This is a genomic window from Vallitalea sediminicola, from assembly GCF_054408565.1.
This window is the reverse complement of record NZ_BTPT01000042.1, coordinates 1-57,671: the sequence shown is the minus strand read 5'-3', so window position 1 is coordinate 57,671 and position 57,671 is coordinate 1. Positions and strand designations below refer to the sequence as shown.

The 57,671-nt window shown below is 30.8% G+C and carries 44 protein-coding genes; 9 read left to right on the top strand and 35 right to left on the bottom strand.

All coding sequences use genetic code 11. The annotated features are described in order from the left end of the window. Positions 1–120: 120 nt before the first annotated feature. Together ACX6CF_RS17555 and ACX6CF_RS17550 are read left to right on the top strand one after the other, a co-directional pair. Positions 121–1,083 (top strand): radical SAM protein, encoded by a 963-nt coding sequence (locus tag ACX6CF_RS17555; RefSeq protein WP_458786662.1) that lies wholly within the window; start codon positions 121–123, stop codon positions 1,081–1,083. 112 nt (positions 1,084–1,195) lie between these two features. Next, the gene (locus ACX6CF_RS17550) at positions 1,196–1,807 is read left to right on the top strand and encodes a M23 family metallopeptidase (protein ID WP_458786661.1); all 612 of its coding nucleotides are present in this window, start codon (positions 1,196–1,198) and stop codon (positions 1,805–1,807) included. A gap of 102 nt (positions 1,808–1,909) precedes the next feature. Here the strand turns inward: ACX6CF_RS17550 and ACX6CF_RS17545 are convergent, their stop codons facing one another. The 8 genes from ACX6CF_RS17545 to ACX6CF_RS17510 form a co-directional block, all read right to left on the bottom strand. Next, entirely contained in the window at positions 1,910–2,791 is an 882-nt protein-coding gene (locus ACX6CF_RS17545; protein WP_458786660.1) for a hypothetical protein, read from the bottom strand. A gap of 627 nt (positions 2,792–3,418) precedes the next feature. Further along, entirely contained in the window at positions 3,419–5,986 is a 2,568-nt protein-coding gene (locus tag ACX6CF_RS17540; RefSeq protein WP_458786659.1) for a transglutaminase domain-containing protein, read from the bottom strand. An 88-nt stretch (positions 5,987–6,074) separates the two neighbouring features. After that, positions 6,075–6,821, bottom strand: coding sequence for a copper homeostasis protein CutC (locus ACX6CF_RS17535; protein WP_458786658.1), 747 nt, complete (start codon positions 6,819–6,821; stop codon positions 6,075–6,077). Position 6,822: 1 nt separating this feature from the next. Further along, the gene (locus ACX6CF_RS17530; protein ID WP_458786657.1) at positions 6,823–8,259 is read right to left on the bottom strand and encodes a leucyl aminopeptidase; all 1,437 of its coding nucleotides are present in this window, start codon (positions 8,257–8,259) and stop codon (positions 6,823–6,825) included. Between the two features lie 18 nt (positions 8,260–8,277). Beyond that, positions 8,278–10,278 (bottom strand): alpha-amylase family protein, encoded by a 2,001-nt coding sequence (locus tag ACX6CF_RS17525; protein ID WP_458786656.1) that lies wholly within the window; start codon positions 10,276–10,278, stop codon positions 8,278–8,280. A gap of 49 nt (positions 10,279–10,327) precedes the next feature. Further along, complete coding sequence (locus ACX6CF_RS17520; RefSeq protein WP_458786655.1) at positions 10,328–11,173, bottom strand: carbohydrate ABC transporter permease; 846 nt, start codon at positions 11,171–11,173, stop codon at positions 10,328–10,330. Positions 11,174–11,186: 13 nt separating this feature from the next. After that, entirely contained in the window at positions 11,187–12,071 is an 885-nt protein-coding gene (locus ACX6CF_RS17515) for a carbohydrate ABC transporter permease (protein WP_458786654.1), read from the bottom strand. A gap of 242 nt (positions 12,072–12,313) precedes the next feature. Beyond that, on the bottom strand, positions 12,314–13,636 hold the full coding sequence (locus ACX6CF_RS17510) for an ABC transporter substrate-binding protein (RefSeq protein ID WP_458786653.1): 1,323 nt from the start codon (positions 13,634–13,636) through the stop codon (positions 12,314–12,316). Between the two features lie 239 nt (positions 13,637–13,875). On the opposite strand from ACX6CF_RS17510, the gene ACX6CF_RS17505 reads away from it, so the two are divergent. Both ACX6CF_RS17505 and ACX6CF_RS17500 read left to right on the top strand, forming a co-directional pair. Further along, positions 13,876–15,591, top strand: coding sequence for a sensor histidine kinase (locus ACX6CF_RS17505; protein WP_458786652.1), 1,716 nt, complete (start codon positions 13,876–13,878; stop codon positions 15,589–15,591). Between the two features lie 23 nt (positions 15,592–15,614). Next, on the top strand, positions 15,615–17,132 hold the full coding sequence (locus tag ACX6CF_RS17500; RefSeq protein WP_458786651.1) for a response regulator transcription factor: 1,518 nt from the start codon (positions 15,615–15,617) through the stop codon (positions 17,130–17,132). Positions 17,133–17,138: 6 nt separating this feature from the next. Here ACX6CF_RS17500 and ltaE read toward each other — a convergent pair whose 3' ends face one another. The 3 genes from ltaE to ACX6CF_RS17485 all read right to left on the bottom strand — a co-directional run bounded on the left by ltaE (position 17,139) and on the right by ACX6CF_RS17485 (position 22,303). Further along, positions 17,139–18,158: a low-specificity L-threonine aldolase gene (gene ltaE / locus ACX6CF_RS17495; protein ID WP_458786650.1), complete on the bottom strand. Its 1,020-nt coding sequence runs from the start codon at positions 18,156–18,158 to the stop codon at positions 17,139–17,141. A 196-nt stretch (positions 18,159–18,354) separates the two neighbouring features. Further along, a complete protein-coding gene (locus ACX6CF_RS17490; RefSeq protein WP_458786649.1) occupies positions 18,355–21,006 on the bottom strand; it encodes a glycosyl hydrolase family 98 C-terminal domain-containing protein in 2,652 nt (883 codons plus the stop codon). Between the two features lie 247 nt (positions 21,007–21,253). After that, entirely contained in the window at positions 21,254–22,303 is a 1,050-nt protein-coding gene (locus tag ACX6CF_RS17485) for a uroporphyrinogen decarboxylase family protein (protein ID WP_458786648.1), read from the bottom strand. 117 nt (positions 22,304–22,420) lie between these two features. On the opposite strand from ACX6CF_RS17485, the gene ACX6CF_RS17480 reads away from it, so the two are divergent. Next, complete coding sequence (locus tag ACX6CF_RS17480) at positions 22,421–23,296, top strand: AraC family transcriptional regulator (RefSeq protein ID WP_458786647.1); 876 nt, start codon at positions 22,421–22,423, stop codon at positions 23,294–23,296. Between the two features lie 78 nt (positions 23,297–23,374). Here ACX6CF_RS17480 and ACX6CF_RS17475 read toward each other — a convergent pair whose 3' ends face one another. The 9 genes from ACX6CF_RS17475 to ACX6CF_RS17435 form a co-directional block, all read right to left on the bottom strand. Next, complete coding sequence (locus tag ACX6CF_RS17475; protein ID WP_458786646.1) at positions 23,375–26,893, bottom strand: discoidin domain-containing protein; 3,519 nt, start codon at positions 26,891–26,893, stop codon at positions 23,375–23,377. Between the two features lie 60 nt (positions 26,894–26,953). Continuing rightward, positions 26,954–28,945, bottom strand: coding sequence for a DUF5107 domain-containing protein (locus ACX6CF_RS17470; protein ID WP_458786645.1), 1,992 nt, complete (start codon positions 28,943–28,945; stop codon positions 26,954–26,956). A gap of 41 nt (positions 28,946–28,986) precedes the next feature. Then, entirely contained in the window at positions 28,987–31,266 is a 2,280-nt protein-coding gene (locus ACX6CF_RS17465; protein WP_458786644.1) for a glycosyl hydrolase family 95 catalytic domain-containing protein, read from the bottom strand. Positions 31,267–31,300: 34 nt separating this feature from the next. Then, positions 31,301–33,178, bottom strand: a complete 1,878-nt coding sequence (locus ACX6CF_RS17460; RefSeq protein WP_458786643.1) for a DUF5696 domain-containing protein — start codon at positions 33,176–33,178, stop codon at positions 31,301–31,303. 111 nt (positions 33,179–33,289) lie between these two features. Beyond that, positions 33,290–34,153 (bottom strand): carbohydrate ABC transporter permease, encoded by an 864-nt coding sequence (locus ACX6CF_RS17455; protein WP_458786642.1) that lies wholly within the window; start codon positions 34,151–34,153, stop codon positions 33,290–33,292. 11 nt (positions 34,154–34,164) lie between these two features. Further along, on the bottom strand, positions 34,165–35,088 hold the full coding sequence (locus tag ACX6CF_RS17450; RefSeq protein WP_458786641.1) for a carbohydrate ABC transporter permease: 924 nt from the start codon (positions 35,086–35,088) through the stop codon (positions 34,165–34,167). A gap of 92 nt (positions 35,089–35,180) precedes the next feature. Further along, complete coding sequence (locus ACX6CF_RS17445) at positions 35,181–36,557, bottom strand: ABC transporter substrate-binding protein (protein WP_458786640.1); 1,377 nt, start codon at positions 36,555–36,557, stop codon at positions 35,181–35,183. 230 nt (positions 36,558–36,787) lie between these two features. Beyond that, positions 36,788–38,209: a response regulator transcription factor gene (locus ACX6CF_RS17440; protein ID WP_458786639.1), complete on the bottom strand. Its 1,422-nt coding sequence runs from the start codon at positions 38,207–38,209 to the stop codon at positions 36,788–36,790. Then, entirely contained in the window at positions 38,209–39,978 is a 1,770-nt protein-coding gene (locus tag ACX6CF_RS17435) for a sensor histidine kinase (RefSeq protein WP_458786638.1), read from the bottom strand. The genes ACX6CF_RS17440 and ACX6CF_RS17435 overlap by 1 nt, the downstream gene beginning before the upstream one ends. A 243-nt stretch (positions 39,979–40,221) precedes the next feature. Between ACX6CF_RS17435 and ACX6CF_RS17430 the strand changes: the two genes are divergently transcribed. Further along, positions 40,222–41,841 carry an extracellular solute-binding protein gene (locus tag ACX6CF_RS17430; protein ID WP_458786637.1) on the top strand — a complete coding sequence of 540 codons (1,620 nt, stop codon included), beginning with the start codon at positions 40,222–40,224 and terminating at the stop codon, positions 41,839–41,841. Here ACX6CF_RS17430 and ACX6CF_RS17425 read toward each other — a convergent pair. From ACX6CF_RS17425 to ACX6CF_RS17405, 5 genes are all read right to left on the bottom strand, one after another. Beyond that, positions 41,835–42,860, bottom strand: a complete 1,026-nt coding sequence (locus ACX6CF_RS17425) for a DUF6709 family protein (protein WP_458786636.1) — start codon at positions 42,858–42,860, stop codon at positions 41,835–41,837. The two genes, ACX6CF_RS17430 and ACX6CF_RS17425, sit on opposite strands and share 7 nt — an antisense overlap. A gap of 124 nt (positions 42,861–42,984) precedes the next feature. Continuing rightward, on the bottom strand, positions 42,985–43,851 hold the full coding sequence (locus ACX6CF_RS17420) for an NAD-dependent epimerase/dehydratase family protein (protein WP_458786635.1): 867 nt from the start codon (positions 43,849–43,851) through the stop codon (positions 42,985–42,987). 41 nt (positions 43,852–43,892) lie between these two features. After that, positions 43,893–44,135: a DUF3791 domain-containing protein gene (locus ACX6CF_RS17415; RefSeq protein ID WP_458786634.1), complete on the bottom strand. Its 243-nt coding sequence runs from the start codon at positions 44,133–44,135 to the stop codon at positions 43,893–43,895. Positions 44,136–44,137: 2 nt separating this feature from the next. Next, positions 44,138–44,617 carry a DUF3990 domain-containing protein gene (locus ACX6CF_RS17410; protein WP_458786633.1) on the bottom strand — a complete coding sequence of 160 codons (480 nt, stop codon included), beginning with the start codon at positions 44,615–44,617 and terminating at the stop codon, positions 44,138–44,140. After that, a complete protein-coding gene (locus tag ACX6CF_RS17405) occupies positions 44,614–44,832 on the bottom strand; it encodes a DUF3791 domain-containing protein (protein ID WP_212692032.1) in 219 nt (72 codons plus the stop codon). The genes ACX6CF_RS17410 and ACX6CF_RS17405 overlap by 4 nt, the downstream gene beginning before the upstream one ends. Positions 44,833–45,148: 316 nt before the next feature. Here ACX6CF_RS17405 and ACX6CF_RS17400 point away from each other — a divergent pair, with 316 nt between their 5' ends. Further along, a complete protein-coding gene (locus tag ACX6CF_RS17400; RefSeq protein ID WP_458786632.1) occupies positions 45,149–47,218 on the top strand; it encodes a hydantoinase/oxoprolinase family protein in 2,070 nt (689 codons plus the stop codon). A gap of 126 nt (positions 47,219–47,344) precedes the next feature. Here ACX6CF_RS17400 and ACX6CF_RS17395 read toward each other — a convergent pair whose 3' ends face one another. The 3 genes from ACX6CF_RS17395 to ACX6CF_RS17385 form a co-directional block, all read right to left on the bottom strand. Beyond that, positions 47,345–48,118 carry a hypothetical protein gene (locus ACX6CF_RS17395; RefSeq protein WP_458786631.1) on the bottom strand — a complete coding sequence of 258 codons (774 nt, stop codon included), beginning with the start codon at positions 48,116–48,118 and terminating at the stop codon, positions 47,345–47,347. 254 nt (positions 48,119–48,372) lie between these two features. Continuing rightward, positions 48,373–49,353, bottom strand: coding sequence for a foldase protein PrsA (locus tag ACX6CF_RS17390; RefSeq protein WP_458786630.1), 981 nt, complete (start codon positions 49,351–49,353; stop codon positions 48,373–48,375). A gap of 2 nt (positions 49,354–49,355) precedes the next feature. Then, a complete protein-coding gene (locus tag ACX6CF_RS17385; RefSeq protein ID WP_458786629.1) occupies positions 49,356–51,719 on the bottom strand; it encodes a carbohydrate binding domain-containing protein in 2,364 nt (787 codons plus the stop codon). A gap of 289 nt (positions 51,720–52,008) precedes the next feature. Between ACX6CF_RS17385 and ACX6CF_RS17380 the strand changes: the two genes are divergently transcribed. Both ACX6CF_RS17380 and ACX6CF_RS17375 read left to right on the top strand, forming a co-directional pair. Beyond that, the gene (locus ACX6CF_RS17380; RefSeq protein ID WP_458786628.1) at positions 52,009–52,521 is read left to right on the top strand and encodes a sigma-70 family RNA polymerase sigma factor; all 513 of its coding nucleotides are present in this window, start codon (positions 52,009–52,011) and stop codon (positions 52,519–52,521) included. Positions 52,522–52,526: 5 nt separating this feature from the next. Beyond that, positions 52,527–53,714: a hypothetical protein gene (locus ACX6CF_RS17375; RefSeq protein ID WP_458786627.1), complete on the top strand. Its 1,188-nt coding sequence runs from the start codon at positions 52,527–52,529 to the stop codon at positions 53,712–53,714. A gap of 50 nt (positions 53,715–53,764) precedes the next feature. Here the strand turns inward: ACX6CF_RS17375 and ACX6CF_RS17370 are convergent, their stop codons facing one another. The 7 genes from ACX6CF_RS17370 to ACX6CF_RS17340 form a co-directional block, all read right to left on the bottom strand. Next, positions 53,765–54,304 carry a hypothetical protein gene (locus ACX6CF_RS17370; protein ID WP_458786626.1) on the bottom strand — a complete coding sequence of 180 codons (540 nt, stop codon included), beginning with the start codon at positions 54,302–54,304 and terminating at the stop codon, positions 53,765–53,767. Positions 54,305–54,377: 73 nt separating this feature from the next. After that, a complete protein-coding gene (locus ACX6CF_RS17365) occupies positions 54,378–54,974 on the bottom strand; it encodes a hypothetical protein (RefSeq protein WP_458786625.1) in 597 nt (198 codons plus the stop codon). A gap of 57 nt (positions 54,975–55,031) precedes the next feature. Continuing rightward, positions 55,032–55,361 (bottom strand): hypothetical protein, encoded by a 330-nt coding sequence (locus tag ACX6CF_RS17360; RefSeq protein WP_458786624.1) that lies wholly within the window; start codon positions 55,359–55,361, stop codon positions 55,032–55,034. After that, the gene (locus tag ACX6CF_RS17355; RefSeq protein WP_458786623.1) at positions 55,333–55,902 is read right to left on the bottom strand and encodes a hypothetical protein; all 570 of its coding nucleotides are present in this window, start codon (positions 55,900–55,902) and stop codon (positions 55,333–55,335) included. Before ACX6CF_RS17355 ends, ACX6CF_RS17360 begins: the two co-directional genes overlap by 29 nt. Continuing rightward, entirely contained in the window at positions 55,889–56,692 is an 804-nt protein-coding gene (locus tag ACX6CF_RS17350; protein WP_458786622.1) for an ImmA/IrrE family metallo-endopeptidase, read from the bottom strand. The genes ACX6CF_RS17355 and ACX6CF_RS17350 overlap by 14 nt, the downstream gene beginning before the upstream one ends. Before the next feature lie 8 nt (positions 56,693–56,700). Continuing rightward, complete coding sequence (locus tag ACX6CF_RS17345; RefSeq protein ID WP_458786621.1) at positions 56,701–57,081, bottom strand: hypothetical protein; 381 nt, start codon at positions 57,079–57,081, stop codon at positions 56,701–56,703. A 123-nt stretch (positions 57,082–57,204) separates the two neighbouring features. Next, a partial coding sequence (locus ACX6CF_RS17340) for a hypothetical protein (protein ID WP_458786620.1) occupies positions 57,205–57,671 on the bottom strand: 467 nt, incomplete at its 5' end.

Sequence of the window (57,671 nt, the reverse complement as noted above, 5' to 3'; positions counted from 1 at the left end):
TTGGTGATCATCCAGAATCTCCATAAAAAATTACAAATTAAATTAATATATTTATATAGTTAAGATTTTGCTTCAAGTACAATATATGTATGATAAAATTTTTATTGGAGAGGTGAAATTATGGATAGCAATTATATATTATCACTATTAAATGATGGAAAAGTACTAGATAAGAATGAAATAGTACAATTATTGAATGTGGTTAATGGTTCAAGAGATTTTTACTCGATTTTATGTAAGGCGGATGAATTGACTAGAAGTGAATTTAATAACAAGGGTATAATATTTGCGCAGATTGGTTTGAATGCTGAACCTTGCTCGGTTAACTGTAAGTTCTGTTCTATGGGTGAGAAGCATTATTCTTTGGATACTAGTTGGAGGAAGTCTGTTGAGGAAATTTTAGTTGAGATTAGGGATTTAGTTGAGAAAGGTATTGATGATTTATTTTTGATGACTACTGCTGATTATCCTATAGATGATTATCTTAAGATAGGTATAGAAGCGAGAAAAATCTTGCCTGGGGATGTAAGGTTAGTAGCTAATATAGGTGATTTTGATGTGGACGTAGCAAGGCAATTAAAGGATGTTGGTTTCACGGGAATTTATCACATTAACAGATTGAGGGAAGGTATAGATACTGAGGTCAATACTGAGACTAGATTGAAAACCCTAGCTGCTATAGCTTCAGAAAACTTAGAATTATACTATTGTGTAGAACCTATAGGTCCAGAACATAGTTATGAAGAGATTGCTGATGAGATAATAAGGGCTAGAGATAATAATGTTAGTGTTATGGCTGTTATGAGAAGGATACCGGTGAAAGGTACTCCGTTATTTGATAAGGGGCAAATATCTGCTAGAGAATTAGCTAAGATTGCGGCTGTATCTAGAATTGCTTCAAGACCAAAACGAGCTATGAATGCTCATGAAGTGACTCCTATGACTTTAATCTGCGGTGTTAATCAATTGTATGCTGAATATGGAGCAAATCCTAGGGATCATTTATCAGTAACAGAAAAAAGCAGAGGGTATTGTGTTGAAGATATTAAACATCTGTTATTAGATGCAGAATATGAATTATAAATGATATCTTTCCCAATATTAACACAGTTCATATAATAAAAACAATATAAACTTGTTAGAGAATAAGGTTTTGCCTATATATAAAATAGCCATTACCATCTATGATTGTTAGATGGCAATGGCTTATATTCATTCTCATCGTGTTCTTATTTTTGCTTGCGAAATTTTTAAAATTTCCTTATGGCATACTGTTAAGGGTTATGCATACATTGAGTATGATACTTCCAAAGGAAGGAAGAGAGCTTGGGTTTATGCTATGAACCTTACAGCTACAAAACCACCCAGAGAAATAGGGATTATGCCAGTAGGTACAAAATTCAGATACCCAACGGATTTCCCAAATTATCGTAGTGGTAAATTTCATGGGGGAACAGATATTGCTAGCGCAGAAGGTGCAACACTAGGAGATCCAATAAAAGCATCATTTGCTGGAGATGTAGTAAATGTTGAGACAAGTGTAAAAGGAGTCGATCATTCTAAGGGTTTCGGTAACTATGTAAAAATTGAATCAGAAATTAATGAAAAAAAATATCGAACTTATTATTGTCATTTGCTTTATGGTTCTGTAAGTGTATCTAACGGAGACAAAGTATATAAGGGACAAGTAATAGGCAAAATGGGGAATACAGGACATAGTTATGGCCCTCATTTGCATCTGGAATATAGAGTAGAGCCTTATAGCCCACGTGCCTCACACGTTGTGGATCCAAGGGAATTTTATTAATAGTTAGCGATGGAATAATAAATTAATGGTATAATCGATTAAGCATAGGTATAAGAAAAGAGGCTCCGTTGTATTAAAAGGACTCTTTTTTTAAAAATATAATTAATCATTTTTCTTTATAATATCACCAGCTAAAAACTTATACTCTCCATCTGCAAGTTCTATTATAAAAGTGCCATCATAAAAGGTAGGGAATTCTTCGTCGGGTTCTTCAATTAATGTAAATGTAATGTGTGCTATTTCATCCTGAAAGACCACCTCATCGATTTCTTGGGATACATAAAGCCCCCCAACGAATGGAGTATAGGTATAGGTGTCGCTGTTTGCATCATATTCTTCTATTATTGAGTGATCTATTATGGTATTAAATGTACTTAATAGATAGTCATCAATAATTTTTACTGGAACTGTAATACTAAATGTCTCTTCATTGAAGTAGGGATAAAGCTCTGGTCTTATAGAAGTAAAAGAGTAGCCAGCTATATAGGTATCATTAACAATAGGAAGTTCAGTAAAGTAGGATGCATCTACTTTTTTCTCTAAAATCAGCTTATTCACTTGTTCTATAGGAAGAATGTATTTATTTGATTCTCTATCATAATACGGCTCTATAAGTTCTTTTCCTCTAAAGGGTTGTAGAGGGTATGTACCTCCAGTTACAATGTAATTAAATGCTTTATTAAAATTAATATAATCATCTTGTGTAAAAGAAAAATCATTATTGAAAGTTAGTAGATAATTAGAGATTATCATATTTAAAATAGCATCATTTAGCTCAGGTATATTGTCTTTTATTATAGGATATGTTGAATCTGATTTTTGTTCTATACTTGGGTTATTTAAATTGTCTGATGTTTTTTCTGTACTTGTATTAATTGAATCGTCTAATAGTTCATCTTCGTTATATTCATCTTGTTTTTGAGTATTTTTCATACAACCCGAAAAGCATAATATAATTAATAATGGTAAAAGTAATTTTTTCATAAATTAGTCCCTCCAAATAATTTTTTATATTTTCATTTTAGAAAATACATTCATAATAGTAACACATTTTTTCAAATAAATATATTAGATAATAGAAAAGGTATCACCAGCATTTTAACAAAAACTTACTCTAAGACAATATAAGATAGCATCACAAAATTGCTTAACGTTGAAAATTAGCACTTTGCTGACGCTAACCTATTTTCATCTTTATGTGAATGTGATATAAATATATCCCTAATGCTAAATTGTATCCTACAAACATGATATACTTTCCTTTTAGATGTTGGATGACGACGATTTTTTACTTACTTTGTTTGCATGAATTTAAAAAACTTATGTACGTACGATAGCTAATAATTGCCAAGATGCTGTCAGAAATTTATTTATTTTCTGGCAGTATCTTGGCAATTGTTTTATGTATTTTCAATTTTACCCAAGTTAAAACACAAATAACTTTTTAAAACAATGTTTTTTCAAACTCTGACCAATGACAAGCAATTATACTATAATTCCTGTAAAATTTATTTTCTTAGTTGGAATTACTCCTATTTATGATGAAATTCACTAATATTAATGCCTTATAAACTGTATATCATTGCTCATATAGATTACGTAACCTATAATCTATATAGCCTCAATAATTTTAATTATCAAATCCGATAATCCCACATTATAACCACTAAATGCATATACTACGTTCAGCCCTTTATTAGTTATTAAGATCAATGGTAATTTATCAGGATCAACATATACCCTTCTAGCTATAGGAGAAGCATTACTTGCTGACTCATCATAATATACTTCTAATTTAGGATAAGCTTCTAATGTTTTATTCAATGTAGTATTCGTTAAAGCCTCCTTATTTCTAAGTATAAAAATGATTTTGCAATTAAGTTTATTCAATACACCTTTATTCTCTAACATCTCATTAAGTACATGCTCTGTAGGCTCTTTACCTTCTTCAATCCAGATGACAATATTTTTACTATCATCTATTATGTTTCCTGCCTTTACTACCTTATCATCTTGGTCCCTCAACTTGAAATCATTGATTTCTATATTCTTGAACATATCCTCTAATTTGCCTTGACGTAAAGAAATTCCTAATTCTTTTTCTACAAATAATATAAAGCAATATTTCTTAGAAAAAATACTTCCATTTGGCATTCTATTGGAGGTGATAATTCTATAATTACCAGGTTCCAAGTCTAATATAAGTCTGTTATTGACCCACTTCCTATCAACGAAATCCAGTGTTTCATAAACCCCATCAGTTAATTTAGCAATAGTCCAGTTCAACCAATAAGTCCAGTTGGTTCTATCTTCATTAACTAGAGTTAGTCTGGTAAGATTTTTTTGTAATATATGATTAACGTTAATGAATTTCTCATCATTATAATATTGTATCTCAAGATTCTCTTTGTCTATTCTTGCTGGAATGCCTAATGTACGGCAAATGGCAACAAAAAGAATTTTCTTGGACATTGTATTTCCCTTTTTCATCCTAATCAAATCCACTGGATTAGTGGATAACGGACTATACTCTAACCTTGGAAGGTCATTAATATATGTATCAATATAATTCCATATACTAATTGGTTGACGGATAAAGCTATTTTTCCTATCCTCATCAAAATAATCTAATATGAACTTCTTATAATTAGTAATCATCTCAAAATGTATTCTAGGATTCAATATATAATTGACAAATATATCGTCAGAATACTTGTTCTTGTACTGACTTGAATAGATTAAATGTTCTTGTAGAACATCTTTAGTTATATCAGTAAAATCCTTATCAGCAAGACTATTCAACAATTTTATTTTATCTTCTAATTCACAATTGGCTATATCACTATCTATGAATGCTTTAATTTCTTCATGATTTCCTTTTGATTTAATGAAAATATCTCTTAATGATTCATCATTATGATTATTGCCATTCATTAATTCTAATTCTGATATATTATCATAATCATAGAAATTACTTTCTTTCTGTTTCCTTTTATTATTAGATTGTGAGAATCGTTCTTTACCCTGTTCTTTTTCCTTATCTGTCAATTTAATAGCATATTTCATATTATCTCTTGGTGGAATAATATCAATATCTTCATTCCCTATTTCTTCAATTATAAATTCGTTCCAAGAGAGCACTATTATATCTTCTTCTCTAGTATCTATAAGCTTATTAAGAAATCTATTATCCTTAACAGCATGAATATAAATATCTCCTAATCCCAGTGTTATCTCAGCTATTCCATCTTCATTGGTAACAACTGTAGCAACTGGGAAAAACTCTGAATAATTAAGCACTTCAAAACGGACATTTACCTTATCTATAGGTTCATTATTAGAATCTACTACTCTAACCTCTATTTTTCTCGTATCGGCGTAATTATTCACGCTATTGATAAGTGTTGCTTTATCATTTTTTGATATTATTTCTTCATCTATTATATGTTCCATATTGTTCATTGAAGTGAATATTCTACTATTAATCAGCATAGCCCTAGATGCAGCCGCTGTGAACCATCCAATATTAAGTGAAGGTTCTGGTTCACAAGCGCCAAGATAATTCCACTTACCATTACACCATACCTCTACCCAAGCATGATTATCGTCACAGTGTGACCATCTAGGTACGTATACTTGTCTTGCTGGAATTCCTACACTTCTCATTGCTGTAACTGTAAAAGTAGACTCCTCACCACATCTGCCGTAAGCCGATCTTAAAACGGTAAGAGGCGAAGCTGTTCGTTCATCAGTAGTTTGATACGTAACTTGTTCTAAGCACCAGTAATTAACTTCAATCACAGCTTCTATCATACTTTTATCTTCTATTGTATCCATGAGATTATTATAAAAAACCGCTCTACAATCTTCTATATTTTCATTATTCACACGATAGAACATCACATATTTCAGGAATATATTTACTGGTATATCCTTTCCCCATGGCATATTTTCTCTTATAAACAATCCATGTTTCACATATTTCAAGTAAATATCAAAACTATAATTTGCTATATCACTAAGAGGCATGCATGTATATAAGAACTTAATACAATATTGTTCCATTTCATTACAATCATCTAATCCTCTTAGTATTTCATTTTCTTTATATCCTATCAATTGCAGAACTTCTTCAAAATCTGAATCAATAGTTTTTTTAAGTTCTTTAGAAAACAACATATATAACACCTTCTTCTTTTATTATTATATATATTGAACTTAAATATCTATACACCCATTGAAATAAGTTCAATATATTTTCCAATTATTATCTTATTAATTTTTCTAGAATATCTTTTACCTGTGATATTTTTTTGGAACTTGTCTGCCAAATAGTATATTCACTCAATGAAGCTAGACCCATATTGACTTCTTCTTTTCTGTATTTCATAGAACTATTAATAATCTCTTTCCCTGACATATGATAAGAAGTTGCCCCAGTCACTTGAAACAATTCTTCAATTATTTCAAATTTGACACCGCCACCTATTAGAATATCAACACTGCCTTTTGCAGACTTAACAAGTTTTCTAATAAGCTCTTTTCCTTGGTAACATGTATTCTTTTGTCCTGATGTCAAGATTGTATTAATCCCTAACTCTTTTGCTTGTTCCAATGCTTCTAATGGGTTCTTGCACATATCAAAGGCACGGTGTAATGTTACATGCATTCCTTTTACAATATCCATTATTACCTTGATTCTATCTATATCCAAAGTACCATCTGGTTTCAGTATACCTATTACTATTCCATCAGCACCTGCTTCCTTAAACATCTTAACTTCTCTCTTAATTACTTCAAATTCATCATCAGTATAACAAAAATCCCCGAACCGTGGACGAATCAACACATTGATCTTAATATCAACATGTTCTTTTACCATATGAAAAAGATTGATACTAGGGGTTGTACCACCTATAATCAGATTACTGCATAATTCAATACGGTTAGCGCCACCTTTTTCTGCTTGTATAGCTGATTCTAATGAATCTACACAACCTTCAAGAATGTACATCTTATTCGTCTCCCATTCCAAATAAAAAATAAAGTGTTGTAACAACTGCGCCTGTAGCACCTTCAGATTGATATTCGAATATAGGCGGAGTCACCCATGCAGTACCAGCTATATCCATATGAATCCATGGCAGTTTATCTGCAAAACTTCCAATAAATAATCCTGCTGTTACTGTACCTAGATAATCCTTGCCCATATTTTTAATATCTGCTATATCGCTTTTTAACATATCCCTATACTCATCATATATAGGAAATCTCCAATATTGTTCTCCTGATTTTTCAGAGGCTTCTATTAATTTATCATAGAACTCTGTATTATTAGTTAATACCCCTGTTGTTGTAAAACCTAATGCTGCGACAACAGCACTTGTAAGTGTTGCAATATCTATTACTTTATCTATACCTTCTACTTTTATACCATATGTAATTGCATCTGCAAGAATCAATCTGCCTTCTGCATCTGTATTGATAATCTCTATTGTCTTACCTGACATAGAATCAATTACATCCCCAGGGATATAACTTTCCCTTGAAATACGATTTTCGCAGGCTGGGATAATTCCCACAACATTGGTCTTGATTTTGTTCATTGCCAATCCATATATAGCTCCAATAACCGCTGCTCCACCAGCCATATCACCTTTTATACCCGCCATGGTATTACTGGCTTTCAAACAATATCCGCCTGTATCGCAGGTAACACCTTTTCCAACTAATCCAGCAACCTTATCACTTGTAGAATCGCCATTATAACGCATTATAATTAATTTTGGTGAATTACCGCTACTACTACCTACCGTCAGAAAAGCCTTCATATTTAACTCTTCCAATTGATCTTCTTCAAGAATCTCCACTTCAAAACTAGCTTTATCACCCAATGATATAACTTCCTGTGACAACAATTCAGGTGTTAATCTATTAGCTGGTGCATTAACCAAATCTCTAGCTATAATTATGCCATCTATTACATTCTCTGCTTTATGTATTATTTCTTTTACCTGATTAGTATCTTTATGGATTCCTTGAAGAAAAACATTGTACTCATATTCTTTTTTATTAGTCTTATATCCGTAGAACTCATAATTACCTAATTTGATACCTTCTACTAAGTGAAATAAACATTGACTATCAAACCTTTGTATAAAAGGAGTGATGTCCATACCATATTCCTCTATACCTGTTTTCTTCATCTGTTTTACACTTTTGGCTACAACTGATTTTAATTTCTTCATATTAAAATCATGGTAACCACCTAAGCCAACAATAACATAGAATTTATTGGATACATATACATTTGTTACCGAATACAACTTACCTTCTAAAGTACTAGATAGATTTCTAGCTTTTAACACTTCATTTGGTATATAACTTGAATCATCTTCATATAAAAAAATAACCTGCCCTTTGTAATCTTTTTTTCCACTAACACTTATCATATGGCTTCACCGGTTTTTTTATTTATATTCTATACAGAAAACCTCATGCCCTTCAATCCTATCTGCTGTAAATAGAATATATTTACCTTTCCTTTTGTATTCAATAGCTTGCTTATTAGAAATATTAAAGAGATGAGCAACTTCTTTATCTCCTACAAGTACTTGGAATGATATGTTATTTAGAGGAATGATATCTTCAATAGTATATAGATTCTCTGCCCTTTTTTCTGCTATATAATGTAATACATGAAGAATATCTCTATTTTCTTCACACTGGGTATTCATTGTAGTTACTATTGTAGAAGGTCCATCATGCTCAACATACTTTTCATCTAACAACAATCCTATTGCATCTTTAATTATCATTTTACACCATATAGGACTATATTGTCGATATGTTTTAAATATAGGATGTGAAAAATATATTACATTATCCTTTCTTGTAACCGCTGGATATCCTTTTTCTCCTGAAGATGGTGTATGCTGATGTGAACAGAATTTCTTTCCTTCCCTATTGAAATAAGGTTTTATCGTATCCATAAGTATAACACTATCTCTAGCTTCAATCTCTGCTCCTCTTAGATACATGACATACTCTTCTTCAAACAGCTCCTTACCAATAATGCCATTAGGATAAATAAAATCTCTATAATATGGCGATTCCTGTTTATAAGATACACCGTATAGACTACCACTACCATTCTCTGTATCTATACATGAATGATAACTTCCTATAACTTTTCCACCCTTATCTATATATTCTTTTAGGATGTTTTCTAATCTAGATGAATACTCTATATCGTCAGGTAATATCACAATTTTATACTTTGATAAATCAGTGGTACTATCTATTATATCAAACTGATAGGATAACTCTTGTAACATTCTTACAGCTCCTACTAATGCAGGCGGTAAACCTAAATCGTGGTCTTTAGGAGTATAATATTCCTCTGGTGTCATAACCCCTATTTCTGTTAAAGCTTTTGCACCTATACAATAGGGTTCTTTCTCTTCCACTTGTTCATATACATGTCCTATCAAATCATAAGCTCCACCAGATAATTTTCCTCTTGGATCAAGTTGATCTCCTATTGAACATCCTGCATTCATTGCAAGCATTTGAAAACATTCAAATTCAAGGGCAGCTTTATTTTTCAAGGAATGGAAATCTCCCCAATAAGTATGAAACTTTCCTGTCATTCCAAGAATTTCCTTCCCAAGATTTCTTGCATATCTTACAGTCGTAGGAAAATGCATATATCCCCATCCACCACTTGGTAAAGATTCTAATTCAAGATGAGTATACTCATTCAAACTATCTTTTAATGCGGGTCCAACATGAGAACTATTATAGAAGATACTAGTACCCGGTACTCTTTCATTAATAAAATTAGTTATCTCAGTCTTGAATTCATGTAGCATTTCTAACGAGTATGCAATTCTATCAGTTTTTTCTTTTGAATCAAATCCTAACTTGGACATTTTCTCAACACATTTTGGACAGTTACAATCAACTTTAAATAAAATATCCATAAAAAATCCATCTATATTAGAGACTCCCACTACATCAATAATATCTTGTATATGATTTTTAAAATATTCTCTGTAACCACTGTTAAGACAAATTGTATTATAGAAATGTGGTTCAGGGACATTTTGACTATTAATGTACTTACCTTCTTCATCGACTGCCAACCATTCCGGATGTTTTCTTGCTACATATCCATCCCATTGTACAGTTGTATAGATAGGTACTTTTATATCATACTTATGACAAGCTTCTATCTGCTGTAATAACAAATCTTTTTTAGCTAGACTTGGATGTATCATTTCTGGTTGTGCCTTGGACGGATAGTATAGATATCCATGATGACATCTAGCAAAACATGTTATAGAATCAATATGTGAATCTTTCAATGTCTTTGCGAAATCATCTCCATTAAAATTCTCAGCTACACTTGGTATATATTCACTTGTATGAAAATCCAAATGAATTTGTCTATATCTTAAATCACTCATAATTGCCCTCCATTTAATTCTATGTCTATGATAATTTATTATATATCATTTAACCTTTTATAGCACCTGCAGCTAATCCGCTTTCTACTTTTTCTTGGAATAGTAGATATATGATAAAAGGCACAAAAACAGTAATGATAATTGCTGCCATCAACGGTCCATATTCCGACCCTCTTTCACCATTAAAATTAAGTAATCCTAGTGAAATTGGTTTCAACTTATTATTGTTAATGAATAATAATGGGAAAAGAACATTATTCCATGCACCTAAAAAGTTGAAAATTGAAACTGTAGAGATAGCTGGAACTGTCAGTGGTAACATTACTCTTGAATATATTTGAAAATATCCTGCTCCATCAATAATTGCCGCTTCTTCTAGAGATGCATTAATACCTTTCATAAAAGATGTTAAGACAAATATACTGAATGGTAATGAAAATGCAACATATAACAGAATGAGAGCAAAAATATTATTTTTCAAGCTGAATGAACCTATTATATATGCAACAGGAACAAGAATTGTATGCATAGGAATCATCATACCCAATAAGAAAAATATCCCTAGAAACTTATTCAATCTAAAATCAAATCTTGCCAATACATAAGCAACCATTGACGATACAACAACTAAAATAAGTACCGTTGAAACCGATATAAGAATACTATTAATAAAATAAGTACCCATATTCGCTTCTTTCCATGCTGTAATATAATTACCTATTAAAAATTTCTGAGGTAATCCAAAAGGATTATCAAATATTTCTACATTTCCTTTAAGTGATGATAATAATGTAAAGACCATAGGTCCAACAAAAACTAAAGCCATCATTATTAAGAAAAAGTATACTCCTATTTTTTTCAATGTTCTATTTGATTTCTTTTTAGTCTTTCTCATCTCTTCACCTCCATCACGCTTCTCTTTTTCTCATGATCCATTTACTTCCTAACGTAAGAACTAGAGCAATAAATAATATAATAACTCCTATAGCACTACCTACACCATAATTATCATATCGAAATGCCTCATAATACATTAATGTCGTTGGCAGATTGGTAAGTCCATTAGGACCTCCTTCTGTCATAACAAAAATCAGGTCAAATACTTTGATTGTTCCGATTATATCCATCAAAATACACATACTGATAATAGGTTTCAACATAGGAATTGTTACATGAAAGAATTTTTTGAAGCTTGTTGCCCCATCAATAGAAGCCGCTTCATATACTTCATTAGGTATAGTAGTAAGACCCGCCAAAAGAATAACCATATAATACCCTATTCCTGCCCAAATATTAACAAATATTATTGTATTTATTGCTGTACCTGGGTTAATCAACCAACTTGTCACTAAACTTTCAAGTCCCATATTAGATAATAAGTGGTTGAGAGAACCATTAGGCATGAATATGAAATACCATAGTAATCCAACAGCTGTCAAAGGAAATATAGTCGGTACAAAAAATACAGCTTTGAAAAATCTATATCCTCTGAATTTAGCATTTATCGCTACAGCCAATAACAAGGCTATAGGTGTATGGAATAACACACTGAAGAAAACCATTCTCCCCATATTCTTCAATGACAATATAAAAGCTGAACTTTGAAAAACAGATATGTAATTCTTAAAACCTACAAAATCAATAGGCGCACCTTTTATTCCATTCCATTCAGATGCTGAAAAGAAAACTGCACCGATCATAGGTATGACCATAAATAATATATATATCACTAGCGCTGGAATCAAAAACAATAGAATTTTTGTTCCGTCCTTTTTGCTTTTTATTTTTCTCAATGTTTTCTCCCTCCCATATATACAAAGAGAATTCTAAGTTGAATAACAGCTCCAGAATTCTCTTTTGTATTATTAATTCAACTTTCTCACTTCAATATTCTATGCAGGTAAGCTAATTAAAAGGCTTTGCAGAGTAAAAATATAGGTGTTTCTTCTATCTTTTTATTCTGCTAACCAAACCTGCATCCCTTAATTTACCTGCATTAAATTAAAGGTGGGAAAGTTGAGTTATTAACTTTTATTTATTTTGATTTATCAATTTCTGCTTGAATCTCTTGCGCTGCTTCATCAGGTGTATTACCAACGAACATACCAACGATTGAGTTTCTAGTTCTATCCTGCATAGATGCTAACGGATCAAAATCAAATACATCAACTGCAATACCTGTAGATGTTCCACTCAACTCTACAACATCTTGGAACAACTTGCTTAGAGAACCTTCATCTAGTACCATATCATTTCTAGGCATAATACTCTGAGCTTCTTCTGCATATCTTTTTGCTGTATTAGCGGATGTAAGCATTTTCATTAATTCTATGGTATATTCTTTCTCTTTACCTTCTAATTTTCCATTAATCATCAAAGGATTGATTGATTGCATATCATGATCTTTATACTCTGCTTTTTCTTCGAAATATGGGAACTTAGCAATCTTGATATCCTTGTAATACTCTGTCTCTTCTTCACTTGTGAATTTTCCAATATTCCATGGACCAGTGATAATCATAGCTGCATCACCTTTTAAGAATTGAGTTATGACGATATCATCACTTAGACCAGCAACACCTTCTGGAAAAGCACCCATATCATATAATTCTTTTACATAACTAAGTGTTTCTACAACTTCTTTATCTGTCCATTTCATAGATCTATCACCAAGAGCCTTTGGTGCATCTGCTCCTAACCATTTGTAGAGAATGTTATTATGTAGATGCCCTGCCATATAAGTTGATTTTGCTCCAAGTGCGATTGGAGTTTTATTGATTGCTTTTATTTTTTCAATTGCAGCTTTTAACTCATTCCATGTTTCAGGGAATTTATCGATTCCTGCTTCTTTTAGAACTACTTCGTTATAAAATACTCCTATTAACCCTGATTCAGCTGGTACACCATAAGAACCATCAAAGCCAGGGACCTTGTAATAATTAACAGCACCTTCTGTTAATCCTTCACTCCATTCCTTATCCGCTTCATATATTGGATCCATGTCCATTATCATACCATTCTTGATATATTCACCAAGATTAGATACTCCTTGAATCCTAAATATGTTAGGCAATGTTCCTGAAGCGATATCTGTTTTTAATTTGTTATTAAAAGATGATTCATCTCCTTGTGATTCATCAATTATCACTACATCTGGATGTTTATCCTCAAATTCTTTTAGAACATCTCGAAATATCTGTGCTGACATACTTGGACCTGCTGATCTTGTCAAGAGTCTAATCTCAATCTTTTCATCTTTTGAATCCTTAGATGTATCTTTTGAAGTATCTTTTCCACCACAAGCTGTTAATCCAATACCCATTGTCAATACTAAAAGTAACGCAATAATTTTTTTCATTGTTGTACCCCCTTGTTTTTATATTATGATTCATTATCGCAACTGTATAATATCAAAAAATACACAAACTAACCATAGACATTTTTCATATCTTTTGTACTTTTTCTATATATTTTTTACATATAAAAAATTTTCATGTATACTTATAGTACATTTACATAATTTATATTTATAATCAACTATCATACTATAAACATTGACAAATTTATCAATAGCTCATAATTAAGGTGGTAATATTCATGACTATAATTTCTACAAAAGTACATACTCTATCAATTAACACAAAGATTTTTTTAAGTATCATAATGACCTCTGCAATTATTATCTCACTAATTTTTATAATTACTTCAACAATTATTGTTTCTCGTCAATTTGACCTTACTACAACTTCATCATTAAATGAATTGAACTATATATCCAAGCAACTTGAATTCTCTCTCACTACAGTTGAGAACTTTGGTAAAACTATAGCTGTAGATCCCATAGTGCAAGAATTGGCAAGTAAATATAATAATAAAAATCAATCATTTACGTATTTGGATTCTATAGCTCTGAAAAATAGAATAGATACAATAATCCAATCAACGAAATTCATTCATTCTGTATCGATTTACAGCTATGACAGAAATCTGTTAGCTACAACAGATACATCTGCTACTTCACCGGATATTCTAGGCATTGATATATCTAGAAACATCTGGATCTCCAGAGAAAAAATGCTACCCTATATGGTTAAAGATACAATAAATGTTGTCTCCTACTTGCAAGATTTTTATAGCTACGATCTTGGACAATTATTAGGATATATTGAAATATCTATTCCTGAAACTGCTATATCAGATATATACAGCTATAATTCCAAACATGGTTATGGTAATCAATTCATTCTTGATAAGTATGGCTTAATTAAAAGTACAGATGGTTTTTATAAACTTTATCAATATTATGTAAATTTTTTGGATGTTGTTGATAATAAAACCTCAGGATATACCTTTATTGATGGTAATATTGTTTTCTACAAATATTTCCCCAAATTAGATTGGTATATAATGCATGAAATAAATAGAACTTTCTTTTTAAAACCCTTTTATACTATTATACTGATCTCTGCACTTATTGCATTATGTGGTATAATCTTAGCCACTATATTCTCTCATAAAATATCAAAAACCATTACTTCACCAATTCGCAAGTTGATTGGTCATATACAACACGTAATTGAAGGTAATTGGGAACCAATGGAAGAATTACAGGTAGATGAAGAAATAGGATTCCTTTATGGTGAATTCAACAAAATGCTTACAGCTCAATCAAAATTGACTAACGATCTTATCAAGGAACAAAAAATGAAACAGAAATTATCTCTAGACTTACTACAACAGCAGATAAATCCTCATTTCTTATACAATGCTCTTGATAATGTCTGTTCTCTTGCAGAAATTGATGAAAAAGAAAAACTTACAGATATAGTAATGAATCTTTCTCAGTTCTATAGAGAAATCTTGAATAAAGGAAGTTCTTTCATTAGTATAGAAAACGAATTATCCATAATAGAATCTTATTTGCATATTATGCTAATTAGGTATTATAATAAATTTGAATATACTATTGATTGTTCAGAATCATTAAAAAACGAAATCTGCCTCAAACTATTATTGCAACCCATTGTTGAAAATAGTATCTATCATGGAATTAAGGAAATTGAAGGAAAAGGGATTATAAGAATCAGTGTTGAGGAATCAGATAATAATATAGTATTTACTGTAACCGACAATGGTATAGGAATTACAAAAGAACGATTAGCAACTATATGGAGCGAAAATGGAAGCGGTTTTGGAATTAAAAACATAGATAAACGAGTAAAATTATACTATGGTAATAATTATGGACTTAATATTATCAGTGAATCCTGTAAAGGCTGCATAGTTACTGTTACCATTCCTAAAAGAGACTAAGATAATATATTGGAGGTTTTATGATGTTAACTGTTTTAATTGCTGATGATGAGTATTTTATTAGACAAAGACTAAAAAAAATTATTGACTGGAAAGAATTAGAGCTGGAATTCATTGGTGAAGCAGAAAATGGAAACGAAGTTATTAAAATAATAGATAATAACCAAGTTGATATACTAATGTTAGATATAAAGATGCCAATAAAATCGGGAATTCAAGTAGCAGAATACATTATGACTAATAACATCAATACAAAAATCATTATATTAACTGGTTATAATGACTTTCACTATGCTCAAAAAGCTGTAAAATTCAAAGTAGAAGATTATCTTCTAAAACCAATTAATAAGAACACATTAAATGAAGCGCTACTATCATGTAAAAATACAATATTGAAATCTCTTGAAAAACAGCAAAAAATATTTGATTATAACAATTACCAAAAACGTACATATCTATATAATACCATCTTAGATTTTAATAATATCCACAGTCTCCATAAACAATTCCCAGTCCTAAAAAATTATGATTCATTACAATTCATAGGTGTCTTCTGCCCTAACGACCATGATAATTATATAACAGCATTCATTACTTATTTAACCAAACACTTTAATGAATTAATTAAAGAAACTGTTCTTGTGCAATCATTCAAAGAAAATGAATCAGTTTCAATTATTCAGTTTATAATAAAAATCAAATACCATTTAGAGATTAATTATATTAACCGATTGATTGCTGATTATATTATTAAGTATGATAATATTTTTATTTCTGTCGGTGACTTCATTCCTATCAATGAAAATTGGACAAGAAATTATAATCTAGTATGGGATCTACTTTATCAAAGATATTTCATCGATAACAGTATTATATTAAGCAATCAGTCAACATCTCTAAATAAAAATAAGCACAAATCAATAACTATAAGAAAAAAATTATTACTATGCTTGAATTCTAAGGATTACAGAGGTCTTCACAAATTGATTGATGACATCTTTATTGATATTAAAAAAAATGCTTCAAAAGATTATCTAATTCTATCATTAACGGAAATATTTGTTACTCTAGAAATTAATTTCCCTGACCAGATCAATTCTAAGAAATGTATCAATAGTTTTGTACAAGAGTTGATATCAGAAGATTATTCCCTTCAACATCTACAAGATATAGTTGTAGCCTATACTAATCAATGTATGGATTACGTTAATCATGAAAAACCCTCTAATACCTCATTGGTTAATAAAGTGATTAAATACATCCAAAATAATTATGTAAGTCCCTCTCTATCAGTAGCTGAGATTTCGGACTATTTTGATTTAACTTCTACTTATCTAGGAAGTATTTTCAAAAAAATAGCTGGCCAGTCCATTCTACAATATATAACAGAACTTAGAATGGAACAAGCCAAAAAACTTCTTCGTACCAACAAATATAATATTACAGAAATTTCACAGATGGTTGGATACTCAGATGTATTCTACTTCAGTAAAAAATTCAAGAAGATTCACGGATGCTCTCCTAAGCATTATTCTTCTTAAGATTTACTATTTATTAAGATACTCATCGGTACATTCAACTATATAATCAACATCTTTTTCGCTGACGTCATTATTGGTTACAAAACGCATAATGCCATTTTCAGGACCATTGACTTTAATACCTTTTTTATTGTAATAGCTGATGATATCATCATAATCAATATCCTTAGTTATTTTGAAAAATACCATATTGATGTGAGTATCTTCTAAGAACACTTGAATATTGTCTAAGTCATTTAATTTAGCTGACAAATTCTTAGCATTTTCATGGTCAATATGCAAACGTTTTGTCATGTCTTTCAATGCTACCAATCCAGCGGCAGCTAATATACCAGCTTGGCGTAATCCGCCACCCATAAGTTTTCTATTCTTTCTAGCTTTATCAATAAAAGTTTTAGTTCCTGCTACAATAGAACCAACAGGGGCACATAAACCTTTTGACAAACAGAACATTACAGTATCACAATATCTAGTAATCTCTTCTGCCTCAACGTTAAGTGCAGCTGCCGCATTAAACAACCTTGCACCATCTAAATGTACTGGTATATCTTTTTTTCTGGCAACCAAATATATTTCTTCTAATACTTCAACTGGTATTACTCTTCCATTAGAATGAGCATTCTCCACACATATAAGTCCTGTTTTGGGATAATGCAAATCTTCTTCCCTTATTTTACTTTTTATCTCTTCTACATCCAATATTCCCTTATTACTTGTAAGAGTTCTAAGTTGAACACCTGCAATTACAGATGATGAACCAACCTCATGTTGAACTATATGGCAATCATCACCTAATATCACTTCATCACCACGATTACAATGTGTAAGTAGAGAAACTTGATTTCCAAAAGTACCACTTGGTACAAAAATAGCCGCTTCTTTACCAACTAACTTGGCAGCATATACCTCTAATTCATTGACTGTTGGATCATCCCCATATACATCATCTCCAACAACAGCATTAAACATAGCTTCTCTCATTTTCATCGTTGGATTAGTTACTGTATCACTTCTCAAATCAATCATATTAGTATCCTCCTTCGTAAAATCTTGTTATACATTATAACATTAATTACAAACAACTAACATTAAAAATCAAATATATTTTATATTACCAAATACCAACTCCTTAATAATTTTAATTCACTAGACTTACAAAAACAAAAATAAAGGCATCCAATATGTAATCAGACACCTTCACCTTAATATTAATTATAATATTCTAATTATAAACTTCAAACTCATATATTGATGGATCTCTACCCCAACCACAAGAATCTGTTTTTGATGATGTAATATATAATCTTACCTTACTCGATTCTATAGGCTCAAAAATATTAATACAATAATGACCTATTGTTGAATCTTCAGTAATATCTATCCAATTGCCATCATCAAGATATTGTAACTTATATCCTGTAACCCTGTCTAGGAATTCTCTTAATACAATCTTGCTGAAAACAGTTGGTTCTCCAAAATCAATTTCCAACCATTCACCTGGTCCAGTACCCCCTGCTGCATTCCATCTAGACATGAGATTATTATCAGTTACATGATCAGCTCTATAGAAATCATCATTATTATGATAACTTGAACAGCTTACATTCTTATTAGAAGCAAGATTATATCCTAGATCACTTACTGGAATTTCATCACTATCACTGTATAATTCGAATTCATATATTGATGGTTCACTTCCCCATCCGTTAGAATCCTTCTTCGTGTCAGTTACATACAGCCTTACTTTATTAGATGTTACTGTATCAAAATTAAAAGTATGTACCGAATCATCAACATTAGTTGCAGCTGTAATATTAACCCACTGTGTTCCATCCCAATATTGAAGTTCATATCCAGTCATCCTATCTAGGAATTCCTTAATGACAACCTTATTGAATGTAACCTTTTTGTCAAATTCAAGCTTCATCCATGAACCTGATTGGTCGCTATGTGCCGCATTCCATCTTGTGTTAATAGAACCATCAATAGCATACTCATCTATATTATCCCCATTCTCATAACTAGAAGTACTTACGTGTGCAAAAGGAGCAATGTTTTTACTTGTTGTATCCTGATTAATTCCTGTAGCATTAACTGATATATCAACTGGTCCATTATGATTGATTGTTATTGTATATTCTTTTAATTCTTCATCCCAAGATGCTGAATAATTATAACCATTATTACCCTCTATACTAGTTATACTTGGCTCACCATCTGTAGCTCCCTTAATCTTAATGATACTCTGACGCAACTCATCATCTGTAGGATTAGCAATATACTGATTACGGACATACTCTTTGATATCATTCTTGAACTCGTAATTAGGATTATTCCATACATCTGTTTCAGCATCAATGCGATAATTACTTAGATGTATATCAAGAGAATTTTCACCTTCTTCAATAATGCTGAAAGTATGAGGGTCAATCTGTCCACTTATACTTGTACAGGTATTTATTTTAAGGGGAAACTCAAAAGTTGTAGCAATATTCTCATTCTCATGAGGATTAGCAATAAACCAGTTATCATCAACATTTACAAACCAAGAATCACCAATCCCTATAGAATGATAAATAGAATTCATAAGATTGACCTTTTCATAAACCGATGGAAAATGACCATCATATTTATTAGAATGAAGAATGCTAGTAAAATGATTCATCTCATCTTCACCTGACAGAACAGGTAATATTGGTATTCCAAAATATCTTCCATTGGAAGGCATCCATTCATGCTCACTATTATCTGCACCATATAATTTCTTGAAGAATTCATCATCCTCCAATGAGCCTGGCTTCTGCTCTGTTGGATGGAATGCAACCTTAACTTTATCATATACTTCCTGTTTACTTGGAATGATAGAATCATTAATCATTTTTCTTATCAATGGTAAGACAACATTATTGAATGCTGGTGTCAGCTGGTCTGATTCCATAGATGTAAAACCATGATAAGGACATTCTAATGAAAAAACATTAGCGCCAAATGCCATATCCTGCAACCAATCAACCCCATATTGAGCATCTGGGAATGTAAATACTTTCTTCCATTCATCTTTTCTGAATATATCTGTCCATATAACGGATTCAGGTTCTTCATATAGTCTTGAATAGCCTGCTTCAGCCCATAACCAGTCTTCGGAATTACTTCCCCAATTCCCAGCTAAATCTGACAACCAGAATCCCATTGCTGCTGCTGGTGTAACAAAACGTTTACTTTTTCCATTGTGCTTATCCATAATAATAATATGCTCACTGTTTTCCTTGAACTTATTGAAGAGTTCATTATCAGCTCCTGTTTTCAGAAAGACATGTGTAGTGAATGTAGCCATATCCTGCCATATGAAATAACCACCTTTCGCTGCTACTGTATCAATGGTATCTTTCATAGATTGTATTGTACTAGCATCTGGAGTGACTACACCTAGATTGGCAACACTAAGCTCAGCAATACACAATCCAATAAGTACAGAATACTCATCAAACAGCTGTGAATAATATGATTTTGGTATATTACTATGAGTATTGAATGATTCATTTTGAATAATTACAGGAACACCTAATTCTTGTGCTTTATCCAACATGCTTTCAATCCAATTCCTATTGACTTCAGTATAATTGTAAGGAGATTCAGGTAAAATCATGATGGCAAAATAATCTTTGACATCATCTGGTAATACAGTCCAAAAAGCTTCAATATTTTCTGGTCCCTGATCTCCATAATAGATATTGTAGAAAAATAAAGGGTTATCTTCCGATATAGGTCTTCTAAGAGGTGTTGACGCTTGAACATCATGATTGATATTGAATACACTAGACATAGAACTAAATAAAAATATTGATATTATGAAAAGACTTACAATTCGTTTCATTATTCTTCCTCCATATGTATATTTTAAACTGCATTGAACTTCAAGAAAAAGGCTATGTAGTAGTATTCTAGTAGAAATATTTTTTGTGTAAGTCAAATAATACAGCTCATATATCATCACCTCTATTATAACTTATTTATTCCATATCTTAATTATATTGAATTAGGTATGATGGATATATGAGCATTTTTTTACATTCCTTATCTTTTATTTACTTATCAGTTTCAAAAATATAACATATGTATTATTAGTAATAAAAAGCGTATTTTTCCATTGCATCCATTAACGCCTTAACATTTTCCAAAGGAATTCCCGGATAAAGTCCATAGATCATCATAAGGCCTCCTTCCTTCCTCCCTATTTTTTTCACTTCTTCTTTAATAAGTGCATCAACTTGCTTCGGAGTACCATTTGGAGTAACAAATTGTCTATCAATATCAAGCTCTATACAAACTTTTCCACCGAACTTATCAGCTATCCAATCAACACCATTAACATTATCTTGCATATTGATTACTTCTACACCACCATCAATAAGGTCATCTATGAGATCATGTAAATCCCCATCAGAATGCATATGGACAATGACCCCTTTTTCACGAGCTGGTTTCATTAATCTCTCATAACTTGGTTTTATGTATTTTTTAAAATAATCAGGTGATATCATAGGTCCTTTCTGCATTCCTAGATCCTCAGCATAACCCATCACATCAACACCTATTTCAAGATATTTATTAACGATATAACTATTAAACTCTTCAATCATATCAATTAATTTTATAAGGTTCGGATGATCATCAACCATATCAAAAATAAGATTTTGATAACCTCTGATATCACATAACTGAAGGAAAGTATGTCCATGTCGTAGTCCTCCAAAAACCAAATCTCCATTTTCCCTAGTTTTTTTAATATCTTCGTCTATTTGATTCCAGTCAATATTACCAATGCCCATACACTTTGCAGCATTTGGTGCCTTATAGTTTTCAAAGGCTCCCCAATCAGCTAGAGGATGCTTAGTCACCGTTCCTGTAATTCCATCCATAGATGTTTCCCATAAACAGCCCCAGTCATCTACGAACGGCTCATCTTTACGTGCACAATTAGCGAACTTAGGTTTATATATTCCTTCTGGTCTTTTGAAGTCAGGAAATAAGAACTTATGTGTCTCAATTAACTCAAGAAGTTCTTCTTGTGGATAATGCTCCCAACAAGAATCATTAATATGAAAAGCCATAGGTATATAGTCAGGTTTTTCGAATCTTACTGTTTTCAGATAATTTATTTTATTATTCATTATATTTACCCCCTGTTTTTTTACTATATTATATCAATTTTATTTATAACTTTCTTTCAAATTAGTAACGTGCTATAATATCATACAAATGAAATAAATATATAGGAGAGATTAATAGTGAATAAAAAGACTAGTGTCAATGAACGCTGTGTAGTTGATTTTTCAGTTATTGATGAAGATTTCTCTTTTACATTAGGGAAAGTAAACTATATAAAAGCAAGACAACCTCTTAATGCACATATTCATGAAAACAAGATAGAAATAGTCTATATCGTAAAAGGTGAACAGATATATAATGTAGAAGGCTTAGATTATGTAGTAAAAAGTGGAGAGGGTTTTATAGTCTTTGCTGACGAACTACATAGTACAGGTTCCAATCCTGAAGATAAAGCTTATTTCTATTATTTCATTATAAACCTAGAAAAACATAAAAACGATTTTATAGGATATGGAGATGTTGAAGGTAATAACATTATCAAGTTAATAAATAATAAGGATAATCGAGTTTTCAAAGGTTCAACAGAAATAGCTGCTACCTTTGATAGATTGATCCAAATCCCTTTTAGTAATATACCATACAAAAAAACTATCATCAGAAACCTTATCTCTGAATTATTACTTAACATAATAGAATGTAAGAACAAAGATGTTTCTGATTATCATAGTGATACTATGAAAAACATAACTGATTACATAGAACAGAATATATACAACAGCATTAGTATTTCTGAACTGGCTGACATATGTGGCTTGTCCGAAACAAGATTCAAAATAAAATTCAAAAAGCAATTTGGTATGCCTCCTCATGAATATATTCTAAGAAGGAAAATACTTGCGGCCAAGATTTTGTTACGGTCATCTAGTATGACAATGACTGATATAGCATATACATTATCTTTTTCTTCTAGTCAATATTTTTCAACTGTCTTCAAAAGATTTACTTATATGAGCCCGAAAGATTATAAAAAAAGTACTGCCAAAGAATCATTATAATAAAATGCAAATAGGCTGTCTTATATAATACATGTATAGATTGTTAATGTATTATAAGACAGCCCATTTTATCATTTACTATTTATTATATTGAATTCCACCTACATCATATATGCAAAGCTCTTCTATCTTGGGTTCAGCTGATGCTGAATCAATATATAGCCTTACTTTGGTTCCTTCAACTAGATTAAATTCTATTTCTTTTGAATTTCCTATCGTTGTTCCTGAGTAAGCGTCTACCCATGCTGAGCCATTGTAATATTGTATTCTGAATCCACTTACTGCATTATCCCTTTCATTGATGACCACTCTATCAAATGACATCAATCTACCAAAATCAACTTCCAACCATACTCCTGAAGTTTCTCCATTAGCAGACCAGAAAGATTCCCTTGTTCCGTCTACAGCACACTCTGGTATTGTTTGATAAGTATAACTAAAATTACCTGCACTACCAAATAGATAATCATGTTTTGATGATGCATTGACACTTTTACCTATCACAAGATTTTGATCACTGAATGTGCCAAACTGTACAATACTAGGATTAGAATCAGCAGTATCTATGTATAATCTCATTTTATTGGTACTTACTGTTTGGAACGACTTATTTACCTGTGCACCTATTACATTATCACTATAAATATCAATCCAATCATTACCATTCCAATATTGCAAACGGTAAGATGTTATATTATTACCATTTTCTTTTATTTCTACTCTATTTACCTGAGTCTCATGGGATAGATCTACTTCTATCCACTGGTCATTTGCTTCACTAGCTGTCCAATAGGTTAAATCATCACCATCAACAGCTTTATTTGATATATCAGAACCGTTCACTGAAGAAGCAGCAGTTATTTTATTCAATGAAGAATCAATTGGACCAATATCTGGTTGTCCATTATCTCCATTAAGAATTATATATGGAGTATGACTCTCTACATATATATTAACCTTACCATTTGTTACTGGTATTTTTTTAATATATGACCTTCCGCTTTCTGTAAGCTCATATAAGTCAACAAATGAATAATTACTCCAATTTGATGGTAATGTCCATTCACGTAATTTTGCACCATCATAATATATGAATATTTTTTCTGAACCATCTGGTGATGGAATAAATCTGTCATAACCATCAGCTATAGTAACATCTCCATGAGTTAGACTATATTTATTTTGAGCTTTATCCCATCTAGAAATTACATTATCCGTAAAATTCAATTTATACTCAGTGTTATTATCTGTCCAACTTAATGCATTGTAGTTTCTCATGTATGCCGCTGGTAAAGCATAGATATATGTATCAGCTACTATATCATCTTTCACACCAATATTAAGGTTTCCCCATCTTTCGTTAGATGAAAGCACTCCCCAAGTTTCTTTATATCCTGCACCTGGGTAATGATTAGAGTCTTCGTAATACTTGGCATATATTGTTTGTCCCTCATTAATGAAATTATCTACTTTTGAATCTCCCCATCTGCTTTTATATACAAATATACCATTTCTGCGATGTAATGGCTGATAATACTCAGTAGCCATATAGACTCCTCTTTGTCTGAAGCCGTCTGCCTGCATCTTCATTGCAAATCTCTCTTCTGCATCATAGTAATCATCATATGGACTATTTTTGACAAGCATGACATCTTGATATATTACTAATGGTTCCCAATAATTATCTAGAAATTGATTCCTTCTAATATCCATAGTACCTTTTTTATAGTCTTTGAAATGAGATATTGCATAAGCAGTTGGTAATGCACCATACTGCCAAGATTTTATTCTATGACCGAATTTATTCTTAGCTAATATATCGTCATCGTAAGTAGGTGAATCTTCATACATATCATCTGCATTGACATGGAAAGATAATTCTCCATTGTAATTTTTGATTTTTGAATAGTATTCAACTGCTGTATCCTTACCGCCTAGACCTGGATTAAATACTTGATTCCAATCTGGATAATCATCATCATGTCCATGTCCATTCCAACCTACATATGCCATCACATGGTTAGAACCTTCTGTCTGATAATATATCTGTTTCATGAAAGCTAAGGTTTGAGGATAAGTAGTTTTTATCTGTGATGCTCCTCCTAATGTACCCTTTTCATCTTGGTATGCACCTTGTACTTGGTGCCAATTACCTCCATTTTGAAAGAAAGTTTTCAAATCCTCTGGCAATTGTGGCAACTGATCTCGTACCCATATAGCTCCATCTTCCCAATTCACGTATGAGTTGTTATTAGTATCACTCCCAATAAATGTTTTACTCTCAAACATTAAATCTGGTTTAATACCTTTAACTCTATAATGGTATTGGTTATCATAGATAGCTAAACATTTTCTACCATCCGCTCCTGTTTTTCCAACAAAAACAAAAGGATAGTCATAGACATTGTTATAAACAGCCCCAACAGCATTATCATTCCATATTATAGGCCAATCAGTATATTCAGAAGTTCCCTGAAAATCCGAAACATTTTTAGCGATATCTCTTATTGTATGTCCGCTACCTTCTAAAAAAGTATATATACCGTAAGCTCCTGATTGTTCTTCTACCGTTCTCATGATAGCTGTATTTATTTTAATGGTCTCAACATTAGGCTCCCCATTACCACTAATACTTGTGATTTTTCTGATCAATGCATTATCTTCTAAGGTAAAATTATAATGTATAGATACATCGAATCCCGGTATGTATACATCATAGTCCGCAGACTCCCCATTAGTTACAAGGGACGTTACTTTTATATCATAAGATGTCCCATTAATATTGATCTGAGGATGTTCCTGTGCATCTGCACCAAAAAGCATTGCTTGAGTATTATTGATTCTATATTCCAATGGTTGTGGGAAAAACTTATCCAATTTGACAGTTATCATGCCATTAGTTATATCAGTTGTAGCCATAGCATCATCAGTCTGCATTATATCATCAAATAAGTTATCCGTTTCAGACCATCCTATGAAACCGACTTTACCACTAACTGCTGGTTCACTATTATTTAACTGTCCTTCATAGATTATATTTCCATTACATGTTACTGTTATATATTTGTCAACATATATTACTCTCACTGTATACCATTCATAAGGTGTCAATTCATCTCTTTGAATATATATATCATCGGAATTAACACCGTTTATGGTTTCCCTGATTCTCCAATGACCATCTTTTTCATACCCTACCCAAGTATATGTATCATTGGATGCATATCTGAATAGTCCTCCACACCTTGCTTCATCAGATGGTCTCATACGAAATTGGTACAGCCCATTTTTAATATTCATAGAAGCATTGTCTACTGCAAAAACATCCCCACTTGTCCCTAATAACCTTACGATACCGTCATATCCATATAAACTAGCCGATTGATTATTAACTATAGTCAGATTATCTATCGTATTGTCATTAAAATCATCAGTATAAGTTTCAATACTTGTAGATTCATTTGTATCTAGACCAGGTACTAAATCAGATGCATAAACTCCCTCAAACATCTTGAAATATAAACCTGATATCATGCACATTACAAGTAGTAAAGATAGTACCTTCTTTGCTTTTTTACCCTTCAACCTATCTTTCATATACTTTCTCCTCCAAATATATAAATTTGTATTTAAACATCTATTAGGACTTATTGTAGATTAGATATCACTGTATACTTTCATTTTATAATTATATTTCTTAGGAACCCTGATATCTTCTTCTTTGACGTTAGGGTTTTTGGATTTGAATATTTGTTCCCATAATTCAGTGATGGATATTTCTCCTTCACGAATATCAACAACATCCAATCCGCCTTCTTCATTCATCATTATGTCAGCTTCATCAACACAACCTGTATTAACGTAAGCAAAAGCTAAATACATCTTTATTCGATTATTATTTTGAATTGTTTCTCCTAACATTTCATATATCTTGATTACAAGTTCATAGAATTCATTGTTTAATATAAGTTTCATACAGCTTTCACATAATGAATAATCCTCTCTACCTAACTCTATAGCTTTTACTGCATACTTTACTGCCTTATTGGTCTCATCTATTTCATTGTATAGATATGCTAATCCATGATAAGTCCACTTATTCACTTCTAAAAACAAGGATTCCTTGAAACAATTCAAAGCTTTTTCAAGTTTGTTAGTATACTTGTACATAACCCCTAATTGGTACCATACATACCAATTATCTTTTCCTTCTGCTTTGGATGACTTTTCTAATATGTCTATCCACTCATTACCAACTACAAAACACGCAGGTGCTATATCAGCATCCTTATCTGTAAAAGTATTCATTTGTAAGATATTCAACCAATCTTTGACATCATCATTGACTGGAAATTCCAGATGTTCACTTATTGAAATTTCTCCCTGTTTTTCTCTTAGCTTATTCTCTAGAGCACCATAACCACTAGCAGATTGAACAAGATTGAACTTTTTCTTACCTATTGATTTCTTAGTATCAGAAACTAAAGTGTTCAAGTCATATTTTTTCCATATATCTTCTACTTGATTATCTACAGTTCTTACTGCATCATCATAATCATTAAATATATTCTCTGAGTTTACATCTAGACTTGTATAGCATTCTATCCATTCCCAAACAGTATTAGGAGGCATTGGAATACATTCATATTGTGTTTTGGCTACACCCGCTTGAATTTCTATGTATTTTCCTGCATCTCTAGTTAATACATCTTGCCAATTATCGGAACCTTCTATATGTCCCCATGAAAACAATTTTCTTCCTTGTAATCTACTAGAAGATAACTGCAAAAGTCCAAAACCATCATTATCAACATTAGCTATGTATTTCTTAGTATCTGTTGGTATATCAAAAAAATAATCTACCGACGATATAGTATTTCCATAGAAGGTTATATCATAACCAGCTTCATCATCAACAGGTACTGGAACTTTTCTTATACCACCACTTGTAGAATTTTTATATGCTGTTGTTGCTGGAACAACAAGTCTTCCATGATCATATTCTGGAACAGCTATATTGGACCACCAATACATAGGTATGATTTCAGAATTTCTATTATCTATACGCATCCTACAGAATAAGATATTGGAATCTTTTTCTAACCAGAAATCCATTTGATAAGTCACTTTACGAATTCTCTCAAATTCATAGAATCTGAGTATAGGAGTACCATCTTCTCTTGTAGTTTCAGCTGCATATAACTTATCGCAAGTAAATGGTGAATGTCCTATCACTCCTAAGTTCCACTCTACTCCTCCACTGAACCATGCATTTCTTAGAGCCAAATTTCTAGGTTGTATTACATCATTGGTATATAACAGATTCTTACCAGTCTTCTTATCGATTAATTCCCATAGTCTACCGCCATATTCTGTTAAGAATGTTGCCTTTAAGTAATCATTTTCCAAAACAGCTACAGCTACTTCACTATTTTTTAGATTGGTAGTGTATTGATTCTGCTCCTTATATGGAAAACACCCTACAATCTTGCCATATCCAATATGCAACCCTTCATCTTCAGATAAGAAATTTTGTTGTTTATCTTTATTCTGAACATTAATCATTTCACATATTGACGGTACTGAAGATTCCAAGATAGAAGTTTCGCATTCATAATAATAATTAGTAAATATAAGTGATGGCTTCATTTTAATTCCTCTTTTCAATTATCGAATTTATTTAATTTAGCTTATATGGCTATTATAGTACACTCTTCGTTTTTCATTAACTTAACTTGAAAATCCATTCCTTGTGCACAATTAATTTTTTCTATGTTATCTTTTCTATTAATTACTATTAAGTCTGAATAGAATTTATTTTGTATGATGAATTCTCCTTCTTTTTGAGCTTTTAAGTGTATATATTCCACTTTACCATCTTTAATTGATGAAGAAATCAAAATACCTTTCATTCCTCGGAAGTTGGTAAAACTAGTACCATTCTTCTTCCACTCATCAGGAATAGCAGGAAACACTCTTATGACTTTATCAAATGTCTGTAGTAACATTTCTTGAATAGAATCAGCAGCACACATATTGCTTTCCAAAGTAAATGGTCTATAATGCCAATTAGTCAATCCTTTACTTTTATAATCTCCATTTAGATGGAAACCATTTCTTGAACAAAGATTTTCCCAGAATAATTTTAATTGAAAAGCAGCTCCTTCACCATTTCCTTGCCTTGAATAAAACTTGGACATCCATGTAAATGAAAATCCTACCCATAAACCTTTCCCTAGTTTTTCTAGATCATCTATTGTACTGTCAATTATCTCTTTGTCTCTCCCACCTAGATTATAATTCAAAAGATCCAATGGATAGATTGCCATTGCATGACCATGATGTCTATGACTTTCTTTTAGTGATTCATCTGAAGACAACATAAGTACATTATTATCGTTAACAGCCAACTCAGGCAATAATTCCAACTTTTCTTTCCATATAGATTTTTCTTCATAGTCAAGAATATCTGCCATAGTATATAATGTAGAAAAGAGATATCTTAATAAAGATAAATCATAATTACTATTAGGTGTCAACCAAGCTTCTAATTCATCATCATGAATTTCTGGCGAACTAGATAATGGAAGATATAATTTTCCATCCTCACCTGGTTTCAGCCATCTTAACATACATTTTGCTGTTTCTTTCAAGTAGGGATATGCCTTGTTCTCTAAGAAATCATCATCTCCGGTATATTCCCAATGTCGTTGAAAGAATTGACACAACCATATCTGATTAGTAAGATTCAGACTATACATTGGCCATCCCCCAAGTGGTTTACCATCTATAGTCATTACAGCAGGCAGACATAATCCATCTGCATCAAAGAATGTCTTTGCGAATTCTTTTCCCTCAGGTACAAGATTCCATAAAAAATCTATGAAGCTTTCTCCTTCTTCTATATGATTAGCTTTTAAGTAATGCAAATAACTTAATTGTGTGTTGAGATCGTTATGGTAATCTCCCTTCCAAGGTGGCAATTCACCATTATCAGCTGTCCAAACTCCTTGTAACGGCATAGGAGGTGCATTTTTTCTTGAACATGATCCAAAAAGATAGTTAGTCAGATACCACATTTTTTCTAATTCTTTATCATATAAACTTACCCCGCTTTTCATCCAAAAGTCTTTCCACCATTTTTCATGTTCTAGTAACATAGTGTCAAAACCACAGTCTAGAGCTTTATTAATATTATCTTTAGAATCATTAAGCCATTCTTGCCCGTCTATACTTGAACCTATACAGTATACAATATATAGATTGCCATCAATAATTTTTTGCCCTAACATTATACCGTATTCTAATCCTTCTTCTGTTTTTTGTATAAACCATCTTAGATTATCTTCCTCTTGTAATACAACTTCAGGATATACTAGATTCTTCAAAGACTTATGTAATTTATCTTCATCTTTATATCCATCAATATCTTGTTTATCAGATTTCACTCCGAATTTTGGAGGTATAATCTCTACTCCTTTAACTATTTCGTAATTAGATACAGTTATTAATCCGATTTTTTTTGTAGCATGTATAAAAGTCTTAATACTAGACGTTATATCATGTTTTTTTACACTTATGTGAGCAACAGCATTTTCAATATTTAATTGGCTATCAATATGAACATTCTCACCGTAGTCCAATATTATTTTCCCCGCTGGAATTTTTGTTGGAGTTGGTTTATTATAGCAATTATCGAATAATTCCCTAATACCATTTTGATCTTTATTATGAACTAGCTCTATTAGTTTTTTATAATTGAAATCTTCTCTAAGAGTTTCGCTGGCTGGACGTCTATCCCATAAATCTCCTCTATCCAGACTAAAATTCAATGGTGAGCCAGTTCCCCATATCAAACAACCTGTTAATCCATTTCCCAAAGGTATTGCTTCATCCCAATTTAATATAGGCTCATTATATCTAATATTACAATATGGTTGTGGCATTCTACATTCTGTTTTACATTTCATAACAATTCTCCTCATATATCTGTTATCCCTATCATTATTTTAATGTACCAATATTATAAAGGTCCTTTTCAAAATCAACTTCTACAAAAGTTCCATCTGAAAATATTGTCTTTTGCTTATTACATGCTTCATCTAAAAATTCATGACTTACCATTTCACACATAGCTACTCTAGTAGATAAGTCACATATAATTTTATTTTTAATAATTTCTTCTTTATCTGCCTCAATACTAAGGTAACCTACCCCTCCATTCAATAATGCATATAAAAATCCATCTTGATGTACTGGTATTCCCCATCCTCCTTTTGTAACGGACCATGGTATTATTAAGCATTCATGATAAACTAAATTCAACAACGGTACTGGTATACCTCTTGATTTACCTGTATCTATATTAGGATATAAGGCATGTGGAGCATGATGAACTAGATTCATATGAGGTATCGCCCAATCACATCCTTCTTCAGAACTAGTTAATATTCCCCCTGAACTTACGTAATTAAAACACTCTATTCTTTTATTCATACAAGCTAACTTAGACATTTCGTGTTTTTCATGAAAACATTCATCAAGTTCCACTACACTGAACACATCTATATAACTTCCTTTTAACTCTATGCCTTTATTTTTTAACAGTTCAAAATTTCTTTTGACATAATAAGGCGCAAATTCAGTACATAAGTATGTTTGTTTTCCTCCTGCCCAAGTAGCTTCTGTATCAAGTTTTCCATCTTCATTAACAATTGCTTGATTAGTATCAAATGTCTCTGCATCAAAATAATAATCTCTATAGTTATCATGTGTCGCAAATATATACCCTAAATCTTTGCATGTATCTGATAGTTCTTTCATACCTTTGTATCCACCAGCACTTTCACATGGAGGTAATACATCTGGATGCTGGTTGTCATATCCCATTTTTCCCCATCCATCTAGGTGAACATATGCCTTCTCTACACCCATATTTTTTAGTTTTTCAAGCTGTTCTATCCTTGTGTTGAATGTAGTTATCTGATCATTATTACTTGGATTTTCTTTATCATAATACAAGCTATCTTCTACTATATGTCTACATATATCAGTATGTATAATGGGACTTCCAATAAGTTTTGTAACATTAGCATTTTTAACTGTTTTTTCTTCTAGGGTTACATAATTACCTTTTTGTTTTATATACCCTTTATATATTTTACATAATGAGTTATAATCACAATCCTCCAAGAATCTGTATACAATTTTTCGATTGTATCTAATACATCCTAATGAAGACTTCCAATAAGGAGATATATTAGTATAACCAGTTCCTGGATGATCTAAATCATAACCTCCGTCCCAAGGAGTCTCAGCTATAGCTATGTAACCTTTTCCTTCTTCAATCTGTCCAAACCAAGGCATGTAGGCATCTCTTGAATAATAATATCCTTCATCTATATGCTCTACTTTTTCCTTCCAGTTTGTTGGAATGATGCATCCCTGCATCATTGGTATTACTGTGTAATTATCACTACCTATTTTGTTGAATTCAAATGATCCAGGCCAATTAACTTTTTTGATAATACCTTTTGATTCTCTTGTTGTAATAAATTCAAAATGTACATCATTGTAAGTATCATCTATCCATATTAAAGTTTCAAAAGCAATATCTAATTCTTTACCATCAATAATAAACTCAGAAAAAATTGATTTTATACCCTCACCCAAACCAGTTTTGTATTTCTTATGTGATATATTTCTAGCTTGACAAAAATTGATTGTTTTATCTTTGTCATCCAATTTAATTTTTATAGATGGATTATACGCTTTATCATATTTCCATTCTTTACCTTTATTCGTTATAACCAAGCTCAAATCCCTTGCCGAGTAATTAATTACAATATTATTATTTTGCAAAAACAGAATATCTTTGTCCATATTTTACCTCCCAAAATCATTTCATATTTAATGTCATTATACATAAATTAATAAATAATACTATGGACAAAAATTATATGTTCAATGTACATATGTTAGGTATAATATTGACTATCCTTTTACTGACCCACCTGTTATCCCAGTCATAATCTTGTTTGATAATATTATGAACAGTATAAATGTAGGTAAGAATACAATGATTACACCTGCAAAAAGCGAAGCATAATCTCCTGTAACACTCATACTCTGAACAATGGACTGTAAACCTATGGCTAAAGTCCTTTTTTCCGCTTTGCTAGCAAATATCAATGCCCATAGATATTCATTCCATATACCAATAAAATTAAACATTGTTACTGTAATAATACCAGGTTGAGCTAATGGAAAAATAACTTTCCAAAATGCTTTTATATGGCTACATCCATCAATCAAAGCAGCCTGTTGAATTTCATTAGGTATCGTAGTAAAAAATCCCGTGAGATAAAATATTGTAAAAGGTACTGATGTGAAAATATAAATTAGAATTAGTGTAAATATAGATTCTGTCATATGTAATTTGCCTACCAACATGAACATAGGAACCATAATCATCGCTCCTGGTATTCCCATAGCAGATGCATAAGCAAGCCTTACAATATTCTTACCCTTGAATACATATTTTGCCATAATGTATGAAGCCGGTGCGGCGACGAATATGACTCCCAAACAGGCTGTAACAGTATATATGGCACTATTAAGAAAATACCTGCCTACATTATAGAGCTGAAATGTTTTAATATAATTTTTGAATTGTAATCCACTATGTAGTAATTTGTTAGTAAATATTTCCCTAGTTGTACTTAAGGAAGCAATAAATATCCAACCAATAACTATTATCGTGAATAACACCCATGCAACAACTATCAATCTCCCTAGAAACCTAGGAAACATATTTTTGATATTAGATAATTTGATACTTTTTAATTTTCCCTGCATAATATGCCTCCTTAATACTCATATTTTTCTTTGCTTATTACTGCGTTTAGAATAACAAAAACCAGTATGACTGATGCACAGAGAGCCACACCTATTGCTGCACCCATTCCAACATTGATATGTTCAGCTACCTGCTGTGTCTTGCTACCACCGAATATCATATTAAACATCAAGTTGGCTGGACTAAGTGTTTTTGGATCCATTCCTGATCCACTAAATACTCTAGACCATAAGAAAAAGTTTATTGCACCTAGACACCAAAATGTTATTGCAGTTCTTAATATATCTTTCATAAGAGGCAACGTGATTCGAAAGAACTTCGTAAAACTTCCTGCTCCTTCTAAATCAGCACATTCATAGAAATCTTTTGGAATCTTATCCATAGCAGCCATGATTATGACCATATAATATCCTACAGAACCAAAACAAAAAGCTATCATCATTGATGTAAATGCCCAATCCGGTGATGTCCATGGTATATCAGCAAGATTTTTCAGCCCAAGAGCTCCAAAAAAGCTTTTGAGAAAACCAAATCTTGAATTAAAAACATATTGAGTCCACATAACGACTAATGCAACTGGTGTAATTACATTAGGAAGATATATTGCAGCTCTGAAGAATTTCTTTGTCTTCATCTTTTGCAATACTCCAGCAAACAAGAATGCTATAATAAAAACACCTATACCCCCTATAAAAAGTATAGCCATGATATTCTTGTAAGAAATAACAAATAAAGGATTTTTAGTTAAGTCAATATAATTCTTTAATCCAATAAAGCTCCATTCACTAACCGGACTTGCCAAATTCCTTACTTTGTAAAAGGACATATGAACAGTACGAATAGTTGGATATAAAAAAAATATTAGATAGATCAATACCACAGGAGCCATGAACAGCACAATCATTTTTCTTTCATTTTTTTTCATATTTCCCATATCATCATTCTCCATTTTATATAAAGTTAGTCATACATTCAAAATCATAAGAATGCATGACTATGTAATTAGTAACCAACATTATTCAAATACTATTTAGCATATATTTTTGCTTCTTTTTTCATTTTTTCTATGAATTCTTCTGCAGTTGATTTACCAATCATGACATTAACCATCTCTGGTACTACTATAGCCTCTGCGAAATCTCCACTCAAATTAGCACCCCAGTTAATATTTTTATCAGCACCACTTACGATAGCTTGTGCATCAGCTATTGATTCAGGCCATTTTGTTCCAACAGTACAAGCTGTCAAACCAGCATCAGCAAAGGCTTGTTGTGTCTCTGTATCAACAAAGTATTTTAATAATTCAAATGTTGCTTCTTTATTGTCAGTTTTAGCATTAGCCAAGAAAGCTTGACCACCAAATGTTAGGTCTGTAATTTTCCCTTTTCCATTAGGTACTGTTGGGAATGTGAATTGTCCCCAGTTAAAATCTGGACCTGTAGTTGCAGATACTTCAGCTGGTAACCATGTTCCATTGAAATACATTGTAGCTTCATCAAGAGCCACTTGTTGTTGACCTGCTGGGAATTTATTTGTTTCTATTTCTGGTGCAAAATATCCTTTACTATGAAAATCTTCAAATGCTTTGATAGCTTGTACTACTAAAGGATCATCCCAACTTTCACCAGTCTTGTCTGAAACTAATTTTGCAACTTCATCATTTGTTATTGCTCTATCAAGATAATAAGAAAACATCATAGAATAATATGCATCATCCACAGTAATTGGTTTGAAACCAGCTTCTTTTAGACTTGCACATGCCGCATCAAGTTCTCCCCAAGTCTTAGGTACGCTTTTAATACCTGCTTTTTCAAAATGGTCTTTATTATAAAACCATGCAACAGCATATGGTGCATATGGAACTGAAAAATGACCACTCAATTCTACTCCATCAGCTAAAGATTTATCCCATTTTACTAATGATGGTAAAATAGTCTCTGCTAGTGTTTTTGATGGATCACTAATAGATGGTGATGAATATAATTCATCAAGATTCAATAAACTTTCCCCTAGAGATGTATACATACCAACTGGATCAGAATCAAAAATATCTAATTTTTGACCACCCTCAATAGCAGGAATAACTAGATCTCTAACACCTCTACCCTGCCATTGAACTTCTACTTTAACATCTGGATTAGCTTCTTCAAATCTTTCAACCGCACCTTTTAATATTTTAGCTTGTGGCTCATTTTCACTCCACATGGACCAATAAACAACCTCGCCACTTAAGCCGCTTCCTTTTTCCTGCGCTTCTTCTTCACCTGAATCATCATCTTTAGTTCCCTCGACCTTTTTATCTTCTGTATTACTACTTTCTTCTGCCTTATTCCCACAACCAACAAATGTACCCATTATAAGTAATGTTGAAAGTAATAAAGCCAATATTTTTTTGTTATTCATAACTACCGCTCTCCCTTTTTTATATTTAGCCAGTTGTTAATCAATAATCTTATTTTCTCTGACTACTTATATTATAATGTTATGAGCTTTTGTTTTGTATTAACTATAATTAGATATTTTTTGTATATTCCATAAGATAATTTGTACATAAATTAGATATTCTTTGTACATTTTTTAGTTATTTATGTATAACAAAAGCCACCCTAAGGTGGCATAATCAATAATAGCATTTAGTTTTCTTCTCTATAATTACCTGGAGTCTTACCAGTAAATTTTTTAAAGGTCTTTGCAAAATAAAAGTAATCATTATACCCTATTTCATCTGCAATCTCATTAATAGTATATTCAGTATCCTTTAATAATTCACATGCGTCAGACATTCTAAGGCTTGTTAAATATTGAGTAAAAGTCTTTTTTATTTCTTTTCTAAACATCTGGCTTAAGTAACTTGGATTTATAACAAATTTCTTGGATACACTTTGAATAGATATATCATTAGTATAATTTTTGTTAACATATTGCAGTACATCCCTAAAAGTCTTATTTTTAATTTTCTCTGGTTGATATTTTGGCTTTAGTTTCAGCTGGCTATTAAGCATATCTCTAAGATATATGATCATATCATCAGCTGATGTAAATATCCCTGTAAGCTGTTCATAGTTATAGATATACTTCTCATAATAATCTTCATCAATCCTGTAAAATAAAGACATTATCACATTATACATACGAAATAAAAGTTTTATATTATAATTACCTTTTTTAATTAACTGCGTGATATTATCTAGAATCTTATTAATAGTATTTATATCTTTTTTACCAGCACTATCCTCTAGTTTTCTAACAAAATTATCTATATCCTTGTTAATAATATTTTCAGTCATATATAAATCTCTTTTACCAGTAATGAAAAATTGATATGCTACCATTGTAGTATTTTCTATGTACACATTTATTTTATTATCTATAGATATTGTTGTACTCATTCCTATGGATTTAATATCTTCTGATATAATTAGGGTATTACATATATAATCTTTTTTATGGGCTGGAATAAGATATACATATTTATTAGGTCCCAATCTAAAATCAACATGATTGACACTTGTTGAGAATTGCAACTCATTCTTACCAATGGAGATTAATAGTATTACTTTATTATCAGAATATGAATCTATTACTTTGCTATCTTTTAATAACTTAATAAGATTTTCTCTATTATCTTCTGATGTTGTATCCAACAATGAATAATCATTTGTAATAGTAGTTACTTTCAATTTTTCTAGTTTCGATTTAACTTTCTTCAATATATTTATTATTTCATCATCATCAAAGGGTTTCAGACAATACCCCATAGCACCATATAACATTGCCTTTTGAGCATAAGCAAATTCTGCATAACCACTTACTACAATGAATTGAGTTTTCCCTGATATGCGTTTGCCCCGTTTAATTAATTCAAGGCCATTCATTTCCGGCATTCTTATATCAGTGAAAACAAGATCAGGTTTATGTTTATTAATGAATTCTAATGCATCCTTACCCGAAGTTGCTTCTCCTATAACGTTAAAACCATATTCCTGCCAATCAATACTAGCCTTTAGACTTTTAATAACCAGTCTTTCATCATCAACAATTAATATTCTGTACACTATTTCACCTTCCCTGGTAATTTGTAAGTAACCTTTGTCCCTTTGTCATATTCGCTGTCTATAGTTAAACCATAATCTGTGCCATATCTTAGCCTTATACGGTTATTAACATTATTAAGTCCTATACTTCTTGTATTCTCCCATAATGTAGAACTATCATCATTATCTAATTGTTTTCTGATATTGGCCGATGTTGCATCATCCATACCTTTTCCATTATCTTCTACAACAATTATCAAATTACCTTTTGAATCTATTTCTGCATCTATTACCAACTCTCCTTTATCCTTCAAAGGCTCCAATCCATAAAAAATAGAATTTTCAACAATTGGCTGCAATATCATCTTTGGAACATTACACAATAATGCTTCATCACTAATATCATATGTAACACTGAACCTATTCTCAAAACGTATGAGTTGTATGTATATATAAGACTTAACAACTTTTACTTCTTCCTCTAATAACACAGTGTCTAATCCTTTAGCACTATATTTAAAGACTTTCCCTAACGCTTTTGTCATATTTATTATCTCTGGCACTTCATTATCTGCTGCAATACCTTTAATTGACTCTAATGTGTTATATAGAAAATGAGGATTTATCTGACTTCTTAGGTAAGCTAATTCTGCCTGTTTAGTCTCAATTTCCGCTTCATATAGTTTGGAACTAGTATTCAGTAACCTGTGAGTCAGACTATTTACTTCCTCCATCATAGAATTGAATTCATGGGAAACTGATACCATTTCACTATAACCACCTAATTCAATTTTAGATTTAAGTCCTTTCATATTACCCGAGTTAATCTTAGCTGTGAATATCTTGAATTTTCTAAGAGGTCTTATTATATTACGTATTGTAATAAAAAATGGTATAGCCAATATTAAAAATGCAATAATAATTATCATTATTTGTCTATTTCTAATTACTGAAATATCATACAAAAGTTCATTTTTGGGTATTCTGCTTACTATTTTACCATCAATATAAGGTAGTTTTGCCATACCTACTATATATCTTTCATCATTAACTTTATCAAGAAAAGTTTCTTCATCATCCTGATTCAGTTCTTCAACATTCTCATCTATCCTATTATCATTACTCAAAAATATTTTTCCGTTACGGTCAATTAGATATAGATTAGTATTAGTCTGCTTGGATAATATTTTTTCTGTATTACCAACAATACTATTAACATCTAAAAATAAATATATAGTCCCAATATTTTCATTATATCTTCTATTAGGATCTATGGAAAAAACGTTTGTAGCTACAACAAAACATTTTTTATAATTATTGTCATCATTATATTCTTCCATCCCACTATAATAAATAGATACCCTATCTTTTAATATGAAATCTCTGTCAGCACAGATATTAGAACCTTCTTTTTTATAATATATACTTCCATCAGAACTTTTGATGGCTATATCAATTATACCTTTTTTCAAGTTCTTCATGTTGTTTAGATATTTATCAACTTCTTTGAATATTTCATATTTATCATCTAGTTTTTCTTCTATTAAATAATCTTGTACAATTTTATTGAATGCAATATTCTTGACTATATGATTAACCAAATCACAATTATTATCTACCTTTTTTTCAATCTGATATATCAACTCTTTAGCGTATTCATCATTTTTTTCTGTAAAAACACTATTAATCTGAGTATACACCGATAAAATGATAAAGAGTATTATCAATATAGTAGTTATTGCAATAATGAATAGTTGAATTTTTATTGATACTTTCTCTAGAAATTTCATGATTTATCCATCCTTATTTTATCTTAAAAATATAAATAAAGAATACCATAAAACAACAGCATATGAAAAGTTTTTATTTTTTTCGCCAATGTTTTTTCACTAGGTTTTTTAGTAGATTTCAATTATACAATATTTGACTAAGTACTTTTTCTGTGATATATTCACAATAGAGTGATTCTTTTTTTGTTCAAAAATATAATTCTTTTCAAATCATAAAATATAATTCTTGGGGGTTTTAGACTAATGCATTTTTTCAAACAATCAATTACTGTTGTTATAACATTTATGATTATATCCACTGTACTAACAGGTTGTGCGCAAAGCAAAGAAACTGATATAGAAAAAGATGTCCTACAAAAAATTCCAAATCCATATAAAGAAAAATTAGAGATTTCAATTTCATTCTGGGGTATTGAAAATGCTTTTAGAAAAGGCATGGACGATGCTCTATTAAAAGAAGTGGAAGAAAAATTCAATGTAACTTTTAAGCTCATACCAACTGATTGGTCTGATTGGAGTGAAAAGTATATTACCTATGCTGCATCTGGTGAATTGCCTGATGTATTTGCTCATGATATAATAGGTAATTCTATATATCATAATTGGATTAAGGAAGGACTAATAAGAGCAATACCAGAAGATCTTAGCGAATACCCTAACGTTGAAAAAATATTTAATCTAGCAGATGCAAAAAAAACAAAGTATGTTGACGGTAATTATTATATGATCCCACGACAAACATATAAATCAGTTAATAAATGGGCTCTTGACAGAGTAATCATGGTTAGAAAAGATTGGATGGAAAATCTAGGCATCAGAGACCCACAGAATTTTGAGGAATTCAAAGCAATGCTAAAAGCATTTGTTGAAAATGATCCTGACAATAACGGGAAAGATGATACTATAGGTCTTGTTATGAATAATATGAACTTTGCGGCACTTCTTTTTCTAGGCAGCTACCCAGAATTATCTAATATTCCAAGATGCTGGGTCAAAGAAGATTCAAAATGGATGCCTGCCTATGCTAATAGAACAGCTAAAGATGCCATTAAACAACTAAAAGAGCTTTACAATGAAGGATTACTTTATAAGAATTTTGCTATAGCTAATACAGAAGACGCAAAAAACAAATTTGCTGAAGGTAAATCTGGTGTCTTTTTCTATAGTAACGCCTATAATTATATCCCTGATTTGTGGAATAGATATAATCCTGACCTAAAATTTTTGGATGCTGTGAAATACTTACATATGTGGCCTGCTCCTGATGGTAATATCTATAAATACACAGAAGCTACATGGTGGTCCGAAAGCTATTTCAGTTCTAAATGCAGTGATGAGAAAATGAAAAGGATATTAGCTATCTATGATTGGACACTATCTCGAGAAGGTACATTAACTTGCAGATTAGGCATAAAAGGAAAAGATTGGCATGAAAAAGATGGCGAGATAGTGATTACACGTCCAAAAAATAAGGATGGTAATTATATTAATATGCTTGAATATTATCCATCTTTTGAAGTACTATCCAATATGGCAGCATGGCAACAAGATATAATGTATGAAAAAAATGTACTAAACAATTCTATATGCGGCGAAGATGTTGTCGATATGTCAATCAGCGAAATGGCATGGCATGATAATAACGCAAAAATAATCAATTACAATTATGATATTGTTTTCATGTCTACCCCTGCGAAAGATAGATTATCTAGAGTTAATATGAATGATGAATTGGTTAAGATTATCTTAAGTGAAAAAAACATTGATGAAGCTTATAATGATATGATTGAAAGACTAAATGAAAATGGACTGCAAGAAGCTATAAACGAAGTAACAGCCAAGGCAGCCCAATTAGGTTATTGATTATTGCTATTGTTGTTATCACTCTTCCATTGTTCAACAAGAGTATCTGGTTTTTTCCTGAACATTTTATTAAGTTCTTCAGAATAACCAACGATACATTTTTGACCATCTTGTGAAAAATACTCGATAAGGTCATTAATGTTTCTTTTATTCATTGATGTAATCTGGTATTTAGCTTTATTAGAAGATATAAATGTAATATTTGATTTTTCTATTATTCTATAATATCTAGTTACTCCTCTATATACCCACATTAACTCGTTAATAGGCATTACAAAGAATGTACAAGGACTATTAGCTATAATATAATTCTGTGTTACAGTAACAGAACCTTTTTTTAATGCGGTAGGAGATTTCATCTCTGTATCAACTTTCTCAAAAAACATCTCAAAATCACTACCATGTTGTTTTTTTAACTTTCTCATGCTCTTAGTATTCTTACAGAATATATATAAGAACACACAAATGAATATGAATAAGAAAAATAACATTAATATTTTTGATGTAAGTGCGTCAAATGGTGTTTCACAAGATAAGAAATCTTCATACATCAGTTCATTCAACTCTTCTGGAGAAATTGCATCTTCTAGTAATTCTTCTAATGTATCACGTAAGTTATTAGTGATTATTGAAAATGTACCTCTGAGTAAATATGGTGAACTACTAATCTCATTAACCAATTTATGATAGTCATCATCTTTCATAGATACAACAAGCATTTTTTCATTAAGGTTTATTCCGATATAATAAGTTTCTGAAACGGTAGAACCATTACGTTCAGTTGTAACACTACCAAGATCAATATAATTACTTATTTCCATCTCAATATAATCATTATTATCCATAGCTCTGTCAAAATCTTCAATGCTATTTATAACAGTTGGATTATTGGTATTGTCTTCATATGATGTCAAAGACTTATTGACTATCATACCCCCACTAATTAATAATATTGCTAAAATTAAAAACGTTATGTATTTCTTTTTCTTGTACTTTTTCATAAACTGCGGTGTTTCCATTAATATTTCCTCCTATTTTTGTGTAATTAACACTCCATAGGATATTAGCATATAGGGTATTATTTTGTCAATTAGACTAATTAATTATATTAAAATGTAGAATTAGACCTATACAAAAAATATACTATTTAATTTTTTGTATATAGTCATCTAACAACTTATATATCCACTTACTTAATTCAGGGAAATTATATCCTAAACTATTTGCATATTTTGTATCAAGATTAAAGGATTCCATTCCATTATATGGTCCTTCTTCACCTGATATTGAATATATAGCTTTTTTACTTATTTTCTTTTCTACATAATCTATTATTTCATGTAATGTTATAGTATCTGTATTATTGCCATTTATAGGTCCAGTAAAATCCTGCTCTACTATCCATGCAATAAATTGTCCTGCTTCTGTAGATTTTATAAATGGTATTTCTTCATCCAGGCAATCAATATGCATAGGATTCTCTTCTAAAATGCTCTTAACGTAGAAATACAATCGTTCAGTATAATCATCTTCTCCCACTACGTAAGGAAATCTAACTGCAACAGCTTCGAAATTAGAATATTCCTGAAATAGTGCGCATTCTGCTTGTCTTTTCACTTCTGGATAAGGATAATCCATACGTGAGCACCAATTGAGTTCATAAGTATTAGGGTTGAATTCACTTTCTGTAATACCCATATGCAGTTTATCATAAACTGAAGCTGTTGATGTCATAACATATCTTCCACATTTTATATTGTCCAATAGGTATTTAACATCATTGGAACAATATGCAAGGTTATCACAAACAACATCATAATATTTATCACCAAGCACCTGAGCCAAGCTATCTGGACTTGTACGTTCAATTATGATTCTATTGACTTTTCCCCCAAAACTGTCTTCTGTTAATCCCCTTGTAGCTATCGTTACATCATGTCCATTTTCTACTAATGCATTAACTAGATGTACACCAAAAAAACGTGTTCCTCCTAATACTAGTACTTTCATTTCATTCCTCCTGTCTGAAGCAGTTTATTCTATTATTAATACTAATGTACCAAATCTTTAGGGTAACTTTTATGTTCCATAAACCCATATTCAAGCATTAATTCATCAGTTAAATATTTGACTCCTTTACAATGTAGGTCACCAACACCTTCACTAATTAATTCATAAGTTTCAGAAGTATAAAAATAATCCATACTCTCATCTAAATCTTTTCCAGTTTCTTTTGAAAACTCAATGATTATTTTTTTGTATAAAGCTTGTAATAATGTTTTGTTCGCTTCCATAACTACACTTCCTCACTATTTTTATAGACTAAATATTTATTAATAATATTTTGATTTATTATACAGATTTGATGATTAGGCTTATAAAATTGTAATCTATTAAGAGTTTCTGCTTTATCTATTAATTTATCTTTGTAAAGTTCTATAGTATTATATACTCTATCATCAGCTATTCCACCTATAATCATATCGTATTCCAAATAACAAGTACTTCTGCCTCTACACTGTAATATAAAATCTAACCATTCATTATCATATTTTAAAAATTCTTTTACCATATAATTCTGTTTTATTTTATCAATAGATAATGAATATATATTTAGAATTCCTTTTTTACCTCTTCTTTTAAATTTAGTAGTCCAATTTACTGCTTGCTCTTTAATACCTGTCACATAAAATCCTTTACCAAAATCTAAAGCTTCTCTAGAAAAAGATATATTAGGGTTTTGCACTAGACAATAAGAACCATGATATACTATCATTTTAATATTCCCCTCTCATTAAGTACTTCAATCAAATCTTCTACTATATAATGTTTACTTTGAGAATGCAGAGGTTCATAACAAGGTATAATATAATTTTTAATAATATTGGAATCCTTGTTTAATAATTTATAAACAACTTTTGGACTTATTCCTAATTGTTCAGCTAAGCTTTCAATACAAAAGATTGTAAATTCTAATGTTTTTTTATCCATAAACTCACCTCATAAAATATAGTATAGTCTAATTATACTATACTATTAATATACTTCAAATTAAAATCATCTAACCAATAATTAAAATAACTTTTTCTATATATTTTAGTTATTAATATTAAATAAATCTGTTGATATAATTCTAGCACTTGAATACTATTTCTACAATAGGATAGTTATTATCTCCACATATGTAAATCATTTATGTATATATGTAAAGATAATCCAAATATTAGCAAGATATTAATAGAATACAAAGAGATGGTGAGATACAATTTTAATAAGGTTATATTTTTTTGAAGGATGGTGTTTAGAATTGAATAAAGTAATAGGAATAGATACAGGGGGAACATTTACTGATGCTGTCATTTACGATTATGACAGTATGAAGATTCTTGCTTCATGTAAAACCCCTACTACAGTAGAAAATCTTAGAATATGTATTAATAACGTATTAGATAAATTACCTGAAGAACATATGAACGATATCAGCACAGTATCTCTGTCAACTACGCTAGTAACCAATGCTTGTGTTGAAGGCAAAGGCGCAAGAGGGAAATTAATATTAATTGGGTCTAAACCAGAAGAAATATCAAAATATGGACATGACTATGGTCTTCCATCTGTAGATGATATATTATTTGTTGATGGAGAGGTTGATACTCAGGGAAATATAATATCTACACCCGACTGGGACAAGTTCAAAGAAGATATAGTGAAAGAACAAAACATGGTTGATGGGTATGCAGTTGTACAAGTTTTTGGAGTCATCAATCCCGTTTTTGAATTAGAAGCTAAGAAAGTCATAAAAGAGATTAATAACAAACCAGTAATATGTGGACATGAACTATCTTCAAAACTTAATTACATGAGAAGAGCGGTAAGTAGCTTACTTAATTGTAGGATAGTTCCAATATTCAATAATTTTTTAGATGCAATAAAAGATAATTTGATGAAAAGAAATATTAATGTGCGTATAGTCATAGTACGAGGTGATGGTTCCATCATGACAGAAGAATATGCAAGAGAAAAACCAGTGGATACGCTACTATCAGGACCTGCCGCCAGTGTATCAGGTGCTTTGAAACTTAGTAGTCTCAATGATGGTATTGTACTTGATATGGGTGGAACTACTTGTGATCTTGCCATTGTAGAAAATAATCAAGTCAACCTGGAAGAAACAGGTGCTAACATCAGCGGTTATAAAACGTCAACACCATCAATAGACATGAGTACAATCGGTTTAGGTGGAGATAGTGAGATTATCGTTGATAAAAATGATAATCTTGTTGTTGGTCCTAGACGAGTTGAACCTATCTGTAGCCTAGCTAGTAAATATCCACAGATTAAAACCTATCTAGAAGAATTAGTTAAAAATAGTAATACCCATTCAAGACCTTTAGGAGTTTTTTGTTATCTTATAAAAGATAAAAGTGAAATTTCATATGAATCTCTAACCCATAATGAAAAGATTATAGTGGAAGCATTAAGTGATGCTCCTTTAGATATCTCTACCCTATGTGAATCGTGTGATATATCCATATATAATCTAAAATTAGATGGGCTGATCAATAACAGCATCATAATGAAAAGCTCCCTTACCCCTACAGATATAATGCATGTAAAAGGAGAATTCCATCAATGGGATGTAGAAGCCGCAACACTTGCTGTTAATCAGTTTGCATTACAATATGGTTTTGAAGCAAATCAATTATGTGAAAAAGTCTATGATACAATATGTGAAAACATTTATCTAATGATTGCTAATAAACTCATTGATTATGAAAATATCGTCCATTCAACAAACCGTACTAATAAAAAAACTAAGAATGAAGATAGAATATCATACGCAACCCAGCAAAAACTTCTAAGACACGCTTTCACAGGTCAAGGAAGATACTGTAATATTGATTTCAAAACAGACCTACCTCTGATCGGGATAGGTGCTCCATCTAAAATATTTTTACCAAGAGTTGCAGAAAGATTAGGTACCAAATGCATTATTCCCAAATATGCTCATGTAGCTAATGCAATGGGAGCAGCCGCTGGCGAAATATCTGTAAGTGTTGATATTATAATAAATCCTGTATATGAAAATAATATGCTCCTATACTATAATGTCATAGTACCTGGAAATATAATGCGATATGATGAATACGAAGATGCTGAAAAAGCTGCTATAGAAAAAACATATGAATATACTAGAAAAACTGCTATTAAGCGAGGGGCTATAAATCCTGTAATTGAGGTAACTAAACATGAAAAAAGAGCCAAGATATCCACTGATAATATAGAATCTTCCACTCCAGTAAAAGAAAATTTCCTTATTTCTGTTATAGTTACTGGTAAAACTAAATGTAATCTATCAGACATCAGAGCTTTATGAATAATAGCTATCTATCTTGAATAATATAAATAAAGCGGCAGATAACATATTTCACACTATGTTATTTACCGCTTTTATAAGCCCATTAACTATTGATTTCTATTAGCACATTATTTAAATTAAAAATTATTCCGTATCATCTCTTATGATGTTGCTACCAATAAAGTATTTGTATATAGATAATCCTGCTATACTGATTAATGGGGTCAAAATAAATCCAATTACATGAATAATTGATCTTGTAACTAAAAATGCTGTCTTACTTAATTCCATACCTAACCAACCAGGTAAAGAAATTAATAATGTTATAGGTATCATTCCAGTGAGCATTGCAACTACAAAATATTTTATCATGGTGCTTTTATCCCTCATATAAAATTCTTTGCTTCTTGAAACTAATCCACTATCTTTTTCCATTACAAGAATGTATTTCGCTAAGCAGAATCTAATTAGTATATATAAATATACAACTATAAGCGCTATACCAAAAATCAAAGCAAAAAATGGTGATCGTAAAATAATCTGTATGAAAGAGTATATTACTAAAACTCCTAACATTATACCACCAATTATAAGGTATCCAAGAATAAATCTAGGAAGTTTCTTGATTGAATCAACAATGACTTCTTTTATATTATAATCTTCTGCTTCATAAGCCTTATTTATTATTGTAACCACAACAATTGTTAATAAAGCTGTTACCAGCATTTCAATAATAGTAAAAAACGCACCTGATAGTGCTGCTCCTGTATCTTTATTTGGATAAACACTGTATTGTTTATATGTACTGTACACATTAAATAAAATCAAAATGAATTGAATTACATATAATTCTACACCACATCTACTAATTATATTTTTTATATCACTCTTTACGTCTTCAAACGTTATTTCTTTCATTTATCTATCCTCTCCATATTGTCTTATAATCTGCTTCTTATGTTATAATTCTAGTAAACTGGCTGTATTATTTCTTCACACCATCCCATTTATATATCCTATACAATTATAGCAAATTAAGTTACATAAATCAAATATGTTCAATACACATTTCATCAGTAGAACAGTACTAACATTACAAATTACGCATAAATAAAACTCTTTAATTGCCATTTATATCAAACAACAATCAAAGAGTTAAATATTTAATCAAGCTAATTACTTTTTATTTTTATACCCAAACTATCATCAACAATCTTAACTACTGCTTCATTCATTAGTTTTTGTATCAACTCCTCATATTTTTCATCAATGTATCTAGTCCTTATCATATCTTTCTTATCTTCAAAAGAATAATAACTCCCTTCTTTTCTACTGATACATTTGATAATATAAAAAGCCCCATTATAGTCTATAACATCACTTATCTCATTAACTTTCAATCTAGAAACTGGATTATATATACTATATTCAATTTTTATATCATTCCTTGCTGTAGTTTCATCAAATACTCTATCTATGACATCAATTTTATAACCATTTTCCTCTATGATATTCTTCAGATCTACCATATTATCAAATATATTATCTTGAGTGTCAATTAACTCTTTTATATCTGAAACTGTCAATTTTTCATCCCGTCTATCTAGTGGTGATATTTTTATTAATCTTGTTTCAATGCAATCTTGTTTCTTATAATCAAGATACCGTTCTTTACTATTATCATAGTATATCTTCAGTTTTTTATCATCAATTGCATATTCATCTGCTGCCAATATTCCTTTTAACAGTAATACTCTTTTACTGTGTAAATAATTATAATAATCATCTTCTTGAAATTGCTTAGGTCCATAGATGATTTCACCTTTATCTACAGCTTTTTTCCTTCTTTCATTCTCTTTGATGAAGCTTCTATGATAAGTTTTGTAAGAGATATCTTCCACTATGTTTTTCTCTCTGAACAATAGTTGCTCAATCTTAATTCTTATCATATAAGCTAAATCTTGAGAAGAAAAACATTGCTTGAACTCTCTTAGAGATACAGGTTCATCATTTATATAAGCTACAGTTTTATCTGCATCAATATCCACCTTATCTTTTGCGACTATAACTATAAACAATAACGAAAAAGTCATGATGACGGTAATAATGATAGCCAGCTTCTTTACATTAATACATCTTTTTTTATTTTTCATATTTACTCACTCATTACCTGAAAATCGTCTCCATACCCTGCACCTGTTCCTGTATCTGGTCTATACATGTATATTATTGCGCTAGTATTGAATCTTCCAGTAGTAAATTGTACATTTCCCTGAGTATAGGATGTTGAATCAATAGTGATGCTAATAGAATCACCACCATATTCCTTGACTCCAAACCTAAAATCATCTCCTTGATTCTCTACTTTCAACCACCCTGTAAGAGTGTAAGTTTTTTGTGGTTCAACATTAATAACCTGCTCCCATGAACCATATTTATTCACCTTACCACAATAACTGCCTGAACGTTGATTACTGCTGGAAATAGAAGAATTCCAAGCATTCCAAGAATCTCCGTTTCCTGTTTCAAGTCCTTCGTTCTTAACTAGATTGACAACAGGTTGTTGTTGGTTCAAATTAACTGCCATATCATCAACATATCCTGCTCCAGATCCTGTATTAGGTCTATGTGCATATATTATAGCTGTAGTTGCAGATGCACCTGTAGTGAACTGGATACTGCCTTGTGTATAAGATGTAGAATCAACGGTTGTATGAATTTCATTTCCACCATAATCTTTGACACCTAACCAGAATTCATCACCTTGATTCTCTACTGCCATCCATCCTGTCAAAGTATATGTTTTATTAGGTTGTACACTAATAACTTGTTCCCATGAACCATATTTGTTCACTTTTCCACAATAATTACCAGTACGCTGATTACTACTTGAGACTGATGAATTCCATGGATAGAAAGGTGAACCTTGTCCAGTTTCAAAGCCTTCATTTTTAACCTTGTTAACATATTCAGGACCTGTAATATCTCCTACTGGATACTCAAAAGCTCCAATATCAGGCTTATCATAATATAAATCATTTCCCCAGTAATCTTTGCCACCGCTATATAAGATAGGAGTACCTGAATTTATCAAACTTGAATTAGGATTTAATTTGTAGCCATCCACTGTGTCTATACCTAATCCACCACTTCCACCATTAATGAATTGTGGATCATCTGTATTCTTGTTAGGGTCATTTGGATGGTTATTATAACCATAATAATTATTGTGACTATATGTAATATTAGAAGGCCAAGTTACTGATTTTGAAGTACCAAGATTGTAAAAAATATTATTGGACACTTTCATATCACCTGAACCAGTATATCTCCACGGAGTAGTATTTAACCCCTGCCCTATATAGAATACGTTATTATAGACATGTCCAGATGACTTACCTGAAGTAGATAAAACACCCGCTCTATCATTTTGACTTATATTATACCTTACAACAGAATCATTAGATTCATCTTGACACATCAACATGAATCCACCTTCATTATCATGACTATAGTTATACTGGTATAACGTTCTATTGCTATAATCACAATCAAAAGCTTGACCATCACCATTGTACTTAGTACCATATACTTCATTGTATTGGAACAAAGCATCATCACAACGCCATGGCCATACTCCTGCACTATATTGACCAGCAGCAGCTGTTGTTGTATTACAACCATTAGCTACATTATATTCAATGATAGGATAATCACAGAACATAGGAACTATAGCATCTCCACCAGCTGCTTCTACATAATTGTTTCTAATAACTACATTGTCAGAAGAATAATCTTCTATTATATGTTGAGGATATCTGCCACCATAACCATCATACAATGAACACCATGAAGTAAAACCAACAGAGATAGCTGTTCTATTGACATTTTTTACCGAGCAATCTTCTATCAATATATCATTGAACTTAGTTTTTATAGAGTTTCCTGTTATAACAAAGAATATTCCACCATTGCCTGTATCTTTTTTAACACTATCACCATTAACACTATGAACATCCAGATTTTTTAGATAGATATGATTTGCTACCCCATAGTCATGAGCCTCTACCTTCACTCCTGTTCTACCAGTTAGTTCAGTAGCACCCTGATTAGTTATCTCTAGGTTATTGATCTCCCAATATTGTTCATTATATAGATATAACGTAATCAGTACCTGACCCTGTCCATTAATTATTGGTTTATCCCCACTACCATACATATCAATAATTATTGGATTACCTTCTGTACCTGAACCCCTAGGTTTCAACTGACCATTCCATACTCCACCAGCTTTTAACAATATCTTATCCCCTGGTGCAAATACCATTGAATTGATTTTCTCCAGAGACTTCCAAGGAGTATTAACACTCACCCCATCATTGGTATCATTTCCGTTAACAGAATCAATATAATATGTTGTTCCACTTGCTTGTACCGATAATGGACGAACCACCATGATACTTAAAATTAAACCAACCGCTAGAATAAAATGAAATGTTTTAGATACCTTTTTTCTCATACAATACAATTCCTTTCATGTAATATTTTAAAGAATATATAAGCTTAGTTGAATTGCAAATTATTATCCCCAATTATAGTATCAATATATATCCTTTCAAACATATTATCATAAGATTCTTAAAACAAGTATGGACGATTATTATAATTTTATATATAATTATTAGATTTTATAGGTATAATTATTAGTATATAAAAAAATGTCAAAAGAAATTTGAAACTTTTTGGAATGGTTAATAGTCTAATTAGTGAAATTGAAATTTCAATTACATAAATAAGGACGTGAAAGTATGACCTTTGGTCTTAGAAAGAAAAGTTACGTCAAAGAGAGGGAGGATAAATTTCTATCTTTGATTAATGATAACCAAGAAAAATTATATAAAATTGCATATAGCTATGTGAAGAATAAAGAGGATGCTTTAGATATCGTACAAGAATCAGTTTACAAAGCGTATATCTCATATCATAAAATAAAAAAAGTGCAATACGAAAAAACCTGGTTAACGAGGATTCTTATTAATACTTCTATTGACTTTATTAATAAGAACAGGAAAATAGTATCAATAGATATGAGTTACATTGAAAATATGAGTGGTTCCAGTAATGAAAATCTGGATACGAAACTTATTGTCAGAGAAGCTCTGGATAAACTTACTGAAAAACAAAAGACCATAATCATTTTAAGGTTTTTTGAGGATATGAAGCTTGAGGAAATCGCAAATGTTTTAGAGTTACCAATAAGTACTGTGAAGACAATACTATATAGAACTCTAAAGGAAATGAAATTTGATTTGAAGGAGTAGAAATTATGAATAAAAACGGCTTGTTTGATTTAAAAAAAGATTATGATGGAATCCAAATTCCTACAGAACTTAACGAGAATATACAGGCAGGTATAGAAAGAGGGCGTTTACAAATGAATAAAGAAACTAAGAATAACAAACATACAATACTTAAAATATGTGCTAGTTTTGTTGTTGCTCTAACATTGGTTACAGCAGGAGTCAATATGTCATCATCCTTTGCAAAATTTTTAGAGGATATACCTTATATTGGCAATCTTGTAAAGGTTCTTCAATTCAATAATGGCAAATCAGATGGCGGGTCAACAACAGATGGAACAGATATAAGCGGTATAGATTCCTTTGAAGAAGAAGGATATGAAAATATTATTATAAACTTCTCTCAGAATGATGAGTTACAAGAAAATGTGGGAGCATTTAATGTAAGTTATAATGAAAATCCATATACAATGACATTTGAAATAGGTGGTGCTAGAAGTTTCTCTGCTGAAGAAAACTTCGAAAAACTGCTAGACAACAAGTATGTGAAAGATGTTTATAAAATTATTACTTTAGATGATTCTTTGATTAGATTCGTGATTGAATTCAATGGTCCAGTTGAGTACAAGGTAGAAGAAAGAAAATCTCCAGCAAGTATAATTGTTGGATTAAGAGAAGATAAGGATTATCAAGAAAAGAAAACTTATTCATTAAGAACTCAATCATATGAATATGGTGAAACTTTAGGTTCTTTGGAAGAAGGCTTCATAGCTGATTATGAACCAAGAATCCTTAAGGACGAAAATGGATTATTCTTTGTGGAAATTGGATCTTTTGCAACAAAAGAAGAAGCTGATAAGGAATTAGCTGAGTTAGCTAAATCAATAGATACAGAATTATTAGTTGAAGAAAGAACTACCACTAATCCTGAATCAGACACTAACGCTTCTAATGAATCAGCATATTCAGTATCTATTTCAGAAGATGGAAATCAGTACTATGGAAAAGTGGAGATTCTCAGTGAGGGACTTAGTATCTATAATGCGGAAGATAACGAAACAGTAAAATATGACTTTAAAAATATACAGCTAACAAAATCATCAGGAGAAAATTCTTTTGTTTTGGAGATTGAATTAGATGATAAAAATATAATGATTACTGGAGTGTATTCTGATTTTTTTGAGGAGCTTGGAAAGTATACAGTAGTTGAGTAATAATACTATTACATTATTTTTATAATGTTTACCATATAAACCCCATTATTCTAGGAATGATGGGGTTTTGTTTTTATGTATTCAATTAGTTTTGTTTTCCAATTACTATCCTTATAATAGAATTTCATATTTCTTTTTGCTTCATTATAACCAATAATATCTGCTACAGTTAATATGGCGACTAGCTGACTGGCAGATTGGGCAAATTTAGTATCAGCATTAATTTTATTATAGATAAAGCTACCAAAACCCTCTTTTTCAGTACCATTTTTCATTTTATCAACACTATTAGCTAATGGTAATTCTTGTTTATTTTTAAGGAAGTCTAAAATATTATCCAGATCATTATCTGAGAAAATTGAAGTGTGCTTAGAACCTTTTGAAAATACCCTGTAGATTGTTAATCCTTCATCTTCACAATACTTCCATTTGAATTTTTTAGCTTTTCCTCCCAGGGTTTCCCCTTCTAAAAAAGTCATATTTATATCTAACTTGGCTGCTTTGCGACAATAAGCATCTGCCTTTATATGATTAGCTAATTGGTCATTTTTGTTTGGTTCAAGTTGTAGTAGTGCTACTTTAAGATTCATGGGGGGGTACCTCCTTACTTTGCTAAATATACTAAATTAACAATATTTATTATTAAAATATTTTATATACATGTTATAAAATATCTTGTAATCTCTTATCAATATATTTCTTTATTTCTAGCTCACTGTTCAATGTATTTATATCAATCTCAGATATTCTTAACACTGGTTTATGTAGATATTGTGGAATTACCAAATCCCTAATCGAATCAAAGTATGCTCTTTGATATGCTCTACCATGCTTAAAAGGGAATTCTTTAGTAGGTTTCCTATATCCGACCTGTCCTTTTTTAAGTGCTAGTATATGATTATCTTTGCACTTATTAATATAACTCTCAATATCATAACCTAATCTTATGTTTGTAGCATCTTGTATAATTTCAAGAGTTTGCAATCTAGATTTTGTAAAATGTTGTAGTTCATCAATCTCCAACACCAAATCCAAGCTATCAAAATATGCATCCGTACGCAGTTTACATTTTCTCTTACTTCGCAAACCGTCAAAATCGCCATTTAGATTAACAAAAATATCGTTCAATACGTCTTTTATTATATTATCTTCAACATTCAAATGACTGTTAATTAACCTTTCAAATGTTTTTTGGTTATTAGCTTTTACCCCTATTATCTCTTCTGTCAATTTTATTATGTTGTTTTCAAATTTTCCCATATGTACTCCTTATTATATGTATTTAATAAGTCTGATATTAACTTTATTCCACCTAATTTAAAAAGCTATGTATAAAGTACTATCTCTTAACATCCCCATAAACTCTTTATTTTCAATCAGTCTATAACCTTCTTCTATAGAATTATCATGCTTTTTCCTTGTATATGTTATCCATTTTGGATTTCTTAATCTACTCAATTCATTATCTGATACTATATTTAATAATTTTTTATTGTATAATTCATATATTAGAAAATCGTTAGATTTAAATGTAATTGATCTGTGATTCATAGCTCTATAATCTTTATTGCTATACATCTTATTTATTGCATATTTATTAAAATCATATGTATCTCTATCATTTGTAAATATAGTAATATTCTTCAATATTATCCATATAAAAAAAAGCTAAAATTAAGGAAAGTACACATATAGATATTTCACCAGCATTCTTTTTCCTTTCCCTACCATTTGAAATAATTTCACCTTTGAATCCTTCTTTATAAAGAGTATCAATCCAGATTTGATAATCATCTAATTCTTCAATAGGTTTATTCTTTAATAAATTTCTTTTTATAAAACTCTCAAGAGGTTTTATACTTCCACAAGAATATAGAAAAAAGTTAAATAAAATTGCATCCTTGTAATCTACTAATTTTATATAATCTAATTCATCAATATAGCTAAAATTTATAATCTCCATTTGTTTTAATTCATTCACATAGTTTTTTCTATACTCACTATCTTCTATTTCTGTTTTTATCCATCCTGGAATTAATACTAAATCATAATCCTCAAATAATTGTTTAATATCAACTTGTTCTTTGATTTTTAGAAAGAATTCCACAGAATTATTGTCTATTAAACAAATTTTAAGTGACTTGCCCAATAATAATTCCTTTACTTGGGTGATACTAGTTACTATCATCGGGCAAATCCTCCATTATTTTCTTTACAGTTTTTTTTATGTTTAATAGATGTTTGTAATTTTCTTCATGATAAGTTACATCTGGATTATTATTAATACTTTTAATTATCTCCTTTTCTAAATCGATTATATCAAATATATTTGATGGTCTAACTAACTCAGAATCCAATCCCAACTCTTCAAACTTACTAATCAAATTATTAGGTTGATTGTCAAAGTTGTCTAATATACTTTTCATCAATTTTCTATCATCATACTTCCAATATGAATCTTCATATAATTTGATGAGAATTGCTTTGTATGGAGCTTTATAAATATCCATACACTTCATTATTCTATCAATGAAGTTATCATCATCCAAAGAATAATAGTAATCGTACACATTACCTAAAATCATATTTGCTGCAAAATAATCAGCTATTCTTTCATTCATTACCATATCTATTTTTATTTCATGTGATTTATCTTTAATATTATTATCATAAAACAAATGATATATCTCATGCCAAGCCACAAAATATTGATAGACTCTTGGTTGGGCAGTATTTATTACAGGGATTGTTAATTTATTTTTTACAATAATTGCACCACCAAAATATTTATCTTTAATAGGAATCTGAATCAAATTATTTTCTTTTAATATTTTAAAAGCAAATTTATCAGTACTCGTCACAACTGAAGTATTAAATCTTACCTTGGTTTCATTGACTAGACGAAGAACATCATCTTTAATCTTTTTATTCATCTGTATAACTTCATTTAAATTTTCACTAGTTATTATATCTGACAAATTATCACCTACCTCTTATAGTACATTTCAAAAAGACTTATTATATCATCTAGGATAATAAACATCTCGTTTGTTTCATACATTCTTTTCTTATCTTTTGGACGATTATCGGAAAATGCATCTGTCGGCGTATCACTATTCTTAACTTTATCCTCTAATAATTCTACTTTACTAATATTGTATTTTTGAATAATCTTTTGTAAATGAGTATTAAAAGTTGTTTTGCTATCTATCTCACCATTAATTAATTTATCTAATGTTGGTCTTGAAATATTGGTATTTAAAGCAAAACCCGATTTAGTATAACCATTTTCTTTAAGATAATTTAGTATATTTTGACCTACTTTACTTCTTCTTTGAAAAAGTATCTCTATATTATAACTTTTCACTAAATTCATCCTTTTCACTTCCTCTCTAGAAAACTGTATACTATTATTATATACTATTTATGTAAAAAAATATACATTTGTAAATTTTTTTTTTACATTTTTAATATTGTCCTCCTATATGTTTTATCTTACTTGTTCTTTTAATCCTTGCTTAATAATATAAAACTTATCTTCACCTATAAATTTCATACCCTCATTATCTATTCTTAAAGCACCATCTTCAGGTATAGCATATATTTTATCTATTTCATATTCTTTAATTATTTGATACAAATTTTCATCATGCTCATTAGTATAATGCACATCAACATTAATACCATTAGTTAGGTCTATTCCTATTTTATCTTGTGCTAAAGTAACATCATCTTCTTGATTAATCATTGTGACCTTATCAAATTCAATTCCTATATCATGAAACCAAGATAAATTAACTTTTTTATATTTTTCACATTTGTTTTTATCTTGTGGAGATGTTGGTATAAAAGTAATGCTATTTTTGTTCTGTAGTACTGAATTAAATTCTTCCCCTAGACCATTTTTGAACCCAAGTCCTCCGCCTAGTAAATACATCATATTAACTATCATTCCTT

What these genes read in the sequence shown, in the direction of transcription:
- ACX6CF_RS17555 (WP_458786662.1), top strand. Translation starts at nt 121, where the DNA reads ATGGATAGCAATTATATATTATCACTATTAAATGATGGAAAAGTACTA.
- ACX6CF_RS17550 (WP_458786661.1), top strand. Translation starts at nt 1,196, where the DNA reads ATGGCAATGGCTTATATTCATTCTCATCGTGTTCTTATTTTTGCTTGC.
- ACX6CF_RS17545 (WP_458786660.1), bottom strand. Translation starts at nt 2,791, where the DNA reads ATGAAAAAATTACTTTTACCATTATTAATTATATTATGCTTTTCGGGT.
- ACX6CF_RS17540 (WP_458786659.1), bottom strand. Translation starts at nt 5,986, where the DNA reads ATGTTGTTTTCTAAAGAACTTAAAAAAACTATTGATTCAGATTTTGAA.
- ACX6CF_RS17535 (WP_458786658.1), bottom strand. Translation starts at nt 6,821, where the DNA reads ATGTACATTCTTGAAGGTTGTGTAGATTCATTAGAATCAGCTATACAA.
- ACX6CF_RS17530 (WP_458786657.1), bottom strand. Translation starts at nt 8,259, where the DNA reads ATGATAAGTGTTAGTGGAAAAAAAGATTACAAAGGGCAGGTTATTTTT.
- ACX6CF_RS17525 (WP_458786656.1), bottom strand. Translation starts at nt 10,278, where the DNA reads ATGAGTGATTTAAGATATAGACAAATTCATTTGGATTTTCATACAAGT.
- ACX6CF_RS17520 (WP_458786655.1), bottom strand. Translation starts at nt 11,173, where the DNA reads ATGAGAAAGACTAAAAAGAAATCAAATAGAACATTGAAAAAAATAGGA.
- ACX6CF_RS17510 (WP_458786653.1), bottom strand. Translation starts at nt 13,636, where the DNA reads ATGAAAAAAATTATTGCGTTACTTTTAGTATTGACAATGGGTATTGGA.
- ACX6CF_RS17505 (WP_458786652.1), top strand. Translation starts at nt 13,876, where the DNA reads ATGACTATAATTTCTACAAAAGTACATACTCTATCAATTAACACAAAG.
- ACX6CF_RS17500 (WP_458786651.1), top strand. Translation starts at nt 15,615, where the DNA reads ATGTTAACTGTTTTAATTGCTGATGATGAGTATTTTATTAGACAAAGA.
- ltaE (WP_458786650.1), bottom strand. Translation starts at nt 18,158, where the DNA reads ATGATTGATTTGAGAAGTGATACAGTAACTAATCCAACGATGAAAATG.
- ACX6CF_RS17490 (WP_458786649.1), bottom strand. Translation starts at nt 21,006, where the DNA reads ATGAAACGAATTGTAAGTCTTTTCATAATATCAATATTTTTATTTAGT.
- ACX6CF_RS17485 (WP_458786648.1), bottom strand. Translation starts at nt 22,303, where the DNA reads ATGAATAATAAAATAAATTATCTGAAAACAGTAAGATTCGAAAAACCT.
- ACX6CF_RS17475 (WP_458786646.1), bottom strand. Translation starts at nt 26,893, where the DNA reads ATGAAAGATAGGTTGAAGGGTAAAAAAGCAAAGAAGGTACTATCTTTA.
- ACX6CF_RS17470 (WP_458786645.1), bottom strand. Translation starts at nt 28,945, where the DNA reads ATGAAGCCATCACTTATATTTACTAATTATTATTATGAATGCGAAACT.
- ACX6CF_RS17465 (WP_458786644.1), bottom strand. Translation starts at nt 31,266, where the DNA reads ATGAAATGTAAAACAGAATGTAGAATGCCACAACCATATTGTAATATT.
- ACX6CF_RS17460 (WP_458786643.1), bottom strand. Translation starts at nt 33,178, where the DNA reads ATGGACAAAGATATTCTGTTTTTGCAAAATAATAATATTGTAATTAAT.
- ACX6CF_RS17455 (WP_458786642.1), bottom strand. Translation starts at nt 34,153, where the DNA reads ATGCAGGGAAAATTAAAAAGTATCAAATTATCTAATATCAAAAATATG.
- ACX6CF_RS17450 (WP_458786641.1), bottom strand. Translation starts at nt 35,088, where the DNA reads ATGGGAAATATGAAAAAAAATGAAAGAAAAATGATTGTGCTGTTCATG.
- ACX6CF_RS17445 (WP_458786640.1), bottom strand. Translation starts at nt 36,557, where the DNA reads ATGAATAACAAAAAAATATTGGCTTTATTACTTTCAACATTACTTATA.
- ACX6CF_RS17435 (WP_458786638.1), bottom strand. Translation starts at nt 39,978, where the DNA reads ATGAAATTTCTAGAGAAAGTATCAATAAAAATTCAACTATTCATTATT.
- ACX6CF_RS17430 (WP_458786637.1), top strand. Translation starts at nt 40,222, where the DNA reads ATGCATTTTTTCAAACAATCAATTACTGTTGTTATAACATTTATGATT.
- ACX6CF_RS17425 (WP_458786636.1), bottom strand. Translation starts at nt 42,860, where the DNA reads ATGGAAACACCGCAGTTTATGAAAAAGTACAAGAAAAAGAAATACATA.
- ACX6CF_RS17420 (WP_458786635.1), bottom strand. Translation starts at nt 43,851, where the DNA reads ATGAAAGTACTAGTATTAGGAGGAACACGTTTTTTTGGTGTACATCTA.
- ACX6CF_RS17415 (WP_458786634.1), bottom strand. Translation starts at nt 44,135, where the DNA reads ATGGAAGCGAACAAAACATTATTACAAGCTTTATACAAAAAAATAATC.
- ACX6CF_RS17410 (WP_458786633.1), bottom strand. Translation starts at nt 44,617, where the DNA reads ATGATAGTATATCATGGTTCTTATTGTCTAGTGCAAAACCCTAATATA.
- ACX6CF_RS17405 (WP_212692032.1), bottom strand. Translation starts at nt 44,832, where the DNA reads ATGGATAAAAAAACATTAGAATTTACAATCTTTTGTATTGAAAGCTTA.
- ACX6CF_RS17395 (WP_458786631.1), bottom strand. Translation starts at nt 48,118, where the DNA reads ATGAAAGAAATAACGTTTGAAGACGTAAAGAGTGATATAAAAAATATA.
- ACX6CF_RS17390 (WP_458786630.1), bottom strand. Translation starts at nt 49,353, where the DNA reads ATGAAAAATAAAAAAAGATGTATTAATGTAAAGAAGCTGGCTATCATT.
- ACX6CF_RS17385 (WP_458786629.1), bottom strand. Translation starts at nt 51,719, where the DNA reads ATGAGAAAAAAGGTATCTAAAACATTTCATTTTATTCTAGCGGTTGGT.
- ACX6CF_RS17380 (WP_458786628.1), top strand. Translation starts at nt 52,009, where the DNA reads ATGACCTTTGGTCTTAGAAAGAAAAGTTACGTCAAAGAGAGGGAGGAT.
- ACX6CF_RS17375 (WP_458786627.1), top strand. Translation starts at nt 52,527, where the DNA reads ATGAATAAAAACGGCTTGTTTGATTTAAAAAAAGATTATGATGGAATC.
- ACX6CF_RS17370 (WP_458786626.1), bottom strand. Translation starts at nt 54,304, where the DNA reads ATGAATCTTAAAGTAGCACTACTACAACTTGAACCAAACAAAAATGAC.
- ACX6CF_RS17365 (WP_458786625.1), bottom strand. Translation starts at nt 54,974, where the DNA reads ATGGGAAAATTTGAAAACAACATAATAAAATTGACAGAAGAGATAATA.
- ACX6CF_RS17355 (WP_458786623.1), bottom strand. Translation starts at nt 55,902, where the DNA reads ATGATAGTAACTAGTATCACCCAAGTAAAGGAATTATTATTGGGCAAG.